The following is a 57,671-nucleotide window of genomic DNA, read 5'->3' as shown; positions in this document are numbered from 1 at the left end:
TTCTAGACACTGTCAAATAGCCGCACCCCTCGCGAAATCTGCTTTGAAATCCCCCCTTCCAAGACGCTTTTCGACCAGGATTTTATATATTGCTCGGAACTCCGTCCTTTTCCTGCTGATGCTCCAGCAATAATTATGAACCATTATTGTTTTTGTTACTCCGCGGTGACCTCTTCGCCATGCGCAAGCATCTCACCAAATCGCTGCATCCAGTATACCTAGGCCGACATCTCCCGTATGGGTTCGCTAATGAACTATACCTATGCTCCTGATCAGGTTTTCTTTATTTTCGATGATATCTTTCCTCTTGATAATTTTATATCTATTTTGAAACTCCAGTTCCTGATGGGCCATCATTATTTCGCTGTAATCCTCAATAACAATTTTGATCATTGAATTATGATCATCTTCATTTACGTTGCCTCCCAGCTTGCTTAATAGTCTTGCTATTTTTAGCTTTAGCAATGGCATTCTCAAGAGCCTTTTGGGAAATGTCACCGAAGTTCGTGAAAGTTGGATGCACGCCTAAGAAAGCGCTCTCACATTCAAAAACAATAAAAAACAAATACCACCTTGTTCGTCTAAACTATTATTACCAACCCATCTACATTAAAAAAGACACAGCAATCATTCAACTGCACGAATCGTGCAATCAAACGTTGCGGTGTCTCCTAATCTCCAACCGTGTATTAACTTTTTTTTATCATAACACATTCGATTTTCTTTTAATAGTCCCTTTTTTCGGTTGTGGTGCAAAGCTCTGATTCCTGATAACATCATTGAAATGAAGTTATGGGATGGAGCAACTTACTTTGGAAGCGAAATTGAATTTATTTAAATCTTATCTCTTCGCCCCTACCGCTTTGCTTTATAAAACTCATGATACAGCTTCATGAGTGCCCACTTCTCAATCCTCGACACATAGCTGCGACTAATCCCCAGCTCCTTCGCAATTTCCCGCTGCGTCCGTTCTTCCCCGCCTAGTTCGAGTCCAAATCGCCCAACCACAACTTCCTTCTCCCGATCATCCAATATCTCCAAATTTTTATATATCTTTGATTTCTCTATTTTCAGCTGTACAGCATCTACCACATCATCCGCCTCGCTGCCGAGGATATCGATCAACGTGATCTCATTACCCTCTTTGTCCGTTCCGATGGGATCATGGAGGGACACATCTTTCCTCGTTTTCTTCAGCGAACGCAGGTGCATCAAGATCTCATTCTCGATACAGCGTGCCGCGAATATCGCAAGCTTCGTACCTTTGTTCGGGGAAAACGACTCAATCGCCTTGATCAGTCCGATTGTCCCGATCGAGATCAAATCCTCTAAATCTTCACCTGTGTTGTCGAATTTTTTGAGGTTGTGAACTCAAAGCAACGTAAAATTCCTTCCTCAACTGCCGGATGCCTTTGCAGCTTAGAATTGGAAGCTCAATGTAGTTGTGAATTTCTGCAACATTAGTTTGCTTTTTAATTGTGCAAAATCAGTGGTTGATGCTTTTAGGATTCGATGAAATTGATGCAGCACCATGCTCCCATTACTTTTACTTCTTACTTATTGTGAGAAAACCTCTATCAAGGCCATTCAATAATGAGCGACCGCGTTTAGAGGTTGGTTTTATCGCCAATCAGAAAGCGGTTTTCGGGAGCCGAAAACTTATACTTTCTGATGTGGTAAAAAAGACGCTCACCCTGAGAATGAACGCCATTGGACCAAATTGGTTTCAGTTGCTTTTGGCGACATGGATGCTTAATTAAGCATCAGCAGCACAACGGAAACCTATATTTCCCGCAGAACTATCAGGTGTATTTTTACTCCGTGCCGCCACACGATATCGATTGCAATAGGAGGCATGGCACAAGTACGAACCTCCCCTTAGAACCCTGTTGTCTCCAGATGGAGGGCCAGTGGGGTTATCCTTTGCGCCATTGATATGATAGGTAGGGCTAAACCAATCCGAGCACCATTCCCACACATTACCAGCTACATTGTAAAGGCCGTATCCATTTGGTTCAAAGGATTTGGCAGGCGCCGTACCTGCATACCCATCGCTAGCATGATTTTTCTCTGGGAACTTTCCTTGCCAAATATTGCACATATGCCGTCCATCCGGCTTCAATATATCACCCCAAGGGTATCTCTTCTGCACCAGTCCGCCGCGTGCAGCAAACTCCCATTCAGCCTCTGTTAATAGCCTTTTTCCAGCCCATCGGCAATACGCAACTGCATCATTCCAAGATACATGGATGACCGGATGGTCCATCCTATCTTGGATCCCAGAATCTGGACCCTCGGGATGAAGCCAGTCAGCACCATGAACCACCCACCACCATGGTGTTTGTTGGGCCGAATCTTTCACTTGCAACGTAGTTGCTTCAGAAACAAAAAGATGAAAAACATAGGACCACCCAAAGGTTTCAGCTTCGGTTTGAAAGCCTGTATCCTCAACAAATCTCTTGAATTCTGCATTCGTTAACGTCGTAGCATCGATGTAAAATGGGTTAACAGAAATTTCTCTGACAGGCCCCTCACCATCAGATAGGAATCCTTCTTGATCGTCAGTCCCCATTAAAAACTTCCCACCTGGTATATAAATCATACTCATTGTTTGGCAATTAGACTTTGTTTGAGCCTGTGTATGATCCATTAAACGCTTTGGACTTACGTCAGTTTGATGAATTGCTCTCCGACTTGCTGAGCAGCATGATGGATTATTGGTATCTATTGAAGACCGCCCCTTTACTTTTATGTAAACGTAATTAACTGAACAAAGCAATACCGACTAGGCCTGATAGTACGATAGCCGTTAACGGGTATAATTTGTGTTTCATTACTGCAAGGAAAACCCCTGAAGCCATTACTGCTATACTCACATTTTTCCAAGTAAATAAACTTTCAGCTTGGTCCTTGAAACCAAAATGTATCGCTGCATAAATAATCAAACCCGTCACGACAGGCTTCAGCCCATAGAATATGGAGCGAACCTGTTTATTCTGATCCATGTGGTAGAAGAATGATGCAATAATGATAATGATGAGAAGTGATGGTAGAATGATGCCAATTGTTGAAACCGTCGCTCCAATAATTCCCGCTGTTTCATACCCGATTAATGTTGCTGTATTTGTAGCAATGGGTCCTGGGGCCATTCCTGCCAAAGCAACTGAATTCGTGAATTGCTCATCTACAAGCCACCCATGAGCCTCAACTTCATGCCCAATGACTGGAATCATCGCATATCCGCCGCCAAATGACATAAATCCAATTTTAAAAAAAGTCAGGAATAATTCCCATAACATGCCCCCGCCTCCTGTTGTTATATTCCTTCAGCAAAAAAATACTCGTAATTGGCATAGCCTTTACCAAGGGTAGATACCTGGACCTGGTCTCCTTTTTCTAAGCGGACATGGAGTCCTATCGCTTCCTTTACTTTTACCAAGATAATGCCAATAAATAATCCAACGAGGATTACGTACAAGGGATGAATCGGAAAAGACAATAAAATGATTAAAGTACTTAGCAAGGTAATCAAGGTTGTTTTATCAAAAATAGCTGATTTGCCCATATTATAAGCGGCTACAGCAATGAGTCCAATAATTGCAGCATGAATGCCTACCAATGCAGCCTCTACCTTAGGGTTCCCCTGCATGTATCTAAAAGCAAGGCTAAGTAATAGGGCAATCAAGAATGTAGGGAGAGTAATACCGATAACAGCCGCGACAGTCCCGGGAATTCCCGCCAATCGATATCCGATGAATGCCGAAGCGTTAACACCGATGCCACCAGGTGCCGATCCCGCGATTGAGATAAGATTGGCTATATCTTTCTCAGGAATCCATGCCCGTTTGACGGTAACCTCCCTCTCAATGATCGGAAGCATAGCATAACCACCTCCGAAAGTAGCTGGTCCAATCTTCAAAAACGTCAAAAAAATATCCCTAATGACTTTGAGACGATTTATCCCCATTATGCAACCTCCCGAATCGTGTTTATAATTCTATTATAACCTTCTTTAGTTTATTTTGGAATAAAGTTTTATGTTTTCAATAAATATTTTCGGTGAATTCGGATATTTACATATTCCATTTCATAAATAACAGGAATTATTCCGATGTTATTTTTAGTTAACTTCAAATTGGAATTATGTTTCATTTTACTTCAAATTCGCCTTTTTTATTGACGCCTCCACCCATCTAATAAGGATTTTGATCGGAAATGGCTTGGTAATTTAATCATCGATTTACGGCAATTGAAATTCCCAATCGTTAAAGTTGAACATATGCTTTTAGAAATTCCGTTATCTTTTTCTCATAACTCACAGGGACCAAATAATATGACTTACCGTGCTTTGCACCCTCAACTACATATAGTTCCTTCGGGCTTTCACACGCTTCATAAAGCTCATAGGCCATAGAGAGAGGTACGGTTAAATCCCCCGTTCCATGGATGAAAAGTATCGGCGTTTTTGACTTTTTCACTTGTTTTAGCGCCGACGCCTCTCCAATGAAATACCCCGCTCTCAGCTTTGTCAATAGGCTTGTGCTTTGAACAATCGGGAATTTGGCAAGATGGTACATACGGCCTAAAGCATAGGTGAGTTCGGCTTCAGCCGATGTATATGCACTGTCGGAAATAATAGCCTTCACATTCGGAGGCAAGCTCTCTCCGCTTGTCATCAACACGGTAGCAGCCCCCATAGACCCACCATGCAGCACGATCTCCGAATCTGCCCCCACCTTCTGTAGGATCAATCCGATCCACTCCACATAATCTCTGCGTTCGTCCCATCCGTATCCGATATAATCACCTGTACTCTGTCCATGTCCCCGAGCATCAGTCATTAGCACATTGAAGCCCTGCTGGTCATGATAGAAGGCTGCATATGCATCCATATCATGTGCTTTCCCTGCAAAACCGTGAGCAATAATGACCGTTTTCTTCGATAGCGTAGCAGCCGGCAAATAATAACCGTGAAGCTCCAAGCCATCCTGAGATAGAAGGGTAAGGTCCTCAAAATCAGGCTCCTCCTTCCATTTAACAGGTTCACGAGCAAGAGCGAAATTCGCCGCTGCCGGAGATTGTTTGAGGAAGTCTTTACTTGTTCGTTCGATGGCAACATGATAAAAGTAGAAGCTGGCCGAAATATCAACTATTACAACCACAACGATAGCGATCATCAAAATTCTAAGTAAATATTTCATATATAATTACTCCTTAGTCGTTCCTCCACATAAATTTTAAAATCTACGCTCCTTTTGGAAGCGTAGATTTATAAAAGGTCATTAATGTTTCCCTTTATTCTTTTTGGAACAAAGGTAACTGTTCACTCGCATTCACTTTACAAAGTACTTTATGAATTAACCAGACCCAGTAATCCCTCCAGCATTTCATCGGTCATGGCTCCGCCACTGAAAGCAATTAATCCGCGAAGCGGCAATGATTTGATCATAGCTTCCATCATCTCGGATGTCTCTTTATTAACTGAAGCGACTGCACCGAGCGGCGAGTTCTTTACCAGCTCATGCACAATAGCTGCTCCCTTCGGATCTTCCATTATGTCTCCTAAAGTAGAGTTGCGTGTGTACGTTCTCTTTATGTTAACGGTGGATTCGACACGAATAGTCTCACGCAATGTAATGTCAGCAGAGGACTGACCAATCAGGATTTCAAATTCGCCGGTTTCCACGTGCCAATCCTTCAAATCAATGTTGTAATACGCAAAAGCACGTTTAGCAAGTTCGAATGTAACCACCTTAGTCTCACCAGGCTGAAGCTCGACTTTAATGAAGCCTTTCAATTCCTTTTGCGGTCTTACAACTGTACTCAACAAATCGCGCACATACAGTTGCACGATTTCTTTTCCGGCCCGATGACCTGTATTTGTAACGCTTACGCTGACCTGAACGGTGTCCACGTCTACGATCTCCTTCTTATCTACAGTAAGATTGGAGTAGCTGAAGCTGGTATAACTAAGCCCATGACCGAACGGAAACAAAGGTGCTCGGTCGACTGCATCATAGTAACGATACCCGACAAATATTCCTTCCTTATATTCTACGCGATCCCCTTCGCCCGGAAAGAACAAATAGGATGGATTATGCTCGAGCTTCTGCGGAAAGGTTTCAGCCAGTTTACCGCAGGGGTTGGCATTGCCGAAAAGGAGATCAGCGATAGCTCCGCCAAGCGCCTGTCCTCCGAGATATGCCTCCAGCACTGACTTCACACTTCCAAGCCAAGGCATTTCTACAGCGGCTCCATTGCTCAGTACAACCACAACTTTGCTTTGTACTGCAGCTATCGCTTCAATTAAACTAATTTGATTGGCGGGAATTCTGAGATGTGTACGATCATAGCCTTCCGATTCATAACGATCTGGAAGACCAGCCACGATAATAGCTACATCGGCTTGAAGGGCTGCTTGCACAGCTTCGGAGAGCAGGCCTTCGTCCACTTCATCGCTGCCTAAATCATAGCCTTGCGCGAATACGACGTTGGCCGCGCTTCCAGCGGATACACACAACTCTTCGTGAATATCCTCCAGCTTGGTCGGATTAATGCGCGAGCTGCCGCTTCCTTGATATCGAGGCGTTTTGGCAAGCGCTCCTATGAGTACGATGTTGCCCGACTTGGCAAGCGGCAGGAGATCATCCTCGTTCTTCAGAAGCACCATGCTTTCCCTTGCCACCTCTCGTGCCAGCTGGTGATGGGCTTCCTGATCGTAAGTTGCCCCTTCTTTACGCTGGTCCACTGCCTTGAAGATGACAGTCAGAAGCCGCTCTACAGCACGGTTCAGCACTTCTTCCGCCAGTTTGCCGCTTCGAACAGCTTCGACGATTTTAAGATCGCTAGTACCGTTAGTCGATGGCATCTCCAACTCCAGTCCTGCCGCCAGACCATCTACACGATCGTTCACCGCTCCCCAGTCGGAAACAACGAAGCCAGCATGTCCCCATTCCTCTTTCAAAATGTCAATAAGCAGCTTACTGTTCTCGGAACAAAATTCACCATTCACCTGATTATAGGCACTCATGACAGTCCAAGGCTTCCCTTGTTTGACTGCACCTTCGAAGCTGGCCAAATAAATTTCGCGAAGCGTCCGCTCATCGACAAGGGCATCGGTTGTCATGCGACGGTGTTCCTGATTGTTTACGGCAAAATGCTTCAACGATGTGCCAACGCCCTGGCTTTGCACGCCGATAATATGACTCGCTGCCATTTCGGAGGATAAGTACGGATCTTCGGAGAAATATTCGAAGTTCCTACCACAAAGCGGTGACCGCTTAATATTCACGCCCGGTCCAAGCAGAACCGCCACTTCCTCAGCTTGACATTCTTCCCCTAGAGCGACACCAACTTTGCGCATCAGCTCCCGATCCCACGAGCTAGCCATTCCAGCAGCGGAAGGAAAGCAAGTTGCCGGTACGCTGTCCATTAATCCGAGATGATCCGAAGCACCCTTCTGCTTGCGTAATCCGTGAGGACCGTCGGTTATCAGGACGGATGGAATGCCAAGACGCTCGATCCCTTTTGTGCGCCAAAAGTCAAGTCCGGAACATAAGCTGGCTTTTTCCTCCAAAGTCATTTGATCAATCAGCTCAGTTATATTTCGCTGCATATTCTTCTCTCCTCTTCCCATTGTTAGTTATCTCCTCCGTATGATGCCCCCTGCCGGTTTCCTCTAAGCGTCGTATTGTCAACATACCCCGCATTCCGATAAAGCTGATCCGCGTCTGGGCCGAAACCTAGTTTGGCACACCGCTTGCGGAATAAGGAAACATGCCGCGCATTCGCTGGATCCTCGATACAATTCCTGGTTTCATAAGGATCACATTGTAGATCGAACAAGACCTCGGGCATATTTTCTCCGTAGTATTGATACTTGAGGTGATTTTGTTTAATCATTAGGTTTGTTCCAGAGAACTGTGAAATCGTTTCATTGTCCCACAGGGCTCCGTTTCCTTCCATGAGCGGAACAAGACTCCGACTGTCTAAACCTGGCGGAGTAGGAATATCCGCGAAGTCGCACATGGTTGCGAAAAGATCGCAAAGGTTCACGTTCTCCTCGACCACCCGTCCCTGTTCAAATCTCCGCGGATATCGGATAATCAGCGGTACCCTGACGCTCGCTTCAAAAAACTTTTGCTTCTCCCAGATGCCATGTTGTCCAAGCATTTCACCGTGGTCACTCGTATAAACGATGATCCAATCGTCCAAGTCTTGCCCTACCTTCTGCAGAGCGCTTAGCACTTCACCGTAAAGATCGTCTATGGTCTCGATCATGCCGTGGTAAGCAGCGGTCGCCCGACGAAGATCCCTCGTCGTCACATCGAATCCTGAGCCGACTTGCCGTTGAGATAGAAAGGGATGTTCAAAAACGGGTTCATTTACATACGGCTCTACTCGATTCAAGTAATAGGCAAACTTTTCTTCACTATCCATGCATTGCAAGCTGCCTTGCGTATGTCATCGAAGCAGGCGGCAGATCGTCGCCATATTTCTCGCATCCGCTTGTACGAGGGAGTTGGCCAGACATGATGCATTGCCGGGCTGGAATACAAATTGGAGATGGGGTATAGGCGTTCGTGAAAACAACACCCTCTCTCGCCAACATGTCCATCACGGGAGTGCGAATAACTCCGTTGCCGGCATATCCGGCTACATCTGGTCGATGCTCATCGCTCATCAAAAATAGGATATTCGATTTATTCTTCATCTAGATCCCCTTCGTAAAACGACAAACACCTTATCCAACCTATCGATTGACTAAGGTATTCGTCTTATTATCACTTGTATTACAACATGATTATGCCTTCAATCCTGTCGTGACAACGCCTTGAATAAAGTACCGTTGCGCAAAGATGAACAGTAAAACAAGAGGCAGAATAACGACTGTCGTTGCAGCCATAAGTTGATCCCACTGGATAGAAGCATCCGAACGAAAAATAGTCAATCCCAGTTGAATCGTACGCATGGATTCACTATTTGTCATAATGAGCGGCCACATGTAATCGTTCCACGTTGTCGTCGTTTTGAAAATAGCTAATGTGGCAAGAATCGGCTTGCTTAACGGCACGTAGATTTGCCAAAAAGTTCTGAATTTCGATGAGCCATCAATTTCAGCTGCTTCATCCAGCGCTCGCGGGAAACTGATGAAAAATTGTCGACAAAGGAAAATCCCGAAGGAACCAGCTACAAACGGGATAATGAGTCCGGAATAGGTGTTGAGAAATCCTGTTCCCCCATGTCCCAGCCAATCATTCCCCCCAAAAAATGGAGCCTGTTTCATCATGAGGAATGTAGGAATCATCGTTACTTGAGCCGGAACCATGATGCCAACGAGCATCGAAAAGAACAATAGGTTGCGACCTGGAAAGCGCAGTCTAGCAAACGCATAGCCTGCTAATGAATTAATAAACATGCTAAGAATGACGGTAATGGATGTTACGACAAAGGAATTTGTAAAATATTTAGTCCAATCCCCATGCTTCATCGCTGTCACATAGTTAGAAAACATCCAATGCTTAGGAAGAAATGTAAAGGAAGGGGAGTTAATTTCTGGCATTGTCTTTAATGAAGTAATCACCATTAGCAAGAAGGGAATCAGCATCACAAAAGAGATGACAAGTGTAAGGGTACTCCACCACATTGGTTGGAAGGTTTTAGATTTCATTATGTAGGATCTCCTTCTCCCAGAATAGCTTAGTCCATATCCGTATCATTGCCTTGCTTTCCGAAGCGGAAATTTAAAATCGTAATCCCCAAAACCACCAGCATGAGGACCATGGCCATAGCCGAGGCGTAGCCCATGCGGAAGTCCTGAAACCCGCGTAAATAAATTTGGTGCACGATCGTCGTTGTGGAGTTTAACGGCCCGCCATTTGTCATAATGTTGACCTGTTCGAATACCGTAAACGAATTCACACATGCCGTTACGAATAGGAAAAAGGTTGTCGGCCGAAGCATCGGGATCGTGACATGGAGGAACTGTTGCAGCTTGCTCGCACCGTCAAGTTCAGCCGCTTCATACAGACTCGCTGGAATGCTCTGCAAACCGGCCAAATACACAATCATGTTGTAGCCGACGCTTTTCCAAATGCTCATCAGTATAATGGACAACATTGCCGTACTGGGATTAAACAACCACTGCACTTTACCAAACCCCAAGGTTTCCAGGAACCGATTCGCAATACCAAGAGACGGTTCGTAGATCCAGAGCCAAATCATGGAGACTGCAACCATGGACAACACATTCGGCAAATAGATGCTTGCTCTAGCAAAGACACGTCCGCGTATACTCATGTTCAGCAATGCAGCAAACAGTAGCCCTATGATGAGCTGCGGGACAATCGTACCGGCAGCGTATACAAACGTATTGCCCATTGATTTCCAAAAGAGAGTGTCTTTCATCAAGAGCGCGTAGTTACTCAGGCCTACGAAGTCTTTCGTCTTATAAAAGTTGTAATTAGTAAAGCTGTAGTAACACCCGATTAGCAGCGGAATCATAACAAAAAGAAAGTAGATAAGATATCCTGGGGCAATCATCGCATAGCCGGAATAGTCATACCGCTTATAAAGCCGGCTTTTCTTTAGGTTAGGACTGCGTGCGGCCGTCAATTCGCTATTCAAGTAAGATCACCAGCCTATTATTAGATCGTGTGTATTATTTCGTTAAGTTCGGCAGCTCTTGTCTAAAGGTCTTATCTGCTTCTTTCAGCGCTTCTTCCGGCGATTGTTTCCCGTAGAACGATTTCTCTATGGCTTGGGAAATAATTTCATACATACGCTGTGCGTAAGTCGCTTTAACAGCACCTTGTCCAATCGATACTGCTTCGAATACCGCTGGGTTGATAATGGGATCGGCTTTGAGATAATCCTCTTTCAACGATTTAAGCACAATCGGCGTTTGTAATTTTTCATATCTGTTCCATGTTTCTTCTTTCGACAATGCGTTCTTCATAAAGTCTGCCGCAAGCTCCTTGTTTTTGCTTGAGGAGGACATGAACAAGAAGTTAATTCCGGCGAAGGTAACAGCAGTCTTGGCTGGTACTGATGCCATTACGCCTACTTTATTTTTGATATCAGGATCGGTTTTTGCCAAAGTTACGAGCGCTGAAGGGTTAAAATAGGCCATAGCCGCTTTACCGTTAGAAAACAGATTATCTTGGGTTTTATTGCCGTCGTAAGGGATGGAATACCCTTTCTTCGCCATATCACTTAGATATGTCGTAGCTTCAATCGCTTCTTTGCTGGCAAATAAGGGTTCATTCTTCTGAAGATCCAATACCTGGCCTCCATTCTGCATCACATAAATTTGCCAGTTTACCCAAGCATTGCTGAACGGAATATCCAGACCAGCTCTTATCGTTGTATTGCCATCTTTCTTGGTCAGCTTAGCCGCATATTGCGCCAGCTCATCCCAGGATTTTGGCGGTTTCTGCGGATCAAGACCGGCTTCCTGGAAGAAATCTTTACGCCACATGAACACACGTGGAGCAGGTGCGAATCCTAAACCATACAATTTGTCCTTAAAAGTCCCAAGATTGACCACATTTTCGAGCATATCCGCCTTGCCCGCCCAATCCTTCACATACGCATCAATCGGTTCATATTGACCTAGGGAAGCTCTTTGAGCTAGAGAGGCGAGGGTATAAGACACAACATCCGGCGCGGTGCCACCAGCAAAAGCTGCATTTAATTTCGTTTCCATTTCTGTCCCAAACGGAACTTCCGCAAAATCAATTGTAACCCCTGGATGGCTGGCTTCGTACTTTTTGATATAGGATTTCCAGACATCACCCTCAGCTTGATCCGTCCCTACTCGCCAGAAGGTTAACTTTTTGGGAGCGACGGCTTTACTGTCCGCTTTAGTTTTTTGCTGGGTATCGGAAGTACTGGAACAACCAGCGAGCATACTGCTAGCAACTACTGTTAAAGCCATAACACTTAGAAACGTTTTTCTATGTCTCATCTCGAACCCTCCCTTTCAAATCTTACCTCTTTATTATGATGAAATATCACATCGCTGTATAAAAACATATTCTTGAAAAACAACACAATCGTTCACGTTTTTTGGCAATGACCTCTCGTATATAAAAAAATAACAAAATAGTCGGATTCGATAGAGGGATATTCAGTTATGAGAAAACCTCTATCGAGGCCACTCAATGATGAGCGACCGCGTTTAGAGGTTGGTTTTATCGCCAATCAGAAAGCGGTTTCGGGAGCCGAAAACTTATACTTTCTGATGTGGTAAAAATCCGCTCCTCGGCCAAGCTGAGCAGCGGTCATTTTACTCCTTATTTAGTTGGAATAGCTCATTTGCCCGACTGGTAAAGATGTTCTCTATACTCCAGTGGAGACAGATTCGTACTTTTTCGGAACAATTTAATGAAATAGCTTGCATTCGAATAGCCGATAATTTCCGCCAAGGTACCAATCTTTAAATCTTTATTCTTAAGAAGCTCCTTGGCTTTTTCCATTCGGATTTCGGTTAAATAGTCGTTAAAGCTGATTTCTGTTTCTTTTTTAAATAACTCACAAAAATACGTACGGCTCAAATGAACGTGACCCGCAAGCTGCTGCAGCGAGATCTCCTCTTGATAATGTTGCTTTATATAGCTGCAAGCTTGCATAACGGGTTCGCAATATTTACGCAGGTTGTTGTCAAATACCCCCATCAAATGCTGAGCTTTTTCAGTGACCCATAGTTTTAAGGCGGCAAACGTGACTTGCTGCTGAATATGGATATGAACATTCTCATAAAGAGCCGCTGATTCCTCGGTAAGAAGCTCTAAATTACGCAGTCGTTGAAGACAAATGATGATCAATTCCACACATACGGCTTTTACCTGTTTGTCCGACCAATGCTTACGCCATTCGATTTCCTGGAAGAACAAGCGCAGCTGCTCTAAAGCTTGAAGTGTATCTCCGGCATCTACCCGCCTAGCGAACTCCGAAAGAAACGTTTTTACATCTTGCTGTGCCACTTTACGATCTGTATGATGAAGTTCTAAATAGAAAACAATACTTCTTTCTCCATAAAACATCCGATGTTGCAAGGCTTCCTTGGCTTCCGACCATTGAACGGGAATTTGAGTTAAAGTGTGATAGGTTCGGCTAATACCGATCGAAGAAGTGATGCCGAGAAATCGATTCAAATGATTTGAAATTTGATTCGCGTTAAGGAACAGTCTTTCCCTTTGTGTTTTGGTGCTTGTCTGTTCGACGTTTAGTAAGGCAACGAACAAGTTATCATCGAACGAGAAAGAACAACCATTCCCCTCCTCGTCCTTCAACGTTTCATCGATAATATTTATAATAGCCAGATTTCGAAGTTCTCTCTCTTTAATTTTCACATGTTCGCCAAGATTGATGCCGACTGCAAAAAGCGTAAGCTGTTTTTCTGAAAGAGAAACTTGAAAATAACTCATTTGTTTGTGGAATTGCTCTAGCTCGTTTGGTTTTCCTTCAAAGAGCTTAAGTAAATAGACCGATCGCAAAGAAACTTGGTTCTCATTGACAAAGCCTTTCAATTGATCGACTTCCTTAATTTTATGATGCTCCAACATCCAGACTCTTCTAATTTTATCAAAGCTTTCTCTTAGCGAATCAGTTGTGACCTCCGCTTTCAGCAAGTAATCAGAGGCGCCGTGTTTCAAGGCTTCGGCTGCATATTCGAATTCACCGTATGAGCTTAAGATCAGCGACCGCACATGAGGGTGCTCCTGTTGCAACTGCTTTAAAAGATCGATGCCATCCATTTGCGGCATCTTAATATCAGTCACAACAAGATCGACCTGTTGTTGCTGGCAGAATTGAAGCGCCTCGACCCCGTTGCCTGCTTCTCCAACAATCCGATAAGGTGAGCCAATCTTCTCGATCGTCATGGCGAACCATTGCCTGATGATCGGCTCATCATCCACGATTAATATATTCATAGCGATTCCTCACCCCCTCTTCCTCATAAATGGCCGGCATTCGAATGCGTACTGTCGTTCCCACACCGACTTCAGAATGAACCTCAAGTCCATAGTCTTCTCCGAAATAAAGTTGGATTCTATTATGAACATTTCGCAAACCAATTCCTTTGCCATGAAGGGCCGACGTTGTATTCAGAATATGCATGGAATTCGCAAAGCCAATGCCGTCATCAGAAACCTCGAACATAACATCCGTTCCTCGTTGTTCGCCACGTATAAATAAGACACCTTGTGAACCTTTCGGCTCAATGCCATGGAAAATCGCATTTTCAACAATAGGCTGCAGCAGCAGCTTGATCGTCAAGCAATTGAGCATGCTATCCTCAACTTCGAAGAAAACCTCAAGCCCTGCTCCTTGCCTGGCTTGTTGAATATACACATATTGCTTCAGGATGTCGATTTCCTGCCTGACCGTAATGAATTCATCATGCCGGGTTAACGTCATTTTCAAAAGCTTGACTAAAGCAACAATAACGGAATCCACTTTCTCCGGATCATGTTTAGCAAGCATAAACCGAATCGAGGCTAACGTATTATAAAGAAAGTGAGGGTTAATCTGCGATTGCAAAGCAACAAGCTCAGCGTCTCGCTTTTTTTGCTGCTCATAAATAACATTGGACATTAAATCAGCTATTCTTATCACCATCGCATTAAATTTTGCGGCAAGGCTGCCGATTTCATCATTCCCTTTCACCTTCGATCTTACTGTTAAGTCGCCCATCTCAACACGGCTAATGTCATAGTAGAGCATCCGAATCGGGACAGCCAGCTTCCTTGCTACAATATAAGACGCGAAAACAGCAAAAATAATCAGTACAACAAACAACAGTTTCTGGATAATCTTCAGTTGATTCATATTTTCAAGCAATTGACTAAGCGGTGTATAGGAATGATAATCCATCCCGTTTTCTCAACGGTTGTGATGGTGACAAGCGTACGCTTCTGATCCACTTCTTCTATATAATATCCAGACTTTGCTGTTAAAGCTTTCTCAAAGACGGCACTGCCTTTTATATTTTCGAATAACCGTGTTTTGTCCCGGGAGGAGATAATGTTGCCTTGACCATCGACAATTTCGATTCGTTGCTGTCCGATTTCCGCACTCTCGTAAAAGCGCTGAATTTCCTTTTCGTCAATACTCAGAATGAGCAACCCAAGCTCACGGTCCGTCTCGAATCGTTTTATCAGTCTAACTGCCGAAAATTCATGTTTACCTTTTGTCCGCAGCGGCATTTCCGTACTGGGACCGGAAATCCATACAATGCTCCCGTTTTTCCTGACAGCCTCCGGATACCAAGCTGTTTGTCTCCAAAGCTCAGCCTCATACTTCGGTTGGGAATCATCTGAATGATATTCAAATCCGTTCCTGCCCACTAAGTTAACCCGATATTTCAGCTGTCCGAAAGCATACGTGTAATTGGCATACAATTGATTGAGGGCTCGCAGCCTCTGGGCTTCTTCGAAGCTTTTGGAAACATAAGGTTCCACCAGAGCTATTCTCACATCATCATTCAAATAATAGATATTAGAAATAGCAATAATGTTGTCCATGACCATTTCTATTTTTTCATTGATCTGCATTAACGTTTTCAAGTGATTTTGACTAACCTGCTCTTCCACACTTTTACTAGAGAAGTAGTTGGATAACAAATTAAACGACCCAAGCGGCACAACGATAAGGAGCACATAGGAAACCAGTAGCTTGGTTTGAATGCTTCCTTTCCCAAGAAACCAACGTTTCCACATAAGAGCGCCTTCCTTCTTTTGTTTGGTATTTTACTTGCTCTATTCATCGTATCTCAAACGATTTCTGTTTACAATTGAAAAGAAGACTATGGCACTTGGAGAGAGGCTCCCATTACCATAGTCTATAACATTTCTTTCAGGGCTACAGAATTGTCCCTCGAATCGTACGGACAACCATTGGGCCATAAGGGCCGAATAGCCCTGGAACGAATTGCAGAAGGACTTCTTCATCGAACTCCATCAAATCGTTAGCACGCAAATAAGCAATTAATTGTTCATTTAAGACAGCACGTAGTGGAGCAGGAGCCAGACAGCGCACCGCAAAGTATGCTTCTCTTGATTTCCCCTTCCATGTTTCCCCAATACCTAAGTCCACGAAACGATCCTTACGTTTCCGTTCTTTCTCCTTAGCCAGCTCCGAAGCGGACATATATCCGTCAACGGATATTCCGACGCGTTCAAACTGCTCCCTCGGAGCATCTTGCTCAACCATTAATTGTGACATCAGCCTAATCATTCGCAATTCTACTTCTGTATCATCCAACGTTGTTTTCTGGGTTGAATCTTGTTCCAAATCGAACAACAAGTCCCCATACACATATGGGTTGAGATACGTACTGGCATTCAGCTTCATGACTTGACAGCCCTTCGTAAATGAAAAAGGTTCCGCCAATTCCATTCCCTTCAATTCTTGGGGGCTGAACATCGTGTGCATGTGCGTCGGCATCAACGTGTATTCGTATAGTGGAGCGTTATTGATGGTGTGCGGCGCACGCATATACACATAACGTCCGTCTGTGCAATTCACATGTCCACCATGAATGCCGAACAGCGCTGCCTCCCGAATTTGAGCGTTTTGCTCAATAACCGAGCTAAGCGGATGACCCTGCATATCATCTGGGATAGGGACACCGAAATAGTCGAGTAGCGTTGGTGCTAGGTCAATCGTTTGCACTAAAGCATCGGAGCGTACACTCTTCGTTTCATACCGAGGGTCCCAGATGTACAAAGGAATATTGGCGATTTCATTGTAGAATGGCTGAATATTTTTCCCCCACCATTGATGCTCCCCTAGCAAAAAGCCGTGATCCGTATTAACTATCAGCATCGTATCTTTCCACAAATTGTATTTGTCGAATGCATCTAGCACCTGACCCAAATATTCGTCGCACATACTGACTAGGGCCGCATATTCATAAATCGCATGTTGGACTTCCTCTGGTTGCTCTTTCACCTTGCCGTAGTCCGGCCAATCGAAATGTTTGCCTTCGTACACATGCGGGTACAGGTCCTTGTACTTTTGCTGTGTGAAGAAAGGTTCATGCGGGTCAAACGCTTCCATCGTCAGGAACCACCGGTCTGTATCCTGATTTTTCTCCATGAACTCAATGCCTTGCCTAATGGTAACTGCTAACGGCATTTTCTCTTCAGAGTCAAGATACTGCCTGTTCACCCAGTCCTGACGCCATAAATCCCCAAGCTTAGGCCCGCTTAAATTTTCCGGAATCGTAGGATTCTCAACTTGTCCTTTCCATGGATCTCCTTCTTGCCCTCTGGCGAATTCCCATGAGTTATATCGGCCATGGTAGGTCGCTCCGCCATCCTCAAAATAATGCACATGGTCTGTCGTCAAATGCGTGTATATGCCCTGTTTGCGAAGCAATCCAATCATTGAATCATCGAAAGGCTCCAAAGGCCCCCAACTGCGATGTAGAAAATTGTATCTCCCAGTATGCAGTTCCCTTCTCGCTGGCATACATGGCAAGCTACCAGCATAACACTTGTCGAAAGTGACCGTTAGCTCTGAAAGCCTATTGAAATTGGGTGCATGTATCCAATCACAGCCATAGCTTGGCAACATATGTTTATTTAAGGAATCGAACATTAGCATTACTGCTTTCATAGGTAACTCCCCCTTTTATGGTCATACATCTTGAAAAAATGCAGACTAACACGTCTTGATCTTTAACATTATATATAAGCGTTGTCCCTTGCGGTAATAAAATATCCTCAAAAAACATCACTATATTCAGAAGGAATCCACTTAAAAATAGCCATCTCAGGCGGAATGGTCAAATATTACGGTACATAACATTATATTCAGGTCCCTTATCCTTTCAATTCCTCTCTCGGCAAAATACATGCTACAGTAAAAACAAATGAACGAAGGCGAGCAATTTCTGGATCGATCAGACGGGCCTTTCGAAGCTTTATTACGTAATGGAATTTAAGGATATGGGTAAAAGTCAGATAATAATATAAAAACATACTCAATCAAGGACATCACTGATCGAGTATGTTCCCTTTTTAAAAATCACCGCTTACCACTCAGAACTCATGGTACATCTTCCTGCGGTAGGCACTACTTCATTCAACAATAAACGTAGACTCAGCCTCCTCACTATCCTTATAACCGATGCGTACCGCAATCGATCGAATGCGCGCAAGACCATCTGTTAAGATGATCGGGCCCGTATACAGTTTCCAACGAGGATTCACATCTCCATCGGTCGTATAAGCAATGGAAGCACCCTGTGTTGCTGAATGAAGCATGACCGCTGTCGGTTCTTTGAAGATTCCTTCCTTCAACGCATTCTTACCTGGCAACTGGCTATTGATCGGGATGAAGAGTGGTTTAGCTGTTTGTGGTTGAATGCCATTCGGCCACATGGTCGCAACCATTTGCGTCTCCGGAATATCTCCCCAAACGTCGTATTTACCGCACCAATCGTCAAGCTCCTTGCGCAAACGAATCCGTGCATCCCGATACGATGGATCGTCCGCCAAATTAGTCAGTTCATGCGGATCGTTTAAACAGTCATACAATTCCTCCGGAGGACGCTTATTTTGCATGAGCACTTGCTTATCGCCCTCTAATTCGCCTGCCAATTGTAATCTCCACAGCTCCTGGAATATCGGATGAAGATGACTAAATGGGATCCACTGAAGGTAAGACTGATCGGGATACTCATTACGCATATATTTGAATTGCGTATCTCTTACAGCGCGAACCTTATCATAAGCCTCGTCATAACGGTCACGAGTGGCAAATACATACTCTCTCGATTCGGCAAGCTCTCCCATGAACGGCTGACCTTGGATATGCCGGGGAACGGGTATCCCAGCCAAGGAGAGCACCGTAGGTCCCAAGTCGATCATACTGACCAATTGTTCGCTGACTTGGCCATTTCCCACCTTATCGGGCCACCTGACGATAAGCGGCACGCGGATTCCCGCATCATACGTCCACCGCTTGGCACGCGGCAGTCCTTCTCCGTGGTCGCTCCATAACATGACGATCGTATTGTCAGTCAAACCATCTTCCTCAAGCTGTTGAAGAATGCGACCTACATACTCGTCCGCATTGGCCAGATTATCATAATGTCTGGCAAGCGCTGCTCGCGATTTCGGAGTATTCGGCAAGTAGGGTGGAAGAACAACCTGATCCGGGTCGGTCGTGAGCGGTCTCTCTTCGTAGTTAGGCATAAATTGCCTCATTGACTCAGCCGGCCACATGCCGCTTTCATGCGTAGCGTCATAATTGAATACAGCGAAGAAGGGCTGACCGTCTTCCCGTTTACGCCAATGTGATTCCTTGCCATTCTCGTCCCATGCCGTTAGAGGCGCCTGAAACTGATAATCTGTTTTAGCATTGTTCGTACAATAATATCCGCTGGCCCGCATGATTTCGGAAATCGTTTTGACATGAGCGGGGGTTACTGCAAAATAAGGTGTCGGCAGCTCCGGTGTGTGCACATTGGTATGTGCGGTTCGCATATGATGCGTGCCTATTGCGGTTTGATACATGCCCGTAATGACAGCAGATCGACTGGGAGCGCATACTCCCGCCGTGGCAAATGCGTTCCGATACAAAGTTCCCTCTTGGGCTAAGCGGTCTATGTGGGGTGTCCGCGCCAACGGATCTCCATAGCAGCCCATTCTCGGGCTCGTATCCTCCAATGTAATCCACAAGAAGTTAGGTTTTCGTCCTGCTTCCTTCATCCGGCAAACTCCTTTATCTGTTTTATACTCTCCGTCATCCATTACATCATGAGCATTTTCAGAAAACCGACAAGCCGCAGCGCATGATTGCCAAACGAGCTCGTCGCAAGCTGGACAACGTCATCTTCACTCACTTCCGGCGATGGTTTGCTTTGCACCATCAAGAATCGAACATGATCATGACTGCTTTCATAGCCGTATCCTCCCGATATTCCCCACTATTTTACAGAACCAATTGTAATCCCTTTGATGAAGTACTTTTGGAAGAACGGATACGCCACCAAAATCGGAAGTACTCCGACAACAGCAATCGCCATTTTTACCGATGTGCTCGGAAGCTCTGCGACCTTCGCCCCAGCGCCCGATGCCATGTCGGAGTTGCTGCTCAAAAATTGGACATCTTGAATGAGCCGATTCAAAATATTTTGAATGCTAAACAGCTTCGGGTTGGTCACATAAGTCAATCCGTTAAACCAATCGTTCCAATACAAGATGGCCTCGAAAAGTCCGATGGTCGCCATGATCGGAACTGACAGCGGGAGAACGATTTTGTAGAATGTTTTAATCTCACCCGCCCCATCGATTTTGGCCGCTTCGATAAGCGCTGGCGGAATGGACGTCATGAAGAAGGTGCGGACGAGCAGGACGTTAAATCCGTTCATGAGCAGTCCAGGAATAAGCAGCGCCCAAATCGTATTTTTCACATGCAAAACCTGCGTATAAATCAAGTACGTAGGGACAAGGCCCCCATTAAATAAAAGTGTAAAGAAAACAAAGAATGCCCAAAATTTCTTCCATGGCAGATCTTGACGGGAAATCGGATACGCCAGCATCGACGTGATGGCTAAGCTGGCAGTGGTTCCCACTACCGTAATGAACACGGTAATCCCATACGCACGGCCCAACTCTTGCCAGTGATCCAGTAAATACACATACGCTTTGGAACTAAATTCTTGCGGAAACAGAGAGTATCCATGTTGAATAATGCTTGTCTCACTTGAAATGGAGGACATGATGAGCAGTAAAAAAGGCAGAAGGCTTGCAGCGGATAATGCAATCAGAACAATATGAGTAGTCCACTGCAGCGCTTTACTATCTTGTGCCATGAATCTTTCCCCCTCTAAAATAATGCATTGTCTTTGCTGAATTTGCGCACCGCATAGTTGGATACGATTACCAACACGAATCCGACAAGCGATTGGTACAGACCGGCTGCCGATGACATCCCGATATCCCCGAGGTTCATCAGACCTCTATACACGTAGGTGTCAATGACATTTGTCGTTTTGGACAACGCGCCCGAATCCATTGGCACTTGATAAAACAAGCCGAAATCCGAATAAAAAATGCGTCCGATCGCTAGTAGGGTCATCATTATAATGACAGGCATAATCAAAGGGATGGTAATGGAGCGAATCTGATACCATCTTGAAGCGCCATCCAGTGTCGCTGCCTCGTAATACTCCGTGTCGATGCTGATGATGGATGCTAAATAAACGACGCATAGGAATCCGACACCTTTCCAAATATGCACCAGTGTCAGAATGTACGGCCAGTACTTCGCTTCTGAATACCAAGAAATGCTGTCAATTCCGAACAGCGGAAGAATGGCCTTGTTCATCAAGCCTGACTCGACACTTAACATGGAATAGACGAGATAGCTGACAATGACCATCGAAATCAGATAAGGAAGCAAAATGACACTTTGATAAAAACGGGATAAAAATTTCTTCTTCACTTCATTCAGCAAAATCGCCACAAAAATAGCTATGACCGTGTGTACAACGATAAAAAGCGAATTGTACAGAATCGTATTGCGTGTAATGATTAAGGCATCTTTCGTCTTGAACAAGTATTCAAAATTTTTAAAACCAATCCAATCGCTGCCGAGAATGCCTGCCTGATAATTGATATCTTTAAACGCGATGATAACACCGAACATCGGTACATAATTATTAATGAGCAAGTAAAGCACGCCTGGGATCATCAAAAGGTAAAGCGGATAATAATTTTTCCACCTGCTCAGCCTTTTACTCGTTGAGGATTTATTCGTTATTGCTTGTGTCATCATACTCACTTCCTCCACTTCATGGCATCTATTGTTTGCTTACACTTTCATTATAGGAATTAGGCGGAACAGTCACTACTCCGTTTTCGACTTCCCGTTTGTACGATTCCGACCTGCCGTTCTAAAGCGTTTCCACTTCGGCAATCTCGATGTATGTCATGCTTTTCAGCTCATCGTACACTTCAGAAGCATACTTTCGGTCGATGAACACGATGAAATTAAGCTCCTGCTGTTCGCCGTTCAGCTCTTTAATATGAACGCTATTCATTTTGTACCCTTTTGCAATAATCGCTTTAATAATACTGGTTAAATTCGCATCATGGGACACGATGAGCTTTACACGCAGATCTTTCATAATCAATGGCTTCGGGCCGACTTTCTTAATAAAATAAGGCAGCACAATGACACAGAACATAATAAGTGCCAGCCCGAAAAAAGCTTCAACGAAAAATCCCGCGCCAATCGCTATCCCTAGCCCTGCCGTCCCCCAAATCATCGCAGCGGTCGTTAGACCGATAATGACATCGTTATGCTTCCTTAGAATGACCCCTGCTCCGATAAAACCGATTCCACTGACGATTTGTGCCGCTAGCCGCATGGGGTCCATCACATGCAAGCCTGGGACTGCATATTTATTCGCGGATTCGATGGAAACAATAGTTAACAAGCAACTGCTTAAGCAAATGACCAGCGAAGTTTTCAGCCCTAGCGGCTTATTGCGAACTTCACGTTCTAGACCGATAATTAACCCGAGTGCAGCTGAAAGTCCTAATTTAATCAAAATATGAACGTCTATGCTGAGCATCATGAAAGATCTCTCCTTAAGTAAAATTGAGACGTTTAATATAAAAAAAGAAGGAGCCACCGTCTGCTCCTTCTTCCTATGTTTATTTAACCCCAAATTACAGCTGTCAGCTCTTCCAAACGATGAAGCCGATAGTCAGCAGCAGTCGGGCTGTTTATCACAGTACCAATGGCAGCCGACTTCATACCGGCACGCTTAGCGGCGATAAGGCCAGCCTCCGCGTCTTCTACGACGAGACAACATGCGGGATCTATGGCAAGCTTCTTGGCTGCGAGTAGAAATACTTCGGGATCCGGCTTACTGTTAACGATCTCATTGCCATCCGCCACAGCTTCAAACAAGTGCGTAAAGCCAAGCCTTTCCAGAATGATCGGCGTATTCCGGCTGGATGATCCGATCGCGACTTTAGTCCCCTGCTGCTTGCAGGCAGCTATGACCTCGCGAGAACCAGGCGCCGCATCTGCGGGAGTCAATCGGTCAAGCAGTTCGCGGTAGTAGCCGTTCTTCTTCTCAGACAAAGCTTCTTTTTCCGCACTTGTATACGTTCTGCTGCTCTTCTCAAGGATGACTTCCAAGCTCTCCATCCGGCTAACCCCACGCAGTCGGTCATTGAGGGACTCATCGAATACAATACCTTCTTCGTCCGCCATTCGCTTCCATGCTTGGTAGTGATACTGATCTGTATGCACAAGCACACCGTCCAAATCAAAAATGACTGCAAGTATTGACATGTTGAAATTCCCCTTTCATTGTCCGGCTTGCACGTATTGCTTACAGACGTGTATCCCAATAGCCGCAAAATGGATCTACAGGGTTGATCCCCTTGAAGGAGGAACGTCCCAGCAGCTTCTCGATAATCGCGTCCACGACCTGCTCGCTGGCTGAATACGCATTAATAAACGTTGGTATACGCGGTACATCCAGCAGATGGTAAGGGTTAGCCACGGAAATAAACATCGTTGGCAGCTCTTGAATGAACCACGGCATATCTAGACCAAAAGGAGGCGCCCAGTTAATGCGGACAACGGTTTGGTTGCTGTGGGTCTCCATATTTGAGAAGTAGATAGCAGCATCATACTGATCCGTCATCGCCTTCACCCCAGCAAACATCGCCCTTAAATCGAAATTTTTCGTATCAAATATCTTGACCTCGAAACCCTCCGCTTCCAGTTTGGAAATAAAGTAAGGCGCAATGTTCGTTGATTTGAACAAGCCATCCTCGCCGCCGAGCGAGAAGAGTAAAATACGCTTGTGACGCTCTGGGCTGATCGGCAGCAATTGCTGCGTGTCCTTCACGAGTGTAACGGATTGATCCGCACATTCCCCAGCCCATCTCATATGCTCGTCGCATTTCAGAACGGATAGCGCCTCTAAGCCCGGCACAAGGGTCCCTTCCCGCTTCTTCGTATGCAGACCAAGCGAAGCTTTAACACCGAGAATGCGTGTCACCGCTTCATCCAGCCGCTCCACGGTCAGGATGCCCGTCTCGATCCCTTTCATCATGAAGAAAAAGTCTTCCTCGATACTCTTATTAAACAAGAACATATCACAACCTGCAGCGATCGAAGCCGGAACGGCTGTCTCCCGCTTCATCGCCATCATAAAACCGGCCATTGGCGTAGCATCGGTCGTAATAAGTCCATTAAATCCGAGCTTCCCGCGCAGCAGATCGTTCAACAACTCCGGTGCCAAAGTCCCAGGCATAATGTCCGTATCTTTGAGCTCAGGACGAAGTTGCTTGCTGTAAGCAGGATAAGCAATATGTCCGACCATAACGCTCATGGCTCCGGCGTCAATGCATTCTTGATACACATTGCCGAAAGTGGCGTCCCACTCTTCGACCGACAACGAGTTGATCGACGTTAACAAATGATGATCGCGCTCATCCACGCCGTCGCCTGGGAAATGCTTAATCGAGACAGCCACGCCATGTTCCTGAACCGTAGCCGTATAAGCTTTGCTCATGCGAGCAACGCGCTCTGGTTCGGAACCAAACGTTCTCACATTCGTGATTGGATTGCGGAAGTTGACGTCGATATCCACAACTGGCGCGAACGCCCAATTTACACCTACTGCGCTGCCTTCCCGAGCAGCAATAACGCCGAGCCTGCGAGCCATCTCCGTATTGTCCGTAGCTGCAACTTGCAATTGCTTGCCGAAAAAAGTACCATCCACAGCGGAGCCGTTGCCCCCTGCTTCCAGATTGGCGGCAATAAGCAGCGGAATTTCCGAAGTTTCCTGCAAATAGCGATGCGTTTCCTGGACTTTCTCCCCGGAACCAGGTCGATACAGTATGCCGCCGATTCTCATCTTTTGCGTCAGCTTCGCTAGCTGCTCCTTGTCATCGGTGAATCCGATCGGACAAAACAGCTGTCCCACCTTGGCGGCAAGATCCATGGAGGCCAACGTGTCCTTAACCCATCCAATCCCATCATCGTCTAGATGAAAAGGCTTTGCATGCAAATCAACCATGTAGCGTCCCTCTTCTCTTATGACTATTTGGAGTTCTAACTTTTACTCTAAATAAATGCTTTTCAGTTTTTCGCGCGCTTCGGATGTCAATCCGAGCACTTCTTCCATATAAGTTTCCATGGTCCCATAATTCTCTATGATTGCATGCAGCGCCGTAGTCAAGTATTCCTGTTTTACTGCCATCATTTCTCTAACCTTTGCAAACTTGTTGTCATCTCCTAGCTTCTCTTGAATCGAGCTAAGCATGTGATCAATCGCTTCTTTCCGGTTATTGTTGCTTCTTAAGAAATCCTCCATAACGGTTTCCATCGGCACCTCTAGTGCAAGAAGCAAGATAGCTCCAGCAAATCCCGTTCGGTCTTTACCTGCTGCACAGTGCCAGAGCAGCGGACTGCCTTCTGCCTGCAGCACCAAATCAAAAAATCGACGATAAGCAGCTTGAGCAATTGGATCTGAGACAAACTGCACATAAACGTTTTCCAGCCAATCTCCCTTGAACTCAGCGATGTCCATTTTCTTAATCACTGCAATCATTTCCTGTGGATTAACAACTCCACCCAGTACGGATATATGGATGTTTTCCGCGCCAGCAACGACTGGATTCGGCGTTGCTTTTTGTTCACCTTCCGAACGGAAATCGCAAATATAGCGCAAACCGTTTTCTTGCAAGTACGCGATATCCGCTTCGTTCATTTCCGCCAGCTCTGCGGAACGGAACAATAGGTTGGGCTTGATTGTCCTTCCATCTGCCGTGAAATATCCACCTAAATTACGCAAGTTGGTTCTGCGTTCTATTTCCTCTACTCTTTGCTTATAGGCTGTTTCCATTATATCCTCCTGAATTTCTCCGATATTTCGCTTACTTCACGTTATTTTCTTTGGCCCACGCATCCAACTGTTTTTGTTTTTCGGCAATAATTTTGTCGATTCCGGCAGCTTTCAACTCAGAAATGAACTTAGGCAGTTCTTTATCCGGATCGAAGGCTCCATCCTCCAGCCCTAATCGGTACTGATTCACGACGTTGCTTACAGCGGCAACTTCTGTCTTCACCGAAGTGTTGTCATACGTAAATCCAAGCGCTTTCGATCGGGTTGCACTTTCGTTGAACTTCTTCGTTTCCTGCCATACATTCTTGTCATTACCTTCCCATACATCGGCAAGGAACGAATTACCGAACATAAACCCTTGGTTCAAAGCGAAACCCGTATTATTCTCATCTACTCCTGCAGGGTAGCCAATAAAACCATCTTGCTTTTTCACATAATGCTTGCCTTCGATACCCCAAGAGAATAAGTTAACAATATCTTTGTCAGCGTACATGAGATTAAGGAACTGCATAGCTTTCTCGGGATTTTTCGAACCTTGGGAAATCCCCCACATCACGCTATTTACCGTACTTGTATTCGCGGCTGCTGGCGCAAGCTTGACCGCGATCATTTCAGTTCCGACTATTTTCGACTGCTGTTCAGCAAAGCCCGGTTTCATGTGCGTGATATTCCCTGCTGCTTTACCTGCTTTTATAATGGTGTTTTCACTTTCTTTGTTTGTCACGACATCTTTAATCGCGTATCCCGCTTGGTTCCATTTTCTCATGAGCTTCACCATGTCGGCATATTCAGGAGTCTCGTACCAGTTCACGAGTTTCAGCTCGCCTTGACCATTATTCAGAAGCACCCCTAAATCGTCCCCCAAAGAATCTCTCGTGCTAAACGTTCCGTATAGGGAGCTATTCACCTTATTCGTCATAGGAGCCATGCTCGGCTCGTTTTCTTTGAGTTTCTTTAGTACACTTTCAAGATCTTCCAATTTTTTTACATACTTAAATCGATGTTGTATTTGGTTACCAAGTCTTTTCTCATGATAAATCCGTAATCTTGCGCTAAATCACGAATGGTCGGCACGCCGTAAATTTTACCCTTTACTTTCGGAGCATTTAGAAATACAGGCCCCAACGATTCTGAAATATTCTTGCCATGCTTGGTAAGCAAATCATCAAGCGCAAGCACTTGTCCTTTTGCGACATAGCTGGAGTAGAATGCTCCCCACACCACCATTAAATCGAGCTTTTCTCCGCTAGTCATCATCAAATTCATTTGATTCACATATGCACTGTAACTGATAGGCAACAGCTTAACAGTGGCGTTAATTTTCTCTTTGGCAATTTTGTTAATCTCGTCATTCACCAGCTGCATGTCTTTCGGAATTGCGCCTTTAACAGGAATCGCCACCGTGAGCTCATATGGCGCTTCGGTCTTCTTGTCGTCCTGCTTCTTGGGACTTGCTGCACCATTCTCGGAACCGCAACCTGAAACAATAACCGTCAATGCGACAATCGAACTTAAGAAACTCAATCTTTTCTTCATGGTTATCTCCTTTTATTTGTTGTTATCCGAACAATTTCATTATAAGTACCCACCCAAACTGTCACTACTCCGTTTTCGACTTTCCGTTTGTACCATTCCGACCATGCTGTTGTCGATAATCATTCGGGTTCATACCGGTCACACTTTTGAATCGTTTGGAGAAATGCGCGAGATTCGAGTACCCGACATGCGCGGCGATGCTGCTGATCGACATGCCGCTTTTGGACAACAGCTCCTTGGCCATTCCCATACGCTCCTGAACCAAATATTCAGTAACCGATATACCGGTTTCTTTCTTGAAGATGCGATCCAGATAATCCGGATTCAAGTAGACATGATTAGCAATTTCCTCGCGTGACAGCTCTTGTTCATTTAAATGAAGCGCAATATGATTTCTAACACGCTCCGCGACGGATTGCGTTTGTTCAACCGTATTCACGTATTGAAGAGATCTCTCCATGATGTGCTTGATCCATGCAATCGTATCCGTTACAGAACGCGTAGCACGCGGTGCAAGCTCAATCGATACGGCATCACTTAACAGCTCGCGTGCCTGAATGCCTTTGAGCATGATGACGTGATACACCATTTGCAGGAAATCGTGATGAAATTGATGCAACACCTTCGCATCTAGTTCTCCTGTATTCATCATGCTCTCCAAATAACGCTCAGCCTCCGACAACACCTTCGTCATTGAACCTTCTTTCAACATGACCGACCACACAGGTAGATCCGGCATTACAACGGGCTTGGAGAATTGTTTTTTTCCAGATAGCATGAAAACTGTATTGTTATAAGCAACATTGTTTTTATCGAGATGAGACAGCTCGTGAACCATCGATGGCAGTTCGTGTACGAACGCCCGGTTCCCGATGTAGCAGGAGATATCGCAATAGAAGAACTGTCTACAAGAAGTGATGAAATCTTCGCACTTTTGTTTCAATCGCTCCATCTCCGGTTCCGCTTCCTGATCCCAAGACACGATCGCCAGCAGATTTTGGCTGCCCAATTGCAGCACTTGTCCCTTCTCTTTGTGTTCAACGATCATTTCTTCGGCGCTGTTTTGAATGGCATATTCCAGAATCTTCTCATCGCGCAAACTCAACTCTTTATAAAAGCGTTGCACGCTGATCAGAACAGGCAAAAACCTCATTTCCTCTGAAAAAGGGATATTGCGATCCGCGGCAGACTCTCGAATAGCTTCCAAATTTGACGGAATGGTTTCATGCAAAATATCGAGCCAAAATCGCTCAATCAGGATCGGCTGGTGCTGGACCCAAAATTGGCCGTAACGGCTGTATTGCTGAAGTTCACTCTCTTTATTGATCTTTGCCCCTGCTTTCACAATTACCTCTTCCAGCTGAGCAAGAGCAACCGGCTTCAACAAATAATCGAAGCAGCCAAGCTGAATGGCTTGCTGCGCAAATTTGAAATCGGCATGACAAGTTAAGAAAATCGATTCCGTTTTCGGATAATGCTCCCGTACCCAGGTTAAGAGCTCTAGACCGCTGCCTTGCGGCATTTCAATGTCACAAAGCATGATATCGATGGGATGAGCCTCAAAAATCTCCTTCGCTTGCCTAATATTATAAGCCGTGTGGACAGTTGAAACCCCAAACGTCTCCCAGTGCAAATCTGATTTAAGCCCTTCTACGAATAGAATTTCATCATCCACAATGAGCATTGCATCATAATCGCTCTCCTTTTCCCATATCCGGCTGTAATGGCAGCGTAATGACAATGACAGCACCTCCAGAAGCCATATTGGCAAATGCGATGTCAGCACGGCTCTGGTACAACAGCAACAGTCTTTGTTGAACATTCCAAATTCCGATATGTTCGCCTTGTGTACTCGTCATCTGGGTTCCACTGCGAATTTCCCTCAGTACATCCTCCGGAAAACCCGGCCCCGTATCTTGAATGGTTATTTTGAGTGTGGGGGCTGCAGCCGCATCGTCGAGTTCCAAATTGATCGTCAAAAGAACCGGTTCGTCCATCGTTACCGCATGCTTGATCGCATTTTCCACAAATGTTTGAACGACAAGCGGCGGGATCGGGGTACGCAGCAAATAGTCAGGAACTTGAATCGTACACTGTAAATGATTCGGAAATCGCAGCTCCTGTATGCGCAAATAATTCCGAACATGCTGTAATTCTTCTTGCACAGAGACAAAAGTCAAATTACTTCGGAACATATAGCGGAAATAGCCAACCAAACATTGCGCCATCTCTTCAATCAGCGCATAATTTTTGGCGCGCGCGAGCGTGTGCATAATATTAAGCGAATTCAAATAAAAGTGCGGATTGATTTGCAGCTGCAAATGCTGGAGCTCCGCCTTTTGCTTGTTCATCTGCTCTTCATACACATGGATCCGTAATTCTTGAATTTGTGACATCATATTATTAAAGGTTTCATTAACAAGTTGAAACTCATCAGATGTCTTAAACGATTGAATCCGCATGTCCAAATTGCCGTCCTTAATTCGTTTCATCGCTAAAATCAGGCGGTTGATCGGAAGGAGCACCGTTTTCCGGAGAAGCAGCAAACAGACGGGCAATAGAATGAAAACTCCGACGAGAATGAAATTAACAATGTTTCGGAGGATAGGAAGATTCTTTAATATTTGTTCATCCGGTATGAGGGCAATCAGATTGAAATTCCCTACAGCCGACTTATCGCCGACTACCAGATAACGGTGATCGTCCCCGGTTAAATAATAGTGTTGAAGATTTTTATTTACATCTAGCCGGTTATTCCTAACAATTTCAGCATTTACCAAAGGCACGCCGTCATTCGTCGTAAATAAGGCTGCCCCTTTTTCTCCTAGTCCGATGAGATTTAGCGGCATCATTAAATTGTCGAATAGAATCCATGTACCGACATACGTATCGCTCACCTTGATCGTACGCAACAAGTAATATTTTTCTCCGATTTCCTGCACGTACCAACGATTTATCGGTAAATTGGGCGTTGCCTTTCCGGTTTCATCCTCAATAAAGTTTCTGACCGATTCTCGTTCAGCATAATTTGTAACTTCCCGGAATGCATTCAAGTAATATTGATTGGGAGCCGAATAAATAAAAAAGCCGTCCACCGATTTGAAATTCAACATATTTTCGGTAATCCGGTTAGATAGTCTTCTTAAAGCGAAGTAGCGATCACTTTCTGAAACTTTGTTCTCAATGCCGGTAAAGTCGGCTTCGGCGATAGTTAAGCCCATTAAATACGATTCCGCGAACCGTAATTGTTCATCGATTTGTCCCATATACAAAGACATCATTTTTTTGTTGGAATCTGCCACTTGACTCCGAACAACGCCGATCGCATAGTAGTTGGTATAGATGAGCAGCAAGCTTAACGGCACTGTGATCAGCACCACGCCGACGATCAGCTTGAAACGAATGGAATTGAAAGGTATTCGAAAAAAACGGCCTGTCATGAATGCTCCCTCATTTCATATTCTTCTCTAATCATTATTGACTGAATGTACGAATTAAAAAAGCCAGCAGTCTGCTGGCTTCTCCTATTAATTAGAATGATAAATTTATTATAGTAACTTAACCGGTCACTTACTACTCCGTTTTAGACTTCCTGCTTGTACGATTTCGACCATTGCAGTTTTAATGCAAACGGTTCATGGTGATATTGATTCATCGAGAAATATATGGTACGAATTGGCATGCCAAGGACGATTGGATTCAGCGGGTTATCATCATTTATCTTCATTTGGGACACTAATGAACCGTAAAAAGCCAAGTTCGATAATTTCTTATTAAGAAGTTATCAGACTTGACTGTATCATTCATTTACCCAATATTTCCTTTTAATAACTGTTTCAATGCTAGTGCGTCTGACATTAATTGTTCAACGTTATCATCCTTAACAAACTCAAGAAGTGCATAACGATTTTCATGGTCATCAATCTGTGCCAGATACTGCCTCCACTCATGCATACCCTCAGAAAATGGCATTCGTCTGCCTTCCTTCCAGTAATACGTATGAAGATTTAACAATTTCTTGCGTACTGCCAGTTCGTGCAGACCCGCGCAACGCTCATTCATGCTAAGTCCTTCTGTTGGCTGCCACAAACAAAATAGATTTGGATGATTTACCTCATCTAGAAGAAGCATTGCCGATTCATTGTTATCCGTCAATGTCCCTCTATGCCATTCTAATGCTACCTGAATACCTTCTCGTTCCGCCAAACTAGCAATTTGTATAGCTTCCTCAGTGAGTCTATTTCGGTACACTGTGCTAACTTCTGAAGAAGAACGTACTCCAGCCCAAACTCTGATAATAGGAGCATGCAACGCTTTAGCCGAAATAAGGCTTTGTAAAAACACTTCAGCTGGTCGTTCATTTTCCAACAAACGAAAATAGGAACCATATGCGGCAATCTGTATACCAGATTCAATCGTTTTCCGGTAAAGTTGATTTGCTCCTTCTTCATCTCCAGGAAAAACATGAATATTCTCCGACCATTCAATTGCCTCTAACCCACAGCTTATGCTAATTTGGAGGATTTCTTCTACCGTCTTCTCTCGAAATGTGACAGATACTAGTCCAGGTACAATCATGATTTTTCAATTCCTCCACTCTCATATATGATTATTATACATGAAGTTACGATACATAAAATAATCAAAATCAGCATATAAGCCGCTGCCATTAAATCCTGAAGACAGACTCCAAGGAACACGCCCGCGAAGCCAGGTTTTCCACAGTATTCCTCCGATAATGTGCCGAAATCGTGTAAAGGACCAATGTCAGCCCAGCTAATGCCATCCCGGGAGTAGGCAAATTGGAGCACGGCTTATCCTTGCCCGCGATGCTTCTCAAAACACAGGCATAGGTTCCACGCGTTACGTCGTAACTCAACCGAATGTAATAATAGTCTCACAATAAGGGCTGCCGAGTGGCTGCTCTTTCTTAGTTCATCTATAGTTTCTCGTTCGCGCAACGATTACATACTATTCTTTCACGCGCTCTGGGCAACCAGGCTATCCAGAACCGCCGCGATCGACAGACAATATGACAGTTTTTTTACAACTCGTATGCTAAATTTGTTAAATATCACTTGATGCTTCAATGAAAGGATAAAGAAAAATTCAATATGGAAAATAAAATAGTACCCACCTAAAAATAACCAATTCAACGAATTCTTCTGATACATATAGGAATTCAAATAAAAAAGGAGTGTGTGAAGCGTGGTGCTTAAAAAGGTAATCGCCGCTGGTCTTGCTTTAGTTATGATCATGGGGAGCGGCACAGCCGTTCTAGCCAAAGAGAATAGCAGTAAAAAAGATGACAATAAGGTTGAAATACATCTCACCTTTGACGATTTGCAAAGTGCCGAATGGGCGGTACGCTATATCGCGAGCTTAGCATCGAAGCGTGTATTTGACGGTTATGAGGATGGCACTTTTAAACCTCAGAATACCGTTTCACGAATTGAAGCGATTACTGCTGCGGTTCGTCTGATGGGTCTTCGCAGCCAAGCAGAATCATCGGCAGAAATGAGCACTCATCTGAATTTTAAAGATGCTGATAAAGTTCCTTCTTGGGCTGTCGGTTATGTGGCTGTTGCTTTAGAAAATGATTTGTTCTCGGAAAATGATGATATGGTTCAGCCTCAAAAAGAAGGCGACCGGCTTTGGGCAACGACTCTTTTAGTTAAAGGATTGAAGTTGGAGGCTCAGGCGAGAGCGAAAATGAACACGACCCTGCCTTTTAAAGATGCGAAACAGATTCCTGCAGGCGCTGTTGGTTATGTCGCTGTTGCCATTGAGAAAGGTTTGATTGATGGTTTCGAAGACAACACATTTAGGCCAAATCTACCGGTAACACGGGCTCAGCTTGCAGCTTTGCTCGATCGTACGGGAGGTCAATTGCCAGACCAAGGGAATAACACGATGAATGGAACTGTAAGCAGGGGTGTTACAAACAACACGCTTAGTATCACGAGTTCCGGCACAACATCAACTTATCCGCTGTATCCAGACGTTTTCATTTATCGGAACGGGTCCAAAGTAAATGCTTCTGCTTTGCAGGTTGGGGACGTAGTGAAAGTACGCACATTTAACGCTCAAATTGTATTCATTGAAGTGACCAATGCTGTGCAATCGATTATCTATAGCGGCACCGTAAGTAGCGCAGTTACGAATAATACATTGACGCTAACGAAGGCTGGAGCTACCTCTACACTACCGCTTCATCCGGATGTCGTCGTTTATCGCAACGGCATTAAGGTGAGTGCGTATGACCTAAAAGTTGGGGATGAAATTAACATTCGTACTTCGGATAATAAGGTCATCTACATCGAAGTCACCAAATCGATTGTACCTATTTCTAGCAGTGGGACAGTTAGTGCTACTGTTAATAACAACGTGCTGAAGCTTGCAAAATCGGGAGTTACCACGGAGTATACTCTTCATCCAGATGTGGTCATTTATCGGAATGGCGTGAAGGTCACGGCTGCCTCCCTGTTGGTTGGCGATGAAGTGAATGTTCGCACTTCCGACAATAAAGTCATTTTCATTGAAGTAACGCAAACAGCACAAGCCATTACAAATAGCGGTACAGTTAGCGCAGCCGTAAGCAATAACGTACTTAAGCTTCAGAAATCAGGTGTTACATTTGAGTTAACACTTCATTCGGAAGTTATCGTCTATCGCAATGGATTGAAAGTCAATGTTTCCGAACTGAAAATTGGAGACGAAGTCAATATTCGCACATCCGAAAATAAAGTCATTTATATTGAAGTGACCAAAATGGTTCAACCCATTACAAACAACGGAACGATCAGCGCACTGGTAAGCAATAATGAACTAAAGCTCACTAAGTCGGGAGTTACAACTGTATTCACACTTCATCCGGATGTCGTTGTCTATCGAAATGGCGTGAAGGTCAGAGCTGTAGATTTAAAAGTAGGCGATGAAGTCGATATTCGCACCTCTGACAATAAAGTCATTTACATTGAAGTCACCAAAATGATTGATGCGAATCAGCCATTTGATCTTACTGGAAAATTAAAAGGAACTACGCTCAATGCCCAAGGTGAGCTTGCAACGATAACAATCACTCAAACCGTGAATGGGAAGGAACAAACAACGATCTATCAGGTCTCCGCTGGTATCACACTTTCCGGCAACCTGGCATCGTTTAAGGAGGGAAATCTCGTACAGCTTAAAGGTGTTAATAAGCTCGTAACATCCATCACGATCAAATGATATGTGAAAAGCATGAATTAATTAAAAGCAGGCCGTTCTTTATTAGAAGGCGGGCTGCTTAATGCTCCAAGAAGAACTCTTACTACCGTGTATTCTATTGCAATAATCTGCCCTTTCGTATAGCTGAGAAGGCTGCCGATCGTTCGATCTGGGCAGCCTTCTTGATTATTGCTAAAGTTCTCCGTTAACTTTTTAACTTTATCTTCGAATTTTTCAGGGTCCTCGTATCCATCGTGCTCCAGAATCCTGTAATGAAGAATATCAATCCATTCCCTGCAATTTTCAATGTTATCTGGAATGGAGTTAATCTGGAGCTTCAAGGCATCATAAGATTAAAATTCACTTAAATACTCTATTGTATGAACTCCCCCCACATGACTTCTTCGTGCTCAGTATTGTCTTCTAACATATCCACCAACTCCCCAATTATCCGATAATCATTAGCTTTATATATTTCTCCTAGGGCTTCCTCAAATAATAAAATTTCCGATTAAGTTCTCATAAATCGATTTCAGCTCTAAAAATGGACCTCTCTGTAACCTAAAGATTGTATAAACCTCGATACTTTCCATTTATTCCATGGTATTATGACAATATCTCAGAACTAGGAGGAAATTCTAGAATTTTATGAAATCAATGGTAGCTAATACAGATGAAAAAGTATGTCCTGATTGCAACCACGTTATGGAAGATATCAAGGGCTATGTTACTTGGTGTGAAAAGTGTAATTGGAATTTAAAAACTGCAAAAAAATATGTACCTAAAAGTATATTCGAAAAAATATATTTAAGAGCAGGAGAAAAATCGGGTCAAAATTTACTTCATTCTTTACTTCAAAAGGAAAATTTAAACCCTACTTTCTTTAGTTTGAAATTGTTGACCTTAGTTGCCTCTTCATTTATTCATTTAGCTAGTTTGTGCATCTTCGTATCCGGGTTCTATTTAATTAAAAGCGATTTTCCAAACGTACTTTTTATCATATTGGGCATATCTCTAATGGTATTAGCTTGGATTACACGTCTGAAACCAAATAAGCTTCGTCATCCTCCTCTCTCTAGAGAGCACTATCCAAACTTGTATAAATTCACTGATGAAATCTCTTCTACATTGAATGCTGATAAGGTTTACGGGATTATCATTGATGAAAAATTTAATGCCTCTTTTTCTCAAATCGGTTGGAAACAAAAGAAAATACTGCGTTTGGGGTTACCCTTACTGTCCGTTTTAAATAAACAAGAACTTGTTGCTCTTATCTCTCATGAAATCGCTCATGGAATAAACGGTGACCTCAATAAAGGATTATGGGTTGGTTCAGCCATTCATACACTATCTTCATGGTATCAAATCACAAAACCAGACAAGATTTTTGATACTCGATACCGTGCCGGTGCATTATTTATGATTTTCGCCAATATCCTTCTACTTTTAGTTTCAAAGATTTTATATTTTCTCTTGTACTTACTTTGCCACCTGAATTGGCGTGACTCTCAACGTGCTGAGTATTTGGCAGATCAGATCGCGGCCAAAACAGCAGGCAAAGAAGCCATTCTTTCGTTACTAAATAAGCTACATTTCCAAGATTCATATGAATTCACAATACTTAAAGTTATTAATACAAAGAGAGAGGGTCATTTTTTTGAAGATTTTGTTGAGCAAGTCTTAATGACGCCTGAAAAAGAACTGGAGAGGATAAAAAGATTAGAGCTTTTAGATAACTCACGACTAGATGCTACTCACCCACCTACAGGTAATCGGATTACTTATATAAACTCTTTGGATCTAGACAAAGCTAATTTTATTATTAAAAACGAGACATATCAGCTCATAATGAATGAAATATCAGAATTACATTTATCAATAGAAAAAAGTATACTGGATGATTATAAACTCAGATACATTCAATTTTAATTTACTGATCTATGCTGCGAAATGGAAAAATCAAAAGCATAGTGGAAGCTTACAACACCAATTCAATGTCTCCCCTCGATAATACTTGATACGTTTGTTTTATGGAAAAAATACAATTATTAACGCTATTTCCCTGCTTTTTTATGGGAAATAGGCAGTTCATTGCTGGCTGCCTTCTCATTTTGGTTATTATGCTTAGGTCTCTCTTAGCTGAATTCAATAAATAGAGAGTTCACTCATTCCTGAAATCATATTTCTCATTTGGCAATTTTAAATCGTGACCGTTAATCCTAACAGTATCATTGTCAATCCAAACGATATATGCATTTTCTTCTCTATAATTCCAATAGATATTCTTTTTCTTCTTAGAGTTTTTGTTGAAAATAAGTTCTGCTCTTACAGAAAAGTCAGTCGTTGCCCCCCCGCTAGATAGGTACGCATTAATTGTATATTTGCCGTTGGGAGAGGTAGATTGTCCAATTAGATCACCCGTCGGCAGACGATTCATGTCAAAGAAAGCCCAATAAATTCCATATCCGATTAAACCTATGAACAGCAATCCTATTGAAAGTAAAAATTTGAACACGTTTTTTTTGGTTCTTTGGATTTCTAAAATAATACTTTTGTCATCGATTGAATGTGCCATTTTCCTCCACTATTAACAGCCTCATTATTATTTTCTTAAAGTATAACATCATCTTTTGTCCTAATTCATTATCTTATTCTACCCGTTCGTATTATGAGATCAACCAGAACTTACTGGTTGATCCTTTTTGCATTTGCTTAGAGGATTATGGTAGCCGTGTCGAACGTTCCTGCCCGTGGGTCATGATCCCGAGCACTAAAATGTTCACCTCTACTTGTGAATACCATGTTTAAGGTTGGTTGGGACAAGGATCCCGTATCAAATGCGATGCTATTGAGCTATAAAAAGAATCACTGGGGCTACGGGTAAATTCACATCAAGGAGAGATCTGATGAATCCAGTCATCAGTCTAGATATTTCTAAAAGAGGAAAGCCATGCATACTTTTCACTATTCCACACCAATTCTATTCACTTGCTGGAAATATTGACAGGCTATTAGCTTGTATAGCTCAATGTTGGAAACCTAATCACTATTATTCCAAGTTAATATTCCTACATCTTCTTCGAATCCATTAAGTAATGTATTCTCTATCATTTCAATATCAATTATCACATTGAGCCATGCTTCCATTGAGTCCTCTAGTCTTTCTCTATCTATTGACAGAAACTTCCCCGCTTTATTAGCCCGAAGTAATTCGTCTAAGAATTTAGCATCTTCTAACGTTATCTTTGTTTTGTTCAAACAAAACAAAGATAAGTTTTGCAATAATTCCTTCGTGTCATCTTCAAGTATTGTAAGTATTCCTTCTACTGAAGGTTGTAAACAAGAATAACCTCCAGCTTGGTTATAGTAAACAACTCCAGACTTTGATTTTATTATAAGAGCAAGCTGCTCCAAGCTATATAGACAGACTTCTCGTTTTTTTTGCATGAAAGTAACCTCTTTTCATATCTTCATCCAACTCCCCTATATTACCATAATTAGGGTACACCTTGATGCATAACTGCCCGACCCTCGGAACGGGATTTGTACGAAATACCTAATATGGGGATCTAATGTACTTACCAGTGCAAACTAAAATAGGTTGCCAAGCTTTATTAATTTACATTATTTGTTCTTTCACAGAAATAATTATGCTATGTTACTCATATATTCAATGAAAATTATCCGTTATTAAACAGAGGAGGATCGCAAAAAAAGCACCAGCAGCATCCACCTTTACCCATACACGGATGTCATATTCACTACCTACTTTCATTTTGCCGTAAACCGCCTGCTGTACCCCGCGAAATGCAGCGGTACGGACAACCTTCATTCCGTATGCGCCGGTGTGAGCATCACTATTGACCGTAAGCGTTGAGTTCCCACGCGGTGTCCACCCATTAACCGTCCCTGTCTCGAAGTCTGGGTTCGTAAACAAGTTTGACGCAATCTGCCCAGAGGGCACCGTTGGATCTATGGCCGCCATTCCAGTCAAAGGATGTAGAAGCGACAAAACCATAATGAACGTAATAAACAAGATGAGCTGGAGCCCTTTCATTTTTCCTGAAAACATCATTACTCCTCCTTTAATCCTATTCATACGAGTAAGAAATCTATCCTTTCACACCGCCAAGGGTTAAGCCTTTGACGAAATAGCGCTGCAGGAAAGGATACACGAGAATGATTGGCAAACTTGATACAACGGTCATGGTAGCTCGGATGGATCCAGGTGTAACCGCATGTTCGGTTTGCCCAGATGAAGCATCCTGTAAAGCTTGCTCTAACGTTCCCGTCACTTGTTGATTCGCTGACTGTAAAATCTTCATGAGCTCATACTGAAGCGTGCTTAAATTCGGATTGTTGGATGCGTATAGAAACGTATCGAACCAAGCGTTCCATTGCGAAACGGCAATGAATAGAGCGATTGTAGCAAGTACAGGCATACACAGTGGAAATATGATTTGCACAAAAATGCGAAAGTCACCAGCTCCGTCTATTTTGGCAGATTCATTCAAGCTCTCCGGCAAGGAATGAATATACGTCCTGATCACCAACAGATTAAAGGCTGTTACGATACCAGGAAGTACATAAACCGCAAAGTTATTGACCAATCCAATATCCCGAATCAAAAAGTAAGTAGGAATGAGTCCGCCATCGATGTACATCGTGAAGACGTAAGCCATCGTGATGAAATTTCTCAATACATAATCCTTGCGGCTGATCGTATACGCCACCATCGCTGTTAGAAACACACCTGAAATAACGGCAATCACCGTGCGTAGGAGGGATATCATACCCGCATGCCAAATATGGGAATCTCTAATCAAATCCTTATAATTAAATAACGTGAACTTTCTAGGCAACAAATAAATGCCGCCCTTCATACTGTCCGTTGCATCATTAAGAGATAGCGCTATTACGTTTAGAAATGGGTATAACGTAAGCACTAACAACAAGCTCAATAGGATGGTATTGATGATGTCAAACAGATTACTGCCTGTTAAAAACGGTTTTGTACGGTGCATAGTTGCGTCCCCACCTTATATGATTCTTTCTTCACCCATTTTACCCGCGATGTAGTTGGCCATTAAGAGCATGACGATACTGACGATACTGTTGAAAATACCTGCTGCTGCAGCAAAAGAATAGCGTGATAAGCGTATGCCGTACTCCAATACAAAGATATCGAAGACCATCGATTTATCCTTAACCAGACTGTTGCCGAGCAAGTACTGCTGTTCAAAACCGGCTTGCATCACGTGACCAATGCTCATGATGAGCAGAATCACGATGGTTGGTTTTATACCGGGAAGGGTGATATGGAGGATCTTATGCAACCGGTTGGCTCCATCCATTTCTGCAGACTCATATAAATGTGGTTCAATAGCGGAGATGGCCGCCAGATAGATGATGGCGTTCCACCCTACATTTTTCCACACATTTGCAAGCCCAATAATCCACCAGAACAGTCCCGGCTTCCCCAGCCACATCTGAGAAGAATCGAGCACGCCCAGCTTCAGCAGCAGAATATTAACGATCCCATTGTCAGAGGAGAGCATAACCATAATGATATTGGCAGCAACCACCCATGAGATAAAATAAGGCAAATAGGAGATCGTCTGTACCGTTCTCTTAAACCAAGTCATTCTCACTTCATTTAATAATACCGCCAACCCTATTGCCGTAATGAAGCTAAACGTAATATTGATGGCGCTCATGGCAAGCGTATTGCGAAGAACCTGATAGAACAACTCGTCTGTAAAAATACGCTTGAATTGTTCAAATCCGACCCACTTTTGATTTAAAAAGCTTTTACCTGGCACATATTCTTGGAAGGCCATCGACCATCCCCATAATGGCATATACTTAAAAATCAGTAGATGGATCAAAAGCGGGACGGACATAAGCACCAGGACTCTTTGCCGCCATAGTCGCTGAGTAAATGTTTTTTGCAGCATGATGAACCTCTCCTATCCGCTTGTTCTTGCACTCTCTTTGTATGTTAAAATTTACCATTTAATAAGAGTGAGAGGAGAATTCTCCTCGTGCTAAATCCCCCTCACCGCCAAATGCTTACCAATTCTTCATTCGGAAATCAACCGTTTTCTGAAGCTCATCGATATACGATTTTGTATCTAAAGCCTTGAATTTCCCCACATACTCATCCCATACTTTGTTGTAGTCAGCTGGATTCGACATAATCAACTTTGGAATGTAGGAGGTCAATAAATCATCTATCTTTTGCTTGGTCAGCTCCGCTTTGCCGCCTTTTTCCAAAACGATATCAAACAGCGGGAAATACTTGCGTGGCTCTGGTTTTGTAAATAAATCATTGTAAGACGAAATCCCATATGCCTTAATGATTTCTTTATCGATCGCATTGTAAGTGGCCGTAAGCAGTTCCGCCTGATTATCGGCGCGTGCTGCATTTCCGTCTGCCCAGTATCCGACCGAAATTGGCAGCCCCAGGAAGTAATCCCCGCCCCACTGCTTTTTGTACTCCGGATTTTTAAAATTCGCGATCATCTCACTCGTTCTATAGAATCGGCCCTGCTCGTTAACTTTATAATCAACGTCCTTTACGCCCCAGGAAATCAAATTCTGCGTGTCTTGTTTAGCTAGATAATCCAGATACTTGATAATGCCAACGGGATCTTTGGCGTCCTTGGAAATTCCCATACCGGCTGATGTTGACATGCCCAGCGGTGGGGTATACTGCTCTTTTATGCTGCTATCGTAGACGAGTGGCAACGGCACGAAAGAACGCTCTGGTTTTTCTTTGTCCAGAATATCAATGGCTTTGCCTATCTGGAAACGTTGGTCGTGTAATCCAAGTACTCTACCGGAAGTAAGCTTGGCAATATATTGATCGTAGTTCATGATGAACATCTCTTGATCCAACAATTTTTTGGCGTTGACCTCATTCAATTTCTGATAGTAACGCTTCGACATGTCTTTATCCTGGAAAGTATCTACCTTGAAGCCGCCATCCACCTTGTTGGCAATCCCAGCACCGTCATTGGGATAGCCGGCGAGAAAGAACGACGGATTAACCAAGTCATGTTTACGCGAGCCCTCCATAATCCCTTCAAAACCAATCGTTTTGCCGCCTTCAATTTCCGGATACTTCTTGGCATATTTTTCGATCAAATCGAAATATTCATCAAGCGTCTTGATCTTCGGGTAGTTAAACTCCTTCAATACCGCTTTCTGAATCCAAAACCCAGTTTGGGGAGTTCCAAGCAGCGGTGCTTTATCTCCCTCTTCGTATGGCACCCATCCAGGAAGAAAATAAACCTTGCCATCCGGCTGTTTCAGCTTATTCCAGCGGGCACCGTATAGCTTCTTAAGGTTTGGAGCGTATTTGTCCATCAAATCATCAAGCGGAATATAGGCGCCAGCGTTAAGCAGTTTGGATGTAGACGGCCCTCCGTCCATAAGATCCGGGTAATGTCCGGAGGCAATCATGACGCCAATTTTCGTATCCAAATCGCCGACCAGATATTCCCGCTTTAGCTTGACATTAGTCTCTTTGTCAATCATGTCTCCTACGCGAGTGGACCCTGGATAATCAGGTAAGGATCGATTAATAAATACACTGTATTCTTTTGGTTCCGCTTTCACATTGCCCCCTGATTCAGTACTGCTTGGTTTCGATTCCCCGTCGCTGCATGCTGCAGCAGTCAGGGCTAATACAGCGACTAACGTTACGGAAGCCGCTTTTCTGAAAGCCTTCATTGGGATTCACTCCTCGTGGTTTTATCGTTCAGGTCATTAGCCTAAACCTATTATAAGTAGGATTATCTTACCATTCCTATATGACAGAATATAGAAATCGTTCGAAATAATATAGCATTTCATTCGAAGGGCTTTAGAGACCTTCCATTAGAAAGATTCCCTCTTTATAATGAAAGAATCAACTCATGATGGAGGATTACCGATGCCCGCATTCTTTGGCTTAGCTAGGTTAAACAACATGAAAATCCATAAAAAGCTGCTGCTCATCTACATTTTCTGTGTATTCCTCCCCATCACACTGACGAACTATCTGTTCTACGCCAAAATAACCCAAAGCGTGAAAAAAGAAGAGCATCGCAATATCGAACTCTCGCTCGAGCGTTTAGATAACCAACTGACTCGCTCCTTCAAGGAAGCCGCAGCGCTAAGCAACAATATTTATTTTTCACGGAGCTTCTACGAAGGTCTGGATACTACCTATCAGGACAATCTGGACTATACCCTAAATTACGGCAGCTACTTCCGTACTCCCCTTATGGGAGTCACCCCTTATTTCCAATATCATTTCAACATTAATTTCTATACGGATAATCCAACGGTTCTGAGTGCTGGAAGCGTCCTCAGAATCACACCTACGATACGCAACAGCTCTTGGTACTCACAATCCTTCCACACAAACAACAGCCATCGGGATATGTTCTATTTTGGACAGGAGGTGACTGCCGATGGGGAACGACTGTTCAGCGTCATCCGGAATTTGAACTACTACACGTCTTATGCCCAGTATCAAAAAATACTAAAAATTGATATTCGATATAATGTCCTAGCTGACATTTTTAATAGTGAGGGCGCCATGGGCAAGTTTTCCCTTGTTGACGACAATAACCGAGTGATTTATACAAGTTTGCCACAGCAACAATACTTAGCCACCTTTCAGTCTGCTTCTATTCCGGAAAATCAATTTACAATGACTAAGCAACTCACTCCGTTTGATTCCATGACAGGGTATAGAATTATCGGGGTTTATGAAGAATCCGTCTTGCACAAGGCGCTAGAGCAGCCTAAGAAATACGTCTTGCTTATCGCGTTGGCCAATCTGTTGTTTGCAACCATTCTTATTATTCTGATCTCCAGATCCTTATATTTCCGAACTCGACTGCTCTCCCGTCATATGGATAAGGTGGATAACCAACATTTTATGTTAATTGAGTATCCGCATGTCGGAAAAGATGAGATCGGTCTATTATTCCACAGCTTTAATCGGATGATCAGAAAGGTTAAACAGTTGATTAACGATGTTTATGAGGCTGAACTCCGGCAGAAGAGTTTTGAACTGGAAAGTAGACAAGCGGAGCTAATCGCCCTGCAAAGTCAGGTCAATCCCCACTACTTATTTAACGTTCTGGAAACCATTCGGATGAAATCTGTGATCAAAGGAGAACTGGAAACTGCGGATATTATAAGCTACATGTCCAAGTCATACAGAAGGTTTCTCATATCCAATAGGGAATGGGTAACTGTAGAGGAAGAGGTGGAAATGATACAGGAATTTCTGTCCATACAAAGTATCGGTTCGAAGATGAAATCGATTGTTCGCTTGAAGTTGAGAAGAATACGCTCCCCTTATACATTCCTTCCATGGTCTTCCAGCCCTTTGTGGAGAATGCGTTTAAGCACGGTATACAGGGATTAGATGAGAAAGGGCTCGTGTCCATACGCGTATATGAGGAGAAGGATTTCCTGGTCTTCTATATTGAAGACAATGGCATCGGGATTAAACCTGAGAAGCTGGATCAATTACTAGAGGACGTTCGGGCCAAAGAACCTCAGCTTAACCGGATCGGCATGCAAAATGTGTTTCGCCGGATCACCTTATTCTTTAAGGACCAATTTGAATTTAACATCAACAGCAAAGAACATGAATTTACGTCCATTGAGTTGAAAATACCCCTCTGCCGGGAGCATCCATCCGAAGGCTTTGATGACAAATAAAGGAGCTGTACAAACATGCTGAAAGTTCTCCTCGTAGACGATGAACCCGTTATTCGCGCGGGCTTAGCCCAACTTATCAATTGGGAGAAATACGGTTTTACCATTGTCTCTAAAGCCAAAAACGGTGAACAGGCTTTGCAGCTCATTCTGGATGATACGCCAGATGTCATCATTACCGACATCCGCATGCCGAGAATGGATGGCCTCCAATTGATTCAAGCTTTAAGGGAAGAGCGAAACCTGCTGACACCAGTTATCATATTGACAGGCTTCAATGAGTTTGACTATGCCCGTCAAGCCATCCGCTATCAAGTCCGGGATTATTTGCTTAAGCCTGTGGACAAAGAAGAGCTGATTGCCGCATTGTCTCGTATTCGTGCCAGCCTAAGGATCGATAATGCTTTACCGGTCGACAGCCAATCTGGGAATGCTATTAAATTATTGCTCCGCAGCACGACTAGTCATGACGTCAGAATTAAGCTTTGTCAATCCTTAGAAGCTCACTATCCTGTGTTACTTATGGTTATCATGCTGCGGAATCACATGCCAACCACATTCATCCAAATCAAACAGCTTCTGCTGCCAGTGTGGGAAGCCTTCACCTTATCCGAGGCATCTGTACGCATTTACATTGATGCAGATGGGTTTATCGCTGTTCTAATCCAACCTGAGTCTACTCACCTAAGTAAAACGGAGGAACAACAGCTGGCCTTTTCCTTGCTTCATGCGATTCACGACGGCTTGGATCAGGAAGCCTTTCTTTCCGTTGGTCCACTTGCACACTCACCCGAGCAGTTGGCCGATTCTTTTCAAGCAGCTTGCTCCGCTCGTGTTTATTCCTTGTATGTTGAACGGCCAACTGTTCTTGCCTATGAGGAGATCAAGCTCCTTCCTCCTTTTAAAAGCCAATATGAATATTTAGCTTCCTTTCAACAATTAAGAGACTCTATTGAAAACAATAGCCCCCATGAGATTGAACGAATCGTCACAGACATTTTTGTTTTCTTCGTGGAACAATTTATTTCCCCCGATACCATCAAGGTACACTTATATCGCTTTTTGCTTGAGATCGAGAAATATGTGGCCGAAATGAATGGCGACATTCAGCGGATTATCAAAGCCGCCAATCACATTGATCTCACCTGCACAACCACTCCGATTCGTCTTCAGAGGGAGATGTTTCGGGACACCTGCCAGCAGATTTGCTTGGAGATAGCTTTCCTCCGGGCACAACAGAATTTCGGAATCATTGACCAGATTGAACAATATGTGAACAGCCATTTCCACGAAAATATGACATTAAAGGATGTGGCCGCAAAATTCTATATGAATCATGCCTATTTAGGACAGCTTTTCCGTAGAAAGAAAGGGATTCAATTCAATGAGTATCTCCATCAGCTTCGTATTGAGGAGGCTAAGAGCCTGCTGCGCCGAACCGATTTGAAAATTGTTGAGGTCGCCAAAAAGGTTGGCTATAACGACCCCACCTATTTTAGCGGCAAGTTCGAAAAACATGTAGGAGTTACCCCAACTGCTTATAAATTAGGATTGCAGCAAAAAAAATCGCCCATTGAGGAGGATTAAGAATTCAGAATAAAGTCCTCTGAATTTACAATGGGCACCGCGGCATCGCTGCAAATGGAAACGACCACCAGAACAAAAAAGGCACTCACCCAAGAAGGTGAATGCATGAAAAAACTTAAATGAAAATCATATTAATCTTAATGTCACATAAATCGTCCGTTCCTGCTCATTCAAACGCCTGAAAATATCCATAATTTCAACGCCCGTCTTCCCATTATTTGAAGCCAAATAAATGAAGAATACGATGCTCCAACCTAACGCTTACCGCTTCGCCTTATAAAACTCATGATACAGCTTCATGAGCACCCGCTTCTCAATCCTCGATACATAGGACCGGCTAATCCCCAGCTCCTTAGCAATTCCCCGCTGCGTCCGCTCTTCTCCGCCTAATTCAAGTTCAAACCGCCCAACCACAACTTCCTTCTCCCGATCATCCAATATCTCCAAATTCTTATATATCTTTGATTTCTCTATTTTCAGCTGTACAGCATCTACTACATCATCCGCCTCGCTGCCGAGGATATCGATCAACGTAATTTCATTCCCCTCTTTGTCCGTTCCGATGGGGTCATGGAGAGACACATCTTTCCGCGTTTTCTTGAGCGAACGAAAGAAACCGATGTGGCTTGCGACTTACAATTCCTATTAAGGAATGCGTAACATCACAAGCCATTATTTAAGCGTCTATTTAAAGCAAATTATTCGTGTGTCAATTAAGTTTTGAAGTTCAATTCCATTTATTTGGACCAGCAGTAATAATTTCTTTATCCACATTGGAAAATTTCTCGAAATTGCGATTAAACCGTTCAGCAAGCCCCCAAGCGGACTTCTCATACGCCTCATGATCCTGCCAAGTATGACGGGGAACAAGAACATTGCTTGGAACCCCCTCTACGAAATCGGGACAGAGCACACCGAAGATCGGATCAGCAGTAAACGTCGCTTGCTCGATACTTCCATTCAAAGCAGCAGTTATCATCGCACGGGTTAAAGTTAAATTCATCCGCTTACCTACACCATAGGGACCGCCGGACCATCCCGTGTTCACCAAATATACGTTAACTTGGTGCTTCTCGATATTATCTCCCAATAGCCTTGCGTACACAGTTGGATGGAGCGGAAGGAAAGGCGCCCCAAAGCAAGTGGAAAATGTCGCCTCCGGTTCCGTTACTCCTCTTTCGGTACCTGCCAACTTAGACGTATACCCTGACAAAAAGTGATACATCGCCTGTTCCTTCGTTAGTTTGGAAATAGGAGGCAGCACCCCGAAAGCATCTGCTGTTAAGAAAATGATGGCGCTCGGATGACCCGCCTTTCCTGGGATGACCGCACCAGGGATTGCATCGATTGGATACGCGGCTCGTGTATTTTCTGTCGTCCGAGTATCATGATAATCCGCTCGGCCTGTCTCTGGATCCAGCACGACATTTTCTAAAACCGAACCATAACGAATAGCCTGCCAAATTTGCGGTTCCTTTTCTTCGGATAGATTGGCACACTTGGCATAACATCCGCCTTCAAAGTTATAGACCCCTTGATCGGTCCAGCCATGCTCATCGTCCCCAATCAACCGGCGGTTTGGATCGGCGGAGAGCGTCGTTTTCCCCGTTCCAGATAACCCGAAGAATAAAGCCACATCGTCTTTCTCTCCCACATTTGCTGAGCAATGCATGGAAAGAACGTCACGGAAAGGGAGCAAATAATTCAGAACGCTAAAAATCGATTTTTTCATCTCTCCTGCATACTCGGTTCCCCCGATGAGAACCAATTTCCTTTCAAAGGAGAGGCAGATAAACGTTTCAGAGCGCGTACCGTCCACTTCCGGATCGGCTTTTAGGCCTGGCAATGCAATCACCGTGAACTCCGCAATATGGGTTTGCAATTCTTCCTGTGTTGGTCGGACAAATAGCTGCCGGACAAATAAATTATGCCAAGCATATTCATTCACGATGCGAATGGGTAACCGATACTCCGAATCCGCCCCGGCATAACCGTCGAATACGAACATATCCTTATCTGACATATAGTCTTGCGCTTTTTGGTAGAGCCTCTCGAACTGAAGCTGTGATATTGGTTGATTCACAGCCCCCCAATCTATGTGATCCAAGACGGAAGGTTCTTGGACAATGAACTTGTCTTTGGCGGAACGTCCGGTATATTTCCCTGTGTATACTTGTAAGGCTCCTGAGGAAGCAAGAACCCCTTCCTTTCGTTCCAATGCTGTTTCGACCAGCTGAGAAACGGGTAAATTATTTGATACCAGACCTATTTTCAACTGCTGCAACTTGGCTTCCATACTCATCAATTCCCTTCGTTGTGTTATCCAAACATTGCTGCTCTTTGCAGTCCGAGTCATTAGTAGTCAAGCATAATCTACGCTAAAAGAGACACATCCTGCGTAGGAACACGGAGGGAAATCCCCTGAACTCGAGAGGCCAGATGTGGAAGTACCTTCCCTGTCTTTAAATTTACCGCTTGCCTATACCTTTTATCATAGAGTTCCCTCCTAGAGTTATATAATGTGCATTATTTATTTATTAGTATATACTAAACAACCATTTCCGTGTGATAAATAAAGTTAATGATGTAACACATATTTATTTATAACCTATATAAGTAAACTACATCGTTTAGACCACAATGAAGCGAAAAAGCAGGCTCTTATCGATGTATCCTTTTACCTGGAAGATCTTTCTTTCTGTTTCTTTGTCGGGGACAGCTTTGCAAAAATGGTTATAGGGAACCTTTCGAGGAATAGAAGCATGATTTGTTTCATAGCGTTATCATATTGAGAAGAAAGCTGGGCTAATTGTTGAATGGCATCGTTTATTGATTCAAATGCCTTTTTGGTCTGGTCGTGATGTTTATCACTTTGCATCATCTGCTGAGAGATTTGTTTCATATTTTCTTTCATTACCGTAGAAGTTTTTCTAAATTGATTTAATTGTTCATAGATTTGCGAAGCTGAATTGCCGGAAATTTCAGCTAGCTTTCTGATTTCAGTGGCAACAACAGCAAAACGTCTCTACATATTGTTTAAATTCAATTAAAGAACTGGACAGCTGTTCGATCTGTGCTTTTCCCAGAGAAGTTAGCGTAGTAGTTTCACTTGTATGAGATATTAGGATATTTGTAGATTCCGAGTATGTATGCGTAGCTTGCATATTGGAAATTAGCCTTTCTTTTTCCTGTACTTGCTGGTTCAGCAGGGCTTCAACAGCTTCACGAGTAGAAGTGATTTCCTTAACGAGTAATTTTGCAATATAGACCATACCTAAGAATGTTATGGAGATGAAGATAAAAACGATCAAAGCGGGGACTAAAGTTGAAGGGTCCTTTATTCCATAATCTCGAGTGATTAATAAAAAAATAACTTCAATAGCACCACCGATGCCCCTCCATTCAAAAAAACGCCATGTAACGGAAACTTCCGCTATGCTGGCGTTTTTGCTAATCACTAGTGTCTGAACTCCTTTGGGAATCAGACGAATTATTTTATTATCATTTAAGATACATTTAATGGTGAGAGAACACATAATTGAATCGAATATATTTTAGCTTATAGATTCCGTAATTTTTTTATCTTTAACGAACTTAATAAATAAATACCGAACTAGCGGTCCCATTATTATGAGTTGTAGAGGGAAAGCAAAAATAAAATTTTTTAATACTAAAGAAAAGTAACTTTTAAGTAATGATTCTCCAATCAGGCTGTTAGAAAAGTAAGAACTCCCCAATCCATAAAGAGACATACAGAGAACCATTCCACTCACCATAAAAAATGCAAGGGATAGAATCACAAATACCTTCTTAGATTTATCATATGGTAGTGATAAAGCAATTTTCTTTGCCACTGGACCGACAATAAATAATTCCAATAAGGAAGCAATAATAAAAACCGAAATAAGTTGAATAAGTAGTCCTTTCAAGGATATCGTGCCAATCAAGCCGTGTGTAAATAAATTATAAAATGTCATGAATACAACCATCCCAAAGCACATCATCAACCCAAAATAAAAATCTTCTTTCTTAGTCGTTGGCAATCTCCATCATCCTTTCTACCTTGTATTATAGCGATAATGGATTATCCTTCATAAGTGAATAGTCTGTGAACATTTTGACGATGAATTTTGCCGGAGTCGACCTAATAAAGCGGGCGCTAATCGCTGAATTTACGGTGGACTATGTGCTCATGCACAACAGGACTGGATAACCAATTTGACAAAACCCGCAAGTTACAATGAACTCACAGAGGATTTAAAAGTTAAAGAACATGTTGGTAACGTGTGGTATGAACGAGAGTTTTAAGTGCCAGAATCTTGGAACAGCAAAAGAATTGTACTTCGTTTCGGTAGTGAAACGCATTACGGCAAAGTCCTGGCCGATCGCGAAGGTATTGTGGTTGTGGACGAGGTTGCTGCTGTAGGATTGCATGTGACGCTTGGCGGCTTCATGTCATCTCGGAAAAGAAATACTTGGGAAACAGTCCAATCCCAAGAAAGCCATAAAGAAGCAATCAAAGAATTGATTGGCCGCGATAAGAATCACCCATGCGTAGTTATGTGGGTTGTTACCAACGAACCTGCGGGCGAGGAAGAAGGCGCCTATGAATACTTTAAACCGTTGGTGGAACTTACCAAGGAACTTGATCCTACTCGTCCACTTACCATAGTCAGCTTCATGGCAGCAACTCCAAAGGCTTGCAAGATTCATACCTTAAGCGACGTGATTTGTTTAAATCGTTATTACGGTTGGTATGTAAATAGCGGCGATTTAGAAATAGCCGGAATAGAACTAAAAAAAGAATTGCTTGAATGGCGGGAAACATCTGAAAAACCGGTATTCCTTACGGAGTTTGGGGCAGACACCATGCATGGCCTTACCTCATCTTTACCGACTATGTGGACAGAAGAATTCCAATGTGAATTCTTGAAGACATACCACCAAGTGTTCGACGATCTTGACTTTGTAATCGGGGAGCATGTCTGGAACTTTGCCGACTTCGCAACCAAACAAGGCATAATGAGAGTTGAAGGTAATAAAAAAGGTGTTTTCACCAGAGATCGGAAACCAAAGAAAGCTGCCTATTTACTGCGGGAAAGATATCAGAATATCAACAACTATAATTATAAAAATAAATAAAATGCAATACTAAAACTGGTAAACTTAAAACTTACAACATGGAAACAAATCATTAGGAGGGGGAATTATCCCCCTTCTTCTCTGCGTTCAGTATACGGTTATTATGCTAACACACCACCTGATACATTCAACGATGTACCTGCAATCGCGTTTGCTCCTTCTGAGGCCAAGAAGACTGCTGGAGCTCCTATTTCATACGATTCAAGCAGACGTTTCATTGGATGCTTGCCTAGAATATGTTTCACAATGTTCACCCCAACTTTTCATTACCATTTTTGAGGCTGGTTGGGACAAGGATTCCGTATCCAAAGAGTTTACGACCGTAAAAGAGTCGAAGGAAAGCCGCACAAGGTCACACTAGTAGCCTGTGCAAATAAGCTGGTTCATTGGCTTTATCCCATCATTAAAAGTAAAAAAACATTTCGGTTAACTTAACTAAAACATATTGTTATTGGTATACCTTCCAACATTATCTGATACCAAATAAATGAAGTCTGCGATTCAATTTCCTTACCGCTTCGCCTTATAAAACTCATGATACAGCTTCATGAGCGCCCGCTTCTCAATCCTCGAAACATAGGAGCGGCTAATTCCCAGCTCCTTCGCAATCTCCCGCTGCGTCCGCTCTTCCCCGCCTAATTCCAGTCCAAACCGCCCAACCACAACTTCCTTCTCACGCTCATCCAAAATCTCCAAATTTTTATATATCTTTGATTTCTCTATTTTCAGCTGTACGGCATCCACCACGTCGTCCGCCTCGCTGCCGAGGATATCGATCAACGTAATTTCATTCCCCTCTTTGTCCGTTCCGATGGGATCATGCAGAGATACATCTTTCCGTGTTTTCTTCAACGAACGCAAATGCATCAGGATCTCGTTCTCGATGCAACGAGCCGCGAAAGTCGCGAGCTTCGTGCCTTTGTTTGGCGAGAACGACTCGATCGCTTTGATCAATCCGATCGTCCCGATGGAGATCAAATCCTCCAAATCTTCTCCTTTCTGCAAAGCAGATTGAAGAGGTTTGCTGCGATATGTCACCTGCTTTTATTAGCGGTGCCCAAAATACTTTCCTGACGCGGAGATTACGTTTGATAAATTCTATGTAATGAAGCTGGTTGGCGAAGCCGTGGATGAAGTGCGAATCCACGAACAAAAGCAAGAACCTGAACTGAAGCGTACAAAATATATCTGGTTAAAGAACGAAACCAATCTCAAAGCCGAGCAAAAGGAAACCTTGCTGCGTCTGAAGGACAGCAACCTACAGACAGGTCGGGCGTACCGTCTTACACTGGCTCTGCTGGATCTCTGGACGCTTCCGCATATTTTAGCGGATGTTTATCTGCGGGAATGGATCGGCTGGGCGACCCGCTCAAAGCTTGCGCCCATGGTCTGTTTGGCCAAGACGATTAAACAGCATGAAGAGGGCATTTTACGGTGGTTCCACAGCCGGATGACGAACGGTTTGCTCGAAGGCATTAATGGACTCGTTCAAGCAGCCAAACGAAAAGCTCGCGGTTACAGAAACGTTCAAAATTTAATTGCCATGGTCTACATGACCACTAACAAACTCCGGATTCTAGCGCTCTCAGCACGCAGGTCCTAACTTCGTCTTTAACCCTTCCCCTTTTATACGAATTTTTAAGAAACTCTTAATTTCTGGGGTAACTATGATCCTATTTTAGGTTGTATTACCCATCCAGTAGAGCGAAGAGCCCTTATTTTCCAAGTGGTTAATCATTTGATCGACCTATTTTGTATGAAATTGATATCTACCGACCGGATGCTTACACCTATCGAATTGAAATCTACAGGAAAAATAGCACTCCTGGAACCGGAAAAGTTCATCTCGATGAAATTACAGGATCTGCTGAGTAACTCTACTTTTTCCTGTCGAGTTATCCTTGACACATCAGGTTCACCAAACTTTTACTCGCTACGACACTTCAAAAGCAAGGTGAAGCAAAATGAACTGAAGTTTCATTGGCTTGGTGCGTCAAGCACGTGTAAAGCGAGGTACAACAAGAAAAGGGCTCTTAAGATCAACTGATCTAAAGAGCCTGTTTTTATCTGGTTAGTGCGCGTAGAGGGACTTGTATGATGAAGGAGTCGATGATGAACTAATTAATTTGTAGCTCTGGTGTTTCAGGCATATCATTGATGTACTGGTTCTGCATTCATTCCTTTTGTTGTTTGAGGGAACTTACAACAATGGAAGATTAACGTATTTAACCATTTTCAACCTTTTTCAATTTTTCAAGCACTGGTTTTAGGTTTGAGCCATATTTCCCTTGTCAATTTGCTGCACTAATTACGAATTCGGCACTCCACATGCCTGGTTCAACTACTGCATATTCCGCAGAGCCAGTTTGATTTTCAACATTTATACTGACACCTTGAAATCTGCATGTGATTTTCTTATATCCATTTTCGTCATCTACAAGAGTCCAATCCTTGCTCCACCAACCTGGTTGAACAGTTGTACTCTCGACATAGCCCAATTGATTTTCTATTGCCATATACTTACCAGTTGCCTTGTTTTTAAGCTGTGTATATCCTCCACTTGTCTCCAATGACCACTTGTAGTAATCGGTACTTGCTGTCGCACCATAATTAACCTTACCACTACCATTGTCATTCAAGTAATTGCCCTTCCACCTATCTTTGATTGTGTAATACATTGTAGCAGAAGTAGTATCAACTACAGTTACAGCCAACACTGGGTCTACACCTGCACTAAAGTCAAATGTAAGGTTTGTTGTTCCCACTGCCTGATTCGCAAGATATTTCTTTAGTATCGTTACATTTGTTCCTATGACTGTGTAATCAGTCCCCTGTATTAAAGAAGTAGATCCATTCTTGATTCCACTAAAGCTATTGTTGTTGAGTGTCATTGAAACACCAATATCAGCCTGCTTGGCAACTTTTTTATCAAATGTTGCTGTCATTGGAGTTATGATGGAGTTGGTCGGTGTGCCACCATCATGGCCATAAACCTCAAATTCACTTAACCCGATATTTATTCCTGTTGCCGTATTTACTGTAAGTTTAACCCAGGTTACAGTTTTTTCTGCGAAGGTTATAGTCTTGGAGTAACCATTGTTTGGAAGAGCCCCAGTAGTAATTGAACTGCCATCACTAAATGTTAATGTCGCCCCTGTAATATTTTCATTACTATTTGGTCGATCATAAAGCTTAACACTTGTAATCTTTTGGCTTCCACTCCAAGCTAAATTGATCCATGCACCAGTTGTCTGGCTTACTGTAGCCCACTCTTTATCAGGAAGCCTTGGATTCCCATCTAATATACCATCAATAGCTTTTACTCCCAATTGCCCAGCTGCTGTATTTTGGGATGAGACTGTTACCGTTGCCAAAGGTGCAATATTTGAGAAATCCTTTAGCCAGAACACTTCATCACTTTTTATAAACCCATACATATAGTCAGCATCACCCAACTGTGTTGCATACTTCGAAATAGTATTATATTTTTTGTTACCGGCATTTCTTGGAACAACCATCATATCTGTAGGAACACTTACAGATTCACGAGCTGTCCAATCAAGCTGTGAAGTTGAGTCCAATGTAGTTGGTTTAGAAAATGGGACCATCGGCGCATTTGACGTTATTGGCTCGTGTGAAGGCCATACAGCTTCACCATCATATGAATGAATTATTGCCTCATGCATCTTTGGTGCATAAGAAGGATCATTCTGCTTAAGTTGTCTTATTGCCTCCAAAGTGAAATAATTCAGGGTATTGTGGTCTGGATGACTGTCATACATAGAGGTTATATATATATCATCCGGGCGGTAATCATTAATCATGGTTATCAAATCATTTTTAAAATTATTTCGTGTATAGCTTGCATGGGTTCCGAATTTTTGATAATGATAATCAAGATTTTCAGGAGTCCCATATGTGACTGTTCCTTCATGTGATGTTATTACTGCATCAGCATTTGTTGCATTGTATAATGACCACAATTGATCATCTCCATATCCCAGCACCGTAATATTGCTTTGTGGTACTCCTAAATAAGTAACTGCGGCAACAGACTCACGAATTCGTGTTTGACCAACTGTCATATCACCAAGTGAAGCAGCATAATCACCATTTGTTGCAATGCCTACCTTTACAGTTTTTCCATCGGTAATTCCCTTTTCCATTATTCCAGATGCCATTAATGCTTCATCATCCGGATGCGGTGCCAAGATTAGGATTTTACCTGTTTGTGCTGGCAAGCCTGGAGTTATTACCCAAGCCTTTACTTCACCTGCAGCTAAAGTAACACTCTTATTTGTTAGTGAATTTGTGGAACTAGTAAAAGAACCTATTTTCCCAGTTGGTCCAAGTTCATCAACATTTAAGCTAGTGCTGTTCATGCCATATTGTGATAAAGCCATATTAACCATTACTGTTTTAGAGGCATTAGATACGTTTGTTAATAAAACAACTACCTTATTATCCTGCGGAAGCATCCAAACACCATTTTCTACTACATTAGTAGTAATATCAGGGCCTGTTACAGTAGAATTTCCGCTCAATACCAAGGGTCTACCCATTTGCCCAGCATATATAGAACGGTTTATCTGGGCTCTGACCTTTGCAGTATTTCTAAGATAGCTTGCCTTACTTGGATAATTTATTATATCTGCATCGGACCATCCAAGCTGTTCGCCCCATACAAAGGCTCTGCCATTTTTTTGCCTCCATTGCAGGTCAGATTCATTATTGTCATAATAACGTCCCATAAGCTGAGTTGCATCTGCCAAGACCGCATGTAAAGCAGGTACACCATCCATTCCCGTATCAGAATTTATATATGCCAACATTGCATCAAACATTTTTGCAGAAGAATCAGCAGGCCCTTCAGTAACAAGTATAGTCCCTGCCGGTTTATTACTTCTGATATTCGTATTGTACATTGTTTCATAACCCTTCTGCCAATAATCGCCGCCACCCAAAGTATGTCCATGAGATGCATCATAGCAAGGAGCGGGCGCAGAATAACCTACCATGTCCTGATAAACGCCATTAACATGATATGAATTCAACAACTCATTAGTGAAATATTTCACCTTATTCTGCCACATAGTTTGGCTTGGATCCACGGTTGCTAAATATTCATTAGGTTGATCATCATTTTCAGTATAAAGAGCCCCAGATGGATCTTTAGCTGCCGCAGCTCTTGCTCCCTCTGAATCAAAGGAAGGTATGGTAGATGACCATAAACGCCCGTTGGTGTATGGCACAACATAAATATTATTATTTTGCTGTGCTACAACATTTTCAGCAAACCCATCTTTTGCAGGGAAATATTCTGGAAAATGCCCATCCATCAAGATTTCATGCCATCTGTACCAATGATTCCCAACAGGCATACCCATGTATTGTTGAAAAGCCTCTGCAAGAGTTGTGGTATCCGATGGTGTTTCACCGTTGCTGTTCTCTGTTTTGGTCCAAACATTCAATTTTTTAAGCCAATCTGGAGTATCTGTACGCCCATTATTATCTATTGTAGGCCACCAACTAGCATTGCCTTTCGCCCAATTTCTGTAAATCATCGCAGCATCATACCAGCTAGGGGTTAATTGCATTAGTGCACTCGCGGTGGTACTAAAGTCGTTTCCTACTTTCGTATCATCAGGTGCCAAAATCTCCATACCCATTTTAACAACTGAATTTGCTGAGTCTCCCCATATATTAGGATATATGATCTGAGCTTCGTTGGCATGCCACCCCAGATAAAGTCCAGTTTGTCCGTTGTATGCAGCAACATAGGGCATTGTACTAACGGTGCTTGGATAAGGGAATGAATAGCCGCTACCTGAGCTCCAAAGGTCATTTACAGTTCCTGATGCATAGGGATAAAAAGCTTGTCGTCCTGTTCCTAAGTCGCGAACCGGAATGTTAGGAAACTCTATGGTATGAACATATTTTTTTGTGGAAGTATTATTTATGGCAATACTCCATTTGATAGCATCAGCCGTGCTTTTATCTGCTTTTACGGTAACAGTAATACCTGATGCATTTGAGTTGCCAGAGAATACAAAGGTATATACGTTGCCGGTCAAATCTTCCGTAACACTAGTCCAACCCTCTTTAGAATTTATTGAAGCACCGTTCAATCTTATTGTGAAAAGTGGTTCATCAACTGCTGTAGACAATAAGTCTTGTGCTTTTGATGAATCATAGATTTTTGTAAGATTAAGTCCAGAATTTGTGAAAGCTACTCCGACTTGGAGATTACCCGATACCATGGTTAAAGGTGATGTTACAGCGGCAGCTTGTACCAAGCTTTTGGGTCCTACGCTAAAAATCATTGAAAATACAAGTGTTACAATCAATAGGTGTAAAAGAAACTTAGATCTTTTTTTCATACTTAATTACCTCCTAAATTTTTTTAATGTGTCCTGTACAGTTTCTGGTTAGCTCAGGATAAGTTATAGTTGTAGTTAAAAGACAGGATTGATGTAAGCGATTGCAATACATCTTTGAATTTAGATCTGTTAAATCGGAAAAAAAAATCATCTAAATAACGCTGCAAATGCCTGAAAACAAGTTGTGATAA

Annotated in this window: 50 protein-coding genes and 3 pseudogenes; 7 read left to right on the top strand and 46 right to left on the bottom strand. The window is 43.2% G+C overall.

The genetic code is table 11. The features are described from left to right. Nucleotides 1–246: 246 nt before the first annotated feature. The 30 genes and pseudogenes from FU659_RS11090 to FU659_RS38775 form a co-directional block, all read right to left on the bottom strand. Nucleotides 247–477, bottom strand: a complete 231-nt coding sequence (locus tag FU659_RS11090; protein WP_222708527.1) for a hypothetical protein — start codon at nt 475–477, stop codon at nt 247–249. Between the two features lie 378 nt (nt 478–855). Further along, a pseudogene (gene sigK / locus FU659_RS11085) lies at nt 856–1,368 on the bottom strand (RNA polymerase sporulation sigma factor SigK); the annotation flags it as partial. Between the two features lie 388 nt (nt 1,369–1,756). Continuing rightward, nucleotides 1,757–2,728: an SUMF1/EgtB/PvdO family nonheme iron enzyme gene (locus FU659_RS11080; RefSeq protein ID WP_315971303.1), complete on the bottom strand. Its 972-nt coding sequence runs from the start codon at nt 2,726–2,728 to the stop codon at nt 1,757–1,759. A 34-nt stretch (nt 2,729–2,762) separates the two neighbouring features. Next, nucleotides 2,763–3,299: a chromate transporter gene (locus FU659_RS11075; protein WP_147947632.1), complete on the bottom strand. Its 537-nt coding sequence runs from the start codon at nt 3,297–3,299 to the stop codon at nt 2,763–2,765. A gap of 17 nt (nt 3,300–3,316) precedes the next feature. Then, entirely contained in the window at nt 3,317–3,967 is a 651-nt protein-coding gene (locus FU659_RS11070; protein ID WP_147947631.1) for a chromate transporter, read from the bottom strand. Between the two features lie 298 nt (nt 3,968–4,265). Next, nucleotides 4,266–5,201 carry an alpha/beta hydrolase gene (locus FU659_RS11065; RefSeq protein WP_147947630.1) on the bottom strand — a complete coding sequence of 312 codons (936 nt, stop codon included), beginning with the start codon at nt 5,199–5,201 and terminating at the stop codon, nt 4,266–4,268. A gap of 149 nt (nt 5,202–5,350) precedes the next feature. After that, the gene (locus tag FU659_RS11060; protein ID WP_147947629.1) at nt 5,351–7,615 is read right to left on the bottom strand and encodes a glycoside hydrolase family 3 C-terminal domain-containing protein; all 2,265 of its coding nucleotides are present in this window, start codon (nt 7,613–7,615) and stop codon (nt 5,351–5,353) included. Between the two features lie 23 nt (nt 7,616–7,638). Next, the gene (locus FU659_RS11055; protein WP_147947628.1) at nt 7,639–8,439 is read right to left on the bottom strand and encodes a sulfatase/phosphatase domain-containing protein; all 801 of its coding nucleotides are present in this window, start codon (nt 8,437–8,439) and stop codon (nt 7,639–7,641) included. Then, the gene (locus FU659_RS11050) at nt 8,432–8,713 is read right to left on the bottom strand and encodes a sulfatase-like hydrolase/transferase (protein ID WP_147947627.1); all 282 of its coding nucleotides are present in this window, start codon (nt 8,711–8,713) and stop codon (nt 8,432–8,434) included. The genes FU659_RS11055 and FU659_RS11050 overlap by 8 nt, the downstream gene beginning before the upstream one ends. A gap of 90 nt (nt 8,714–8,803) precedes the next feature. After that, on the bottom strand, nt 8,804–9,670 hold the full coding sequence (locus tag FU659_RS11045) for a carbohydrate ABC transporter permease (RefSeq protein ID WP_147947626.1): 867 nt from the start codon (nt 9,668–9,670) through the stop codon (nt 8,804–8,806). 29 nt (nt 9,671–9,699) lie between these two features. Beyond that, nucleotides 9,700–10,626, bottom strand: coding sequence for a carbohydrate ABC transporter permease (locus FU659_RS11040; protein ID WP_261807755.1), 927 nt, complete (start codon nt 10,624–10,626; stop codon nt 9,700–9,702). A 34-nt stretch (nt 10,627–10,660) separates the two neighbouring features. Continuing rightward, nucleotides 10,661–11,968 (bottom strand): ABC transporter substrate-binding protein, encoded by a 1,308-nt coding sequence (locus FU659_RS11035; RefSeq protein ID WP_147947625.1) that lies wholly within the window; start codon nt 11,966–11,968, stop codon nt 10,661–10,663. A 346-nt stretch (nt 11,969–12,314) separates the two neighbouring features. Beyond that, a complete protein-coding gene (locus FU659_RS11030) occupies nt 12,315–13,937 on the bottom strand; it encodes a response regulator (protein ID WP_147947624.1) in 1,623 nt (540 codons plus the stop codon). Beyond that, a complete protein-coding gene (locus FU659_RS11025; RefSeq protein ID WP_147947623.1) occupies nt 13,915–14,880 on the bottom strand; it encodes a sensor histidine kinase in 966 nt (321 codons plus the stop codon). The genes FU659_RS11030 and FU659_RS11025 overlap by 23 nt, the downstream gene beginning before the upstream one ends. Continuing rightward, complete coding sequence (locus FU659_RS11020) at nt 14,832–15,725, bottom strand: cache domain-containing protein (RefSeq protein ID WP_147947622.1); 894 nt, start codon at nt 15,723–15,725, stop codon at nt 14,832–14,834. Before FU659_RS11020 ends, FU659_RS11025 begins: the two co-directional genes overlap by 49 nt. 142 nt (nt 15,726–15,867) lie before the next feature. Next, nucleotides 15,868–17,628 (bottom strand): sulfatase, encoded by a 1,761-nt coding sequence (locus tag FU659_RS11015; RefSeq protein ID WP_147947621.1) that lies wholly within the window; start codon nt 17,626–17,628, stop codon nt 15,868–15,870. Between the two features lie 464 nt (nt 17,629–18,092). Continuing rightward, nucleotides 18,093–19,727: a sulfatase family protein gene (locus FU659_RS11010; protein WP_147947620.1), complete on the bottom strand. Its 1,635-nt coding sequence runs from the start codon at nt 19,725–19,727 to the stop codon at nt 18,093–18,095. A 41-nt stretch (nt 19,728–19,768) separates the two neighbouring features. After that, nucleotides 19,769–19,891, bottom strand: a complete 123-nt coding sequence (locus FU659_RS37040; protein WP_261807754.1) for a hypothetical protein — start codon at nt 19,889–19,891, stop codon at nt 19,769–19,771. 54 nt (nt 19,892–19,945) lie between these two features. Beyond that, the gene (locus FU659_RS11005; protein ID WP_147947619.1) at nt 19,946–20,833 is read right to left on the bottom strand and encodes a carbohydrate ABC transporter permease; all 888 of its coding nucleotides are present in this window, start codon (nt 20,831–20,833) and stop codon (nt 19,946–19,948) included. A 14-nt stretch (nt 20,834–20,847) separates the two neighbouring features. Then, nucleotides 20,848–21,795, bottom strand: a complete 948-nt coding sequence (locus FU659_RS11000) for an ABC transporter permease (RefSeq protein WP_147947676.1) — start codon at nt 21,793–21,795, stop codon at nt 20,848–20,850. A 121-nt stretch (nt 21,796–21,916) separates the two neighbouring features. Further along, complete coding sequence (locus FU659_RS10995; protein WP_261807753.1) at nt 21,917–22,603, bottom strand: MgtC/SapB family protein; 687 nt, start codon at nt 22,601–22,603, stop codon at nt 21,917–21,919. An 83-nt stretch (nt 22,604–22,686) separates the two neighbouring features. Further along, nucleotides 22,687–23,331, bottom strand: coding sequence for a beta-phosphoglucomutase (gene pgmB, locus FU659_RS10990; protein ID WP_147947618.1), 645 nt, complete (start codon nt 23,329–23,331; stop codon nt 22,687–22,689). A gap of 40 nt (nt 23,332–23,371) precedes the next feature. Next, complete coding sequence (locus FU659_RS10985; protein ID WP_147947617.1) at nt 23,372–25,072, bottom strand: glycoside hydrolase family 3 protein; 1,701 nt, start codon at nt 25,070–25,072, stop codon at nt 23,372–23,374. A gap of 42 nt (nt 25,073–25,114) precedes the next feature. After that, nucleotides 25,115–25,900, bottom strand: coding sequence for a tyrosine-protein phosphatase (locus FU659_RS10980; protein ID WP_147947616.1), 786 nt, complete (start codon nt 25,898–25,900; stop codon nt 25,115–25,117). Between the two features lie 31 nt (nt 25,901–25,931). Further along, nucleotides 25,932–26,828: a DUF3502 domain-containing protein gene (locus FU659_RS37035; protein ID WP_397355504.1), complete on the bottom strand. Its 897-nt coding sequence runs from the start codon at nt 26,826–26,828 to the stop codon at nt 25,932–25,934. Nucleotides 26,829–26,884: 56 nt separating this feature from the next. Then, complete coding sequence (locus tag FU659_RS37030; protein ID WP_261807751.1) at nt 26,885–27,436, bottom strand: ABC transporter substrate-binding protein; 552 nt, start codon at nt 27,434–27,436, stop codon at nt 26,885–26,887. A 64-nt stretch (nt 27,437–27,500) separates the two neighbouring features. Continuing rightward, on the bottom strand, nt 27,501–29,177 hold the full coding sequence (locus FU659_RS10970) for a response regulator transcription factor (RefSeq protein ID WP_261807750.1): 1,677 nt from the start codon (nt 29,175–29,177) through the stop codon (nt 27,501–27,503). Continuing rightward, nucleotides 29,125–30,876, bottom strand: coding sequence for a sensor histidine kinase (locus FU659_RS10965; RefSeq protein ID WP_147947615.1), 1,752 nt, complete (start codon nt 30,874–30,876; stop codon nt 29,125–29,127). Before FU659_RS10965 ends, FU659_RS10970 begins: the two co-directional genes overlap by 53 nt. A 367-nt stretch (nt 30,877–31,243) precedes the next feature. Further along, the gene (locus FU659_RS10960) at nt 31,244–32,014 is read right to left on the bottom strand and encodes a sugar phosphate isomerase/epimerase family protein (RefSeq protein WP_147947614.1); all 771 of its coding nucleotides are present in this window, start codon (nt 32,012–32,014) and stop codon (nt 31,244–31,246) included. Further along, complete coding sequence (locus FU659_RS38775) at nt 32,011–32,247, bottom strand: beta-xylosidase family glycoside hydrolase (RefSeq protein ID WP_187274071.1); 237 nt, start codon at nt 32,245–32,247, stop codon at nt 32,011–32,013. The genes FU659_RS10960 and FU659_RS38775 overlap by 4 nt, the downstream gene beginning before the upstream one ends. 397 nt (nt 32,248–32,644) lie before the next feature. Between FU659_RS38775 and FU659_RS10955 the strand changes: the two genes are divergently transcribed. After that, a complete protein-coding gene (locus tag FU659_RS10955; protein WP_261807749.1) occupies nt 32,645–34,666 on the top strand; it encodes an S-layer homology domain-containing protein in 2,022 nt (673 codons plus the stop codon). A gap of 17 nt (nt 34,667–34,683) precedes the next feature. Here FU659_RS10955 and FU659_RS10950 read toward each other — a convergent pair whose 3' ends face one another. After that, nucleotides 34,684–34,986, bottom strand: coding sequence for a hypothetical protein (locus FU659_RS10950; protein ID WP_147947613.1), 303 nt, complete (start codon nt 34,984–34,986; stop codon nt 34,684–34,686). Between the two features lie 32 nt (nt 34,987–35,018). Next, on the bottom strand, nt 35,019–35,150 hold the full coding sequence (locus FU659_RS38770; protein WP_147947672.1) for an Imm30 family immunity protein: 132 nt from the start codon (nt 35,148–35,150) through the stop codon (nt 35,019–35,021). A gap of 143 nt (nt 35,151–35,293) precedes the next feature. Between FU659_RS38770 and FU659_RS10940 the strand changes: the two genes are divergently transcribed. Continuing rightward, entirely contained in the window at nt 35,294–36,574 is a 1,281-nt protein-coding gene (locus tag FU659_RS10940; RefSeq protein ID WP_147947612.1) for a M48 family metallopeptidase, read from the top strand. 232 nt (nt 36,575–36,806) lie between these two features. On the opposite strand, the gene FU659_RS10935 is transcribed toward FU659_RS10940, so the two are convergent. From FU659_RS10935 to FU659_RS10910, 6 genes are all read right to left on the bottom strand, one after another. Beyond that, nucleotides 36,807–37,220: a DUF5412 domain-containing protein gene (locus FU659_RS10935; protein ID WP_147947611.1), complete on the bottom strand. Its 414-nt coding sequence runs from the start codon at nt 37,218–37,220 to the stop codon at nt 36,807–36,809. 464 nt (nt 37,221–37,684) lie between these two features. Continuing rightward, a complete protein-coding gene (locus FU659_RS10930; RefSeq protein WP_147947610.1) occupies nt 37,685–38,092 on the bottom strand; it encodes a DUF6210 family protein in 408 nt (135 codons plus the stop codon). A gap of 223 nt (nt 38,093–38,315) precedes the next feature. Continuing rightward, nucleotides 38,316–38,720, bottom strand: coding sequence for a carbohydrate binding domain-containing protein (locus FU659_RS10925; RefSeq protein ID WP_187274070.1), 405 nt, complete (start codon nt 38,718–38,720; stop codon nt 38,316–38,318). A gap of 37 nt (nt 38,721–38,757) precedes the next feature. Next, complete coding sequence (locus tag FU659_RS10920) at nt 38,758–39,669, bottom strand: carbohydrate ABC transporter permease (protein ID WP_147947608.1); 912 nt, start codon at nt 39,667–39,669, stop codon at nt 38,758–38,760. 15 nt (nt 39,670–39,684) lie between these two features. Next, on the bottom strand, nt 39,685–40,602 hold the full coding sequence (locus tag FU659_RS10915) for an ABC transporter permease (protein WP_147947607.1): 918 nt from the start codon (nt 40,600–40,602) through the stop codon (nt 39,685–39,687). 115 nt (nt 40,603–40,717) lie between these two features. Continuing rightward, nucleotides 40,718–42,382: a type 2 periplasmic-binding domain-containing protein gene (locus FU659_RS10910; RefSeq protein ID WP_147947606.1), complete on the bottom strand. Its 1,665-nt coding sequence runs from the start codon at nt 42,380–42,382 to the stop codon at nt 40,718–40,720. 169 nt (nt 42,383–42,551) lie between these two features. On the opposite strand from FU659_RS10910, the gene FU659_RS10905 reads away from it, so the two are divergent. Genes FU659_RS10905 through FU659_RS10895 form a run of 3 tightly spaced genes read left to right on the top strand, consistent with a single transcriptional unit; the run spans nt 42,552 to nt 45,958 of the window. Beyond that, the gene (locus FU659_RS10905) at nt 42,552–44,075 is read left to right on the top strand and encodes a sensor histidine kinase (protein WP_147947605.1); all 1,524 of its coding nucleotides are present in this window, start codon (nt 42,552–42,554) and stop codon (nt 44,073–44,075) included. After that, complete coding sequence (locus tag FU659_RS10900; protein WP_187274069.1) at nt 44,021–44,374, top strand: sensor histidine kinase; 354 nt, start codon at nt 44,021–44,023, stop codon at nt 44,372–44,374. Before FU659_RS10905 ends, FU659_RS10900 begins: the two co-directional genes overlap by 55 nt. A 15-nt stretch (nt 44,375–44,389) precedes the next feature. Next, nucleotides 44,390–45,958, top strand: coding sequence for a response regulator transcription factor (locus tag FU659_RS10895; RefSeq protein ID WP_147947603.1), 1,569 nt, complete (start codon nt 44,390–44,392; stop codon nt 45,956–45,958). 261 nt (nt 45,959–46,219) lie between these two features. On the opposite strand, the pseudogene FU659_RS10890 reads toward FU659_RS10895, so the two are convergent. From FU659_RS10890 to FU659_RS10870, 5 genes and pseudogenes are all read right to left on the bottom strand, one after another. Next, a pseudogene (locus tag FU659_RS10890) lies at nt 46,220–46,567 on the bottom strand (sigma-70 family RNA polymerase sigma factor); the annotation flags it as partial. Between the two features lie 118 nt (nt 46,568–46,685). Then, on the bottom strand, nt 46,686–48,254 hold the full coding sequence (gene pckA / locus FU659_RS10885) for a phosphoenolpyruvate carboxykinase (ATP) (RefSeq protein ID WP_147947601.1): 1,569 nt from the start codon (nt 48,252–48,254) through the stop codon (nt 46,686–46,688). A gap of 381 nt (nt 48,255–48,635) precedes the next feature. Next, nucleotides 48,636–48,938: a hypothetical protein gene (locus tag FU659_RS10880; RefSeq protein WP_261807762.1), complete on the bottom strand. Its 303-nt coding sequence runs from the start codon at nt 48,936–48,938 to the stop codon at nt 48,636–48,638. A 19-nt stretch (nt 48,939–48,957) separates the two neighbouring features. Next, a complete protein-coding gene (locus FU659_RS10875) occupies nt 48,958–49,416 on the bottom strand; it encodes a hypothetical protein (protein ID WP_147947600.1) in 459 nt (152 codons plus the stop codon). A 96-nt stretch (nt 49,417–49,512) separates the two neighbouring features. Continuing rightward, nucleotides 49,513–50,001, bottom strand: a complete 489-nt coding sequence (locus FU659_RS10870; protein WP_147947599.1) for a DUF2798 domain-containing protein — start codon at nt 49,999–50,001, stop codon at nt 49,513–49,515. A 265-nt stretch (nt 50,002–50,266) separates the two neighbouring features. On the opposite strand from FU659_RS10870, the gene FU659_RS10865 reads away from it, so the two are divergent. After that, on the top strand, nt 50,267–51,100 hold the full coding sequence (locus FU659_RS10865; protein WP_147947598.1) for a glycoside hydrolase family 2 TIM barrel-domain containing protein: 834 nt from the start codon (nt 50,267–50,269) through the stop codon (nt 51,098–51,100). A 101-nt stretch (nt 51,101–51,201) separates the two neighbouring features. On the opposite strand, the gene FU659_RS10860 is transcribed toward FU659_RS10865, so the two are convergent. Together FU659_RS10860 and sigK (FU659_RS10850) are read right to left on the bottom strand one after the other, a co-directional pair. After that, nucleotides 51,202–51,345: an SDR family oxidoreductase gene (locus FU659_RS10860; protein ID WP_261807748.1), complete on the bottom strand. Its 144-nt coding sequence runs from the start codon at nt 51,343–51,345 to the stop codon at nt 51,202–51,204. A gap of 265 nt (nt 51,346–51,610) precedes the next feature. Further along, nucleotides 51,611–52,096, bottom strand: a pseudogene (gene sigK / locus FU659_RS10850) (RNA polymerase sporulation sigma factor SigK); the annotation flags it as partial. A gap of 109 nt (nt 52,097–52,205) precedes the next feature. Between sigK (FU659_RS10850) and FU659_RS10845 the strand changes: the two are divergent. Then, complete coding sequence (locus FU659_RS10845) at nt 52,206–52,703, top strand: transposase (protein ID WP_147947597.1); 498 nt, start codon at nt 52,206–52,208, stop codon at nt 52,701–52,703. 688 nt (nt 52,704–53,391) lie between these two features. Here FU659_RS10845 and FU659_RS36315 read toward each other — a convergent pair. Then, nucleotides 53,392–57,480: a DUF6259 domain-containing protein gene (locus FU659_RS36315; RefSeq protein ID WP_147947596.1), complete on the bottom strand. Its 4,089-nt coding sequence runs from the start codon at nt 57,478–57,480 to the stop codon at nt 53,392–53,394. Nucleotides 57,481–57,671: the final 191 nt, after the last annotated feature.

This window comes from Paenibacillus sp. N3.4, from assembly GCF_008017805.1.
Classification (GTDB): domain Bacteria; phylum Bacillota; class Bacilli; order Paenibacillales; family NBRC-103111; genus Paenibacillus_E.
The sequence above is the reverse complement of the archived record's forward strand: the minus strand, read 5'-3'. Positions and strand labels throughout refer to the sequence as shown.

Excerpts from the sequence above, each read along its gene's own strand:
- FU659_RS10900 (WP_187274069.1), top strand. The coding sequence starts at position 44,021 with ATGGTCTTCCAGCCCTTTGTGGAGAATGCGTTTAAGCACGGTATACAG.
- FU659_RS11075 (WP_147947632.1), bottom strand. The coding sequence starts at position 3,299 with ATGTTATGGGAATTATTCCTGACTTTTTTTAAAATTGGATTTATGTCA.
- FU659_RS11050 (WP_147947627.1), bottom strand. The coding sequence starts at position 8,713 with ATGAAGAATAAATCGAATATCCTATTTTTGATGAGCGATGAGCATCGA.
- FU659_RS11025 (WP_147947623.1), bottom strand. The coding sequence starts at position 14,880 with ATGGATTATCATTCCTATACACCGCTTAGTCAATTGCTTGAAAATATG.
- FU659_RS10920 (WP_147947608.1), bottom strand. The coding sequence starts at position 39,669 with ATGCACCGTACAAAACCGTTTTTAACAGGCAGTAATCTGTTTGACATC.
- FU659_RS10995 (WP_261807753.1), bottom strand. The coding sequence starts at position 22,603 with ATGATGCTCAGCATAGACGTTCATATTTTGATTAAATTAGGACTTTCA.
- FU659_RS11060 (WP_147947629.1), bottom strand. The coding sequence starts at position 7,615 with ATGCAGCGAAATATAACTGAGCTGATTGATCAAATGACTTTGGAGGAA.
- FU659_RS11065 (WP_147947630.1), bottom strand. The coding sequence starts at position 5,201 with ATGAAATATTTACTTAGAATTTTGATGATCGCTATCGTTGTGGTTGTA.
- FU659_RS11020 (WP_147947622.1), bottom strand. The coding sequence starts at position 15,725 with ATGTGGAAACGTTGGTTTCTTGGGAAAGGAAGCATTCAAACCAAGCTA.
- FU659_RS11015 (WP_147947621.1), bottom strand. The coding sequence starts at position 17,628 with ATGAAAGCAGTAATGCTAATGTTCGATTCCTTAAATAAACATATGTTG.
- FU659_RS10930 (WP_147947610.1), bottom strand. The coding sequence starts at position 38,092 with ATGCAAAAAAAACGAGAAGTCTGTCTATATAGCTTGGAGCAGCTTGCT.
- FU659_RS37035 (WP_397355504.1), bottom strand. The coding sequence starts at position 26,828 with ATGGCTCCTATGACGAATAAGGTGAATAGCTCCCTATACGGAACGTTT.
- FU659_RS37030 (WP_261807751.1), bottom strand. The coding sequence starts at position 27,436 with ATGAAGAAAAGATTGAGTTTCTTAAGTTCGATTGTCGCATTGACGGTT.
- FU659_RS10915 (WP_147947607.1), bottom strand. The coding sequence starts at position 40,602 with ATGCTGCAAAAAACATTTACTCAGCGACTATGGCGGCAAAGAGTCCTG.
- FU659_RS10935 (WP_147947611.1), bottom strand. The coding sequence starts at position 37,220 with ATGGCACATTCAATCGATGACAAAAGTATTATTTTAGAAATCCAAAGA.
- FU659_RS10910 (WP_147947606.1), bottom strand. The coding sequence starts at position 42,382 with ATGAAGGCTTTCAGAAAAGCGGCTTCCGTAACGTTAGTCGCTGTATTA.
- pgmB (WP_147947618.1), bottom strand. The coding sequence starts at position 23,331 with ATGTCAATACTTGCAGTCATTTTTGATTTGGACGGTGTGCTTGTGCAT.
- FU659_RS11035 (WP_147947625.1), bottom strand. The coding sequence starts at position 11,968 with ATGAGACATAGAAAAACGTTTCTAAGTGTTATGGCTTTAACAGTAGTT.
- FU659_RS11030 (WP_147947624.1), bottom strand. The coding sequence starts at position 13,937 with ATGAATATATTAATCGTGGATGATGAGCCGATCATCAGGCAATGGTTC.
- FU659_RS11055 (WP_147947628.1), bottom strand. The coding sequence starts at position 8,439 with ATGGATAGTGAAGAAAAGTTTGCCTATTACTTGAATCGAGTAGAGCCG.
- FU659_RS10985 (WP_147947617.1), bottom strand. The coding sequence starts at position 25,072 with ATGGTTGATTTGCATGCAAAGCCTTTTCATCTAGACGATGATGGGATT.
- FU659_RS11000 (WP_147947676.1), bottom strand. The coding sequence starts at position 21,795 with ATGACACAAGCAATAACGAATAAATCCTCAACGAGTAAAAGGCTGAGC.
- FU659_RS10845 (WP_147947597.1), top strand. The coding sequence starts at position 52,206 with ATGAAGCTGGTTGGCGAAGCCGTGGATGAAGTGCGAATCCACGAACAA.
- FU659_RS10905 (WP_147947605.1), top strand. The coding sequence starts at position 42,552 with ATGAAAGAATCAACTCATGATGGAGGATTACCGATGCCCGCATTCTTT.
- FU659_RS10960 (WP_147947614.1), bottom strand. The coding sequence starts at position 32,014 with ATGATTGTACCTGGACTAGTATCTGTCACATTTCGAGAGAAGACGGTA.
- FU659_RS10925 (WP_187274070.1), bottom strand. The coding sequence starts at position 38,720 with ATGATGTTTTCAGGAAAAATGAAAGGGCTCCAGCTCATCTTGTTTATT.
- pckA (WP_147947601.1), bottom strand. The coding sequence starts at position 48,254 with ATGGAAGCCAAGTTGCAGCAGTTGAAAATAGGTCTGGTATCAAATAAT.
- FU659_RS10980 (WP_147947616.1), bottom strand. The coding sequence starts at position 25,900 with ATGGAAACAGCCTATAAGCAAAGAGTAGAGGAAATAGAACGCAGAACC.
- FU659_RS10940 (WP_147947612.1), top strand. The coding sequence starts at position 35,294 with ATGAAATCAATGGTAGCTAATACAGATGAAAAAGTATGTCCTGATTGC.
- FU659_RS10965 (WP_147947615.1), bottom strand. The coding sequence starts at position 30,876 with ATGACAGGCCGTTTTTTTCGAATACCTTTCAATTCCATTCGTTTCAAG.
- FU659_RS11010 (WP_147947620.1), bottom strand. The coding sequence starts at position 19,727 with ATGAAGGAAGCAGGACGAAAACCTAACTTCTTGTGGATTACATTGGAG.
- FU659_RS11070 (WP_147947631.1), bottom strand. The coding sequence starts at position 3,967 with ATGGGGATAAATCGTCTCAAAGTCATTAGGGATATTTTTTTGACGTTT.
- FU659_RS11045 (WP_147947626.1), bottom strand. The coding sequence starts at position 9,670 with ATGAAATCTAAAACCTTCCAACCAATGTGGTGGAGTACCCTTACACTT.
- FU659_RS10895 (WP_147947603.1), top strand. The coding sequence starts at position 44,390 with ATGCTGAAAGTTCTCCTCGTAGACGATGAACCCGTTATTCGCGCGGGC.
- FU659_RS11005 (WP_147947619.1), bottom strand. The coding sequence starts at position 20,833 with ATGGCACAAGATAGTAAAGCGCTGCAGTGGACTACTCATATTGTTCTG.
- FU659_RS36315 (WP_147947596.1), bottom strand. The coding sequence starts at position 57,480 with ATGAAAAAAAGATCTAAGTTTCTTTTACACCTATTGATTGTAACACTT.